40 protein-coding genes and 1 riboswitch (2 of these 41 running past the window's edge) are annotated in these 57,671 nt (G+C 41.3%); of the genes, 12 read left to right on the top strand and 28 right to left on the bottom strand.

Features of this window, described 5'->3' with window-relative positions; all coding sequences use genetic code 11:
* Positions 1-120 carry the 5' end (the start) of an alpha/beta hydrolase gene (locus AC2CZC_RS16325; protein ID WP_484582602.1) on the bottom strand. It extends 1,380 nt beyond the left edge of the window, so the window shows 120 of its 1,500 coding nt (coding positions 1-120); the start codon lies at positions 118-120; its stop codon lies off the left edge, out of view.
* Positions 121-409: 289 nt separating this feature from the next.
* Positions 410-3,043, bottom strand: coding sequence for a type I DNA topoisomerase (topA, locus tag AC2CZC_RS16320; protein ID WP_484582601.1), 2,634 nt, complete (start codon positions 3,041-3,043; stop codon positions 410-412).
* 305 nt (positions 3,044-3,348) lie between these two features.
* Between topA and AC2CZC_RS16315 the strand changes: the two genes are divergently transcribed.
* Positions 3,349-4,550 (top strand): IS3 family transposase gene (locus AC2CZC_RS16315; protein WP_484582600.1). Its coding sequence is split into 2 segments (ribosomal slippage): positions 3,349-3,697 and positions 3,697-4,550, totalling 1,203 coding nucleotides; the frame shifts between segments, so codons are not numbered across the junction.
* A gap of 39 nt (positions 4,551-4,589) precedes the next feature.
* On the opposite strand, the gene AC2CZC_RS16310 is transcribed toward AC2CZC_RS16315, so the two are convergent.
* Positions 4,590-8,783, bottom strand: a complete 4,194-nt coding sequence (locus tag AC2CZC_RS16310) for a hypothetical protein (protein ID WP_484582599.1) — start codon at positions 8,781-8,783, stop codon at positions 4,590-4,592.
* Between the two features lie 177 nt (positions 8,784-8,960).
* Between AC2CZC_RS16310 and AC2CZC_RS16305 the strand changes: the two genes are divergently transcribed.
* From AC2CZC_RS16305 to AC2CZC_RS16290, 4 genes are all read left to right on the top strand, one after another.
* Positions 8,961-10,295 carry a dicarboxylate/amino acid:cation symporter gene (locus tag AC2CZC_RS16305; protein ID WP_484582598.1) on the top strand — a complete coding sequence of 445 codons (1,335 nt, stop codon included), beginning with the start codon at positions 8,961-8,963 and terminating at the stop codon, positions 10,293-10,295.
* Between the two features lie 157 nt (positions 10,296-10,452).
* Complete coding sequence (locus AC2CZC_RS16300; protein ID WP_484582597.1) at positions 10,453-11,328, top strand: NAD(P)-dependent oxidoreductase; 876 nt, start codon at positions 10,453-10,455, stop codon at positions 11,326-11,328.
* A gap of 241 nt (positions 11,329-11,569) precedes the next feature.
* Positions 11,570-12,085, top strand: coding sequence for a glutathione peroxidase (locus AC2CZC_RS16295; protein ID WP_063360825.1), 516 nt, complete (start codon positions 11,570-11,572; stop codon positions 12,083-12,085).
* Positions 12,051-13,028 (top strand): 2-hydroxyacid dehydrogenase, encoded by a 978-nt coding sequence (locus AC2CZC_RS16290; protein ID WP_484582596.1) that lies wholly within the window; start codon positions 12,051-12,053, stop codon positions 13,026-13,028. The genes AC2CZC_RS16295 and AC2CZC_RS16290 overlap by 35 nt, the downstream gene beginning before the upstream one ends.
* A gap of 52 nt (positions 13,029-13,080) precedes the next feature.
* Here AC2CZC_RS16290 and AC2CZC_RS16285 read toward each other — a convergent pair whose 3' ends face one another.
* From AC2CZC_RS16285 to nhaD, 4 genes are all read right to left on the bottom strand, one after another.
* A complete protein-coding gene (locus tag AC2CZC_RS16285; RefSeq protein ID WP_063360827.1) occupies positions 13,081-14,406 on the bottom strand; it encodes a sodium-dependent transporter in 1,326 nt (441 codons plus the stop codon).
* Positions 14,407-14,527: 121 nt separating this feature from the next.
* Positions 14,528-15,058 (bottom strand): DUF924 family protein, encoded by a 531-nt coding sequence (locus tag AC2CZC_RS16280; RefSeq protein WP_484582595.1) that lies wholly within the window; start codon positions 15,056-15,058, stop codon positions 14,528-14,530.
* 159 nt (positions 15,059-15,217) lie between these two features.
* Positions 15,218-16,564 (bottom strand): lysine-sensitive aspartokinase 3, encoded by a 1,347-nt coding sequence (gene lysC, locus AC2CZC_RS16275; protein WP_484582594.1) that lies wholly within the window; start codon positions 16,562-16,564, stop codon positions 15,218-15,220.
* Positions 16,565-16,648: 84 nt separating this feature from the next.
* Positions 16,649-16,822, bottom strand: a riboswitch (Lysine riboswitch).
* Between the two features lie 122 nt (positions 16,823-16,944).
* Positions 16,945-18,192 carry a sodium:proton antiporter NhaD gene (gene nhaD / locus AC2CZC_RS16270; protein WP_484582593.1) on the bottom strand — a complete coding sequence of 416 codons (1,248 nt, stop codon included), beginning with the start codon at positions 18,190-18,192 and terminating at the stop codon, positions 16,945-16,947.
* Positions 18,193-18,350: 158 nt separating this feature from the next.
* On the opposite strand from nhaD, the gene AC2CZC_RS16265 reads away from it, so the two are divergent.
* From AC2CZC_RS16265 to AC2CZC_RS16240, 6 genes are all read left to right on the top strand, one after another.
* Positions 18,351-19,619, top strand: coding sequence for a hypothetical protein (locus AC2CZC_RS16265; protein ID WP_484582592.1), 1,269 nt, complete (start codon positions 18,351-18,353; stop codon positions 19,617-19,619).
* Positions 19,620-19,629: 10 nt separating this feature from the next.
* Positions 19,630-20,181, top strand: coding sequence for a condensin complex protein MksE (locus AC2CZC_RS16260; protein ID WP_063360832.1), 552 nt, complete (start codon positions 19,630-19,632; stop codon positions 20,179-20,181).
* Positions 20,178-22,955 (top strand): ATPase, encoded by a 2,778-nt coding sequence (locus AC2CZC_RS16255; RefSeq protein WP_484582591.1) that lies wholly within the window; start codon positions 20,178-20,180, stop codon positions 22,953-22,955. The genes AC2CZC_RS16260 and AC2CZC_RS16255 overlap by 4 nt, the downstream gene beginning before the upstream one ends.
* A 99-nt stretch (positions 22,956-23,054) precedes the next feature.
* Positions 23,055-23,609, top strand: coding sequence for a DUF4136 domain-containing protein (locus AC2CZC_RS16250; RefSeq protein WP_484582590.1), 555 nt, complete (start codon positions 23,055-23,057; stop codon positions 23,607-23,609).
* Positions 23,610-23,735: 126 nt separating this feature from the next.
* Positions 23,736-24,947 carry an aminotransferase class V-fold PLP-dependent enzyme gene (locus tag AC2CZC_RS16245; RefSeq protein ID WP_484582589.1) on the top strand — a complete coding sequence of 404 codons (1,212 nt, stop codon included), beginning with the start codon at positions 23,736-23,738 and terminating at the stop codon, positions 24,945-24,947.
* Between the two features lie 4 nt (positions 24,948-24,951).
* Positions 24,952-25,359, top strand: coding sequence for a SufE family protein (locus AC2CZC_RS16240; RefSeq protein WP_484582588.1), 408 nt, complete (start codon positions 24,952-24,954; stop codon positions 25,357-25,359).
* Between the two features lie 6 nt (positions 25,360-25,365).
* Here AC2CZC_RS16240 and tcdA read toward each other — a convergent pair whose 3' ends face one another.
* The 7 genes from tcdA to AC2CZC_RS16205 all read right to left on the bottom strand — a co-directional run bounded on the left by tcdA (position 25,366) and on the right by AC2CZC_RS16205 (position 32,710).
* Positions 25,366-26,163 (bottom strand): tRNA cyclic N6-threonylcarbamoyladenosine(37) synthase TcdA, encoded by a 798-nt coding sequence (tcdA, locus tag AC2CZC_RS16235; protein ID WP_484582587.1) that lies wholly within the window; start codon positions 26,161-26,163, stop codon positions 25,366-25,368.
* Between the two features lies 1 nt (position 26,164).
* Positions 26,165-26,830 carry a TIGR01621 family pseudouridine synthase gene (locus tag AC2CZC_RS16230; protein ID WP_484582586.1) on the bottom strand — a complete coding sequence of 222 codons (666 nt, stop codon included), beginning with the start codon at positions 26,828-26,830 and terminating at the stop codon, positions 26,165-26,167.
* Positions 26,823-27,578, bottom strand: coding sequence for a 3-deoxy-manno-octulosonate cytidylyltransferase (gene kdsB, locus AC2CZC_RS16225; protein ID WP_484582585.1), 756 nt, complete (start codon positions 27,576-27,578; stop codon positions 26,823-26,825). Before kdsB ends, AC2CZC_RS16230 begins: the two co-directional genes overlap by 8 nt.
* A complete protein-coding gene (locus tag AC2CZC_RS16220) occupies positions 27,566-27,763 on the bottom strand; it encodes a Trm112 family protein (RefSeq protein ID WP_046355029.1) in 198 nt (65 codons plus the stop codon). Before AC2CZC_RS16220 ends, kdsB begins: the two co-directional genes overlap by 13 nt.
* Positions 27,753-28,736, bottom strand: a complete 984-nt coding sequence (gene lpxK, locus AC2CZC_RS16215; RefSeq protein ID WP_484582584.1) for a tetraacyldisaccharide 4'-kinase — start codon at positions 28,734-28,736, stop codon at positions 27,753-27,755. The genes AC2CZC_RS16220 and lpxK overlap by 11 nt, the downstream gene beginning before the upstream one ends.
* 2 nt (positions 28,737-28,738) lie before the next feature.
* Positions 28,739-30,475: a lipid A export permease/ATP-binding protein MsbA gene (gene msbA, locus AC2CZC_RS16210; protein WP_484582583.1), complete on the bottom strand. Its 1,737-nt coding sequence runs from the start codon at positions 30,473-30,475 to the stop codon at positions 28,739-28,741.
* Between the two features lie 63 nt (positions 30,476-30,538).
* Positions 30,539-32,710: a DNA internalization-related competence protein ComEC/Rec2 gene (locus AC2CZC_RS16205; RefSeq protein WP_484582582.1), complete on the bottom strand. Its 2,172-nt coding sequence runs from the start codon at positions 32,708-32,710 to the stop codon at positions 30,539-30,541.
* Positions 32,711-32,782: 72 nt separating this feature from the next.
* Between AC2CZC_RS16205 and AC2CZC_RS16200 the strand changes: the two genes are divergently transcribed.
* The gene (locus AC2CZC_RS16200) at positions 32,783-33,289 is read left to right on the top strand and encodes a DUF2062 domain-containing protein (RefSeq protein WP_063360843.1); all 507 of its coding nucleotides are present in this window, start codon (positions 32,783-32,785) and stop codon (positions 33,287-33,289) included.
* A gap of 52 nt (positions 33,290-33,341) precedes the next feature.
* On the opposite strand, the gene AC2CZC_RS16195 is transcribed toward AC2CZC_RS16200, so the two are convergent.
* From AC2CZC_RS16195 to nhaC, 14 genes are all read right to left on the bottom strand, one after another.
* Positions 33,342-35,069, bottom strand: coding sequence for a DUF3466 family protein (locus AC2CZC_RS16195; RefSeq protein ID WP_484582581.1), 1,728 nt, complete (start codon positions 35,067-35,069; stop codon positions 33,342-33,344).
* A gap of 8 nt (positions 35,070-35,077) precedes the next feature.
* Positions 35,078-36,994, bottom strand: coding sequence for an ATP-binding cassette ATPase Uup (uup, locus tag AC2CZC_RS16190; RefSeq protein ID WP_484582580.1), 1,917 nt, complete (start codon positions 36,992-36,994; stop codon positions 35,078-35,080).
* Positions 36,981-37,226, bottom strand: coding sequence for a glutaredoxin family protein (locus AC2CZC_RS16185; protein WP_484582579.1), 246 nt, complete (start codon positions 37,224-37,226; stop codon positions 36,981-36,983). Before AC2CZC_RS16185 ends, uup begins: the two co-directional genes overlap by 14 nt.
* A complete protein-coding gene (rlmKL, locus tag AC2CZC_RS16180) occupies positions 37,219-39,330 on the bottom strand; it encodes a bifunctional 23S rRNA (guanine(2069)-N(7))-methyltransferase RlmK/23S rRNA (guanine(2445)-N(2))-methyltransferase RlmL (protein ID WP_484582578.1) in 2,112 nt (703 codons plus the stop codon). The genes AC2CZC_RS16185 and rlmKL overlap by 8 nt, the downstream gene beginning before the upstream one ends.
* Before the next feature lie 64 nt (positions 39,331-39,394).
* Positions 39,395-39,925 (bottom strand): cell division protein ZapC domain-containing protein, encoded by a 531-nt coding sequence (locus tag AC2CZC_RS16175; protein WP_484584896.1) that lies wholly within the window; start codon positions 39,923-39,925, stop codon positions 39,395-39,397.
* A 122-nt stretch (positions 39,926-40,047) separates the two neighbouring features.
* Complete coding sequence (pyrD, locus tag AC2CZC_RS16170) at positions 40,048-41,058, bottom strand: quinone-dependent dihydroorotate dehydrogenase (RefSeq protein WP_063360849.1); 1,011 nt, start codon at positions 41,056-41,058, stop codon at positions 40,048-40,050.
* Between the two features lie 81 nt (positions 41,059-41,139).
* Positions 41,140-45,972 carry an NAD-glutamate dehydrogenase gene (locus AC2CZC_RS16165; protein ID WP_484582577.1) on the bottom strand — a complete coding sequence of 1,611 codons (4,833 nt, stop codon included), beginning with the start codon at positions 45,970-45,972 and terminating at the stop codon, positions 41,140-41,142.
* A 202-nt stretch (positions 45,973-46,174) separates the two neighbouring features.
* A complete protein-coding gene (locus AC2CZC_RS16160) occupies positions 46,175-48,505 on the bottom strand; it encodes an efflux RND transporter permease subunit (RefSeq protein ID WP_484582576.1) in 2,331 nt (776 codons plus the stop codon).
* Positions 48,505-49,503, bottom strand: coding sequence for a YCF48-related protein (locus AC2CZC_RS16155; RefSeq protein ID WP_484582575.1), 999 nt, complete (start codon positions 49,501-49,503; stop codon positions 48,505-48,507). The genes AC2CZC_RS16160 and AC2CZC_RS16155 overlap by 1 nt, the downstream gene beginning before the upstream one ends.
* A 117-nt stretch (positions 49,504-49,620) precedes the next feature.
* Positions 49,621-50,988 carry a DUF1329 domain-containing protein gene (locus tag AC2CZC_RS16150; protein WP_484582574.1) on the bottom strand — a complete coding sequence of 456 codons (1,368 nt, stop codon included), beginning with the start codon at positions 50,986-50,988 and terminating at the stop codon, positions 49,621-49,623.
* Between the two features lie 11 nt (positions 50,989-50,999).
* The gene (locus AC2CZC_RS16145) at positions 51,000-53,117 is read right to left on the bottom strand and encodes a DUF1302 domain-containing protein (protein WP_284019487.1); all 2,118 of its coding nucleotides are present in this window, start codon (positions 53,115-53,117) and stop codon (positions 51,000-51,002) included.
* 237 nt (positions 53,118-53,354) lie between these two features.
* Positions 53,355-53,576 (bottom strand): DUF2835 family protein, encoded by a 222-nt coding sequence (locus AC2CZC_RS16140; RefSeq protein WP_063360855.1) that lies wholly within the window; start codon positions 53,574-53,576, stop codon positions 53,355-53,357.
* A gap of 3 nt (positions 53,577-53,579) precedes the next feature.
* The gene (pepN, locus tag AC2CZC_RS16135; protein ID WP_484582573.1) at positions 53,580-56,165 is read right to left on the bottom strand and encodes an aminopeptidase N; all 2,586 of its coding nucleotides are present in this window, start codon (positions 56,163-56,165) and stop codon (positions 53,580-53,582) included.
* A gap of 242 nt (positions 56,166-56,407) precedes the next feature.
* A protein-coding gene (gene nhaC, locus AC2CZC_RS16130; protein ID WP_063360857.1) for a Na+/H+ antiporter NhaC crosses the window boundary here: on the bottom strand, positions 56,408-57,671 show its 3' portion. 185 nt of this gene lie beyond the right edge of the window; 1,264 of the gene's 1,449 nt are visible here — the last part of the coding sequence; its start codon lies off the right edge, out of view; it ends in the stop codon at positions 56,408-56,410.

Below are 57,671 nucleotides of genomic sequence, written 5' to 3'. Positions count from 1 at the left end.
CACATAACACGCTTCAAGGGCAGCCTCTTGCTGCGCGTAGGATATACCAGAATAGGCAATGGCAAAGGACGTTAAACTAATACCAAATAGCTTAACTAGTTGATTGCCGAATAAATTCATTACTGTTTTTCCTTATTTAAATCAGCAAGGTTTTGTTTTTTAATTAAAATAGTCTTGCAGTCACTGTATGACACAGTGGTCGTTAGAATAGTGGGCACAAATAACCAAGTCAACAATAGATGTTTGTCATTCGGTTACACAAAACAACAGAAAGTGAGGTGGGTATCACAAAGTGCAATACGTCAGTTAATACTGCTTGTGATGATTAAAGTGTCTATATCTATATTATCAGAGAGCATGATATAAAGACGCAGTTGTAAAAAAGGCCAGCAATTGCTGGCCTTATAATTTATTTTTTACGCTTTTTCTCTTCTTCGACCCACTTGCCTTCAACAAAAGTTGCTTTCCAGCCTGTAGCTTTGCCTTCAACTTCCGTCATTACATATTGAGTCTTTGTTTTACGTGAGTATCTTACTACCGCTAAGTTACCATCACTGTCTTTTTCAGGAGCATCAGCGAGGTAATAAAACTTAGGAGAAATCCTATCTCTAAATCTCTTTAACTCAGCAACTTTAGGTGCACGCGTTTCTCTAGATTTAGGGAATGTATGCGCGGCTAAGAAAATGCCAGAAGCGCCATCACGTAGAACAAAGTGTGCGTCAGACTTTTCACACTCAAGTTCAGGTAACGGAACAGGATCTTCTTTAGGCGGCGCAGCCTCGCCGTTTTTCAGCAATTTACGTGTATTCTTACAGTCTTCTTTAGTACAACCAAAATACTTGCCAAAACGGCCTGACTTAAGCTGCATGTCTGCACCACATTTATCACATTCAATCACAGGACCATCGTAGCCCTTAATTTTGAATGTGCCCTGCTCCACAACATAACCACCACATGCAGGGTTATTACCACATACATGGATCTTACGGGTCTCATCTATCAGATATGAGTCCATCGCTGTTTCACAGATTGGACAACGCTTTTTCTGTCTTAAGCTTTCCGTTTCCGCATCTTCAACGTCAGCATCGATTGCTTCATCACCTGAAATCAAATTCATGGTTGTTGTGCAGCGCTCTTTGGGCGGCAAGCTGTAACCAGTACACCCTAAAAACACACCTGTCGATGCTGTACGAATACCCATTTTCCTACCACAAGTAGTACAATCAATGTCTGTTTCGACCATGACATTTTGACGCATACCACCTTCGGCTTCATCTTGTCCTGCTAGTTCAAGTTGGCTCGAAAAGTCTGCATAAAACTTGTCAAGAACTTGTGTCCACTCTCGTTCGCCTTCAGCAATGTCATCCAGTCGACCTTCCATTTTTGCAGTAAAGTCAAAGTTCATTAAATCGTTAAAGTTTTCAACTAAACGGTCTGTGACGATTTCACCCATTTTCTCTGCAAAGAATCGTCTATTCTCAACACGTACATAGCCGCGATCTTGAATAGTTGAAATAATTGCAGCATAGGTAGAAGGACGACCAATTCCTCGTTTTTCAAGCTCTTTAACTAAACTCGCTTCACTGAATCTTGCTGGTGGTTTGGTGAAATGCTGCTTTGGATCAAGTGCAACCAAGTCAACGCTGTCACCAACAGCGACTGCTGGCAGAGCTTGCTCTTCTTCGCTCTTCTTGCGAACAGCGGGTTGTACCTTTGTCCAACCATCAAACCTAAGTACACGACCGCGTGCTTTTAACGTATAGTCATTCGCACCTAGTGTAATATTGGTTAGGTCATATTCCGCTGGTGTCATCTGACAAGCAACAAACTGACGCCAAATTAATTCGTATAGCTTTTTAGCATCGGCATCGACACCCTCAACGTGACCAGATAATACATTAACATCCGAAGGACGAATTGCTTCGTGCGCTTCTTGTGCATTGTCTTTCGCACTATATTTAATCGGTGCTTTAGGTAAATACTTATCACCAAAGTTCCCTTGAATATAGTCACGACACATTTCAACAGCGTCATTAGACAAGTTTGTTGAGTCTGTACGCATATAAGTAATGTAGCCAGCTTCATACAAACGCTGTGCCAACATCATGGTTTTCTTTACGCCATAACCTAAACGTGTACTTGCTGCTTGCTGCATTGTAGAAGTAATAAAAGGTGCACTTGGCTTACTCTTACTTGGCTTTTCTTCTACTTTAACAACAGACAGGCTCGCATTTTCAATTTCTGAAACTGCTTTAAGCGCTTCTTGCTCGTTTACAGGCTTAAACGCTTGACCTTGATATTTGGTAACAGCAAACCTTACGTCGGTTGTCGCCAGCTTAGTATCAGCATGGATATCCCAAAACTCTTCTGGAATAAAAGCCTTGATTTCACGCTCGCGCTCAACCAACAAGCGCACAGCAACTGACTGTACACGGCCTGCAGACAAACCTCTAGCCACTTTTTGCCATAGCAATGGTGAAACCATGAAACCAACAACACGGTCTAAGAAACGACGTGCTTGCTGTGCATAAACCATATCAGTATTGAGTTGTCCAGGTGCTTCAAACGCCTGCTGAATAGCATTCTTGGTTATCTCATTGAATACCACACGTTTGTATTTTGATGCATCACCACCGATTATCTCTTCAAGGTGCCAAGCAATTGCTTCTCCCTCTCTATCCAAATCGGTTGCGAGATAGATATGGTCTGCATCTTGCGCAAGCTTAGTTAGCTCTTGAACAACTTTTTCCTTACCAGGTAGCACTTCATAATGCGGCTCCCAGCCTTTTTCAGGGTCAATACCCATTCTTGCAACTAAATTAGCGTAGTCCTTTTGTTTGCGATATGCCGCCTTTTCTTCTGGTGACATTTTACGTACTTCTGCCGGAGATTTAGTAGCAACCCCTTTGGTTTTACCTGCCCCTGACGTCGGTAGATCACGAACATGACCCACACTGGATTTCACAATGTAGTCTTTTCCCAAATACTTATTAATAGTTTTGGCCTTTGCGGGAGACTCTACAATTACTAGCGATTTGCCCATATCTGCCTATTTTGACTAATTCTGTCTGTTGTGCCCCATTGGGCGTTATTATTTATAGGTATATCCACAAACACCTATTGTTACAAGCTTTTCATTCTAACTTTTATCTGAACAGCGATTTATTAAGCAACTATTGCTGCTATTTTAATCAAATCTAACTCTGAACGTGTTAAAAAGGCGAATATAGCGGATATGCGAGGAAATTCAAGCGTTAATAAAAAAGGGCCCTAAAAAAGGCCCTTTTCGTTGGAAATGTACCGTCCTAATTAAGGTGACACTTTTCAAATTTGAATTTGGAGAATGTCATGACATCTATATCTAAGAGAACCAAAAGAGATTATTCGCTTGCCTTTAAATTATCAGTTGTTGATAAGGTAGAAAAAGGCGAATGCACTTACAAACAAGCACAAGACCATTATGGTATCCAAGGGGCTTCGACAGTTTTAGTTTGGCTTCGTAAGCATGGCCGTCTAGATTGGAGTAAAGGAACACCTAATCATATGAGTGAGGTCGGTTATATGTCAGAGCCCAAAGACTTAACGCCAGAACAAAAAATCAAAGCACTTGAGAAAGAACTAGAGGATGCAAAACTCAAGGCACAGTTCTTCGAAACGATAGTTGATGTACTTGATAAAGATTTCGGAGTACATATTACAAAAAAGCAACGCAACAAGTTATTGAAGAAAAAACCATAGCCAAGCTATCGGTGAGTAAAGCGTGTATGTATTTGGGCATTACTCGGCAAGCTTATTACAAGCGTTGTAAAGTGAATGCAAACAACGCACTACTTGAGCAAAGTGTTCTCTCATTTGTGAGGCTTGAACGCATGACTCACCCTCGTATTGACACGAGAAAGTTACAATACATGATGAAGCAATCTCAGATATCAATCGGAAGAGACCGCCTATTTACTTTACTAAGGTTAAATCGTTTATTAGTACCGAACAAACGCGCGTTCCATAAAACGACACATAGTCTTCATCGATTTTATAAACACCCCAACATCATAAAAGAAGGCATTGAGCTAACCCGTCCAGAGCAACTGTGGGTGGCAGACATTACCTATTTACCAACAAATGAGTGTGGTGCCTATCTCAGCCTCGTGACAGATGCTTATTCAAGGAAAATTGTGGGGTATCACTTAAGTGATAATTTAAAAACAAGCTCAGTAAAGCTGACGTTCAAGCACGCTCTGACACATAGAAAGAGCACATCAATACTTATCCATCATTCAGATAGAGGTATTCAATATTGTTCTAATGAGTATCAACAGATACATGAAAAACATGGAGTAATCTGTTCAATGACAGATGGGTATGATAGCTACCAAAATGCCCTGACTGAACGAGTAAACGGCATTCTTAAAAATGAATATTTACTGATAAAGCCAAATAACCTGGCAGAGGCTAAGAAAATGGTGAAGCAGTCTGTTGAAATCTATAATCAGAAAAGGCCACACACAGCCTTAAACTACAAAACGCCCGATGAAGTTCATCGAGCGTTTTAATATAAAAAGTGTCAACCCATACTAGGATGGGTCAAAATCTTAACCGTCGTCCCTAATAATGATGGACTTAGTTCGAGTTATGGTTTCACTGTCATCGGATGGCCCAGGTATTTCAAAAGTGATTATCAAGTTACCTGTATCCCGACTATTTGAAGACGTTTCTTGTGAGATTTCTACCACCGCTTTACCGCGTTCAAACCCTCCACTCGTGTATATCGTACTGGTCAGCTCACGAACGTTTACAACACCATTGGTAGTACCAATACTTATTTGTGTACCTGCTGGAAGCGAGTTGCCGTATAAATCTGAGTAATAGATTTCAACTTCAACTCTGTCTGCATCGTTTACATCGTTCCCAAGCGTTATACTATCGATATCACAGTAGTTTGTATCTTCAGTATCTTCTAAGCCGTCTAGTCCATTAACTAGCTGCTGAGCACCATTAACTATGTTTGTACAATCAGCACCACCAATTTGAGACTTATTGACAACAAAACGTGCATACACAACATCACTGGAAGCTATAAGTTCAAACTGCCTTCTTATATCAACCAAGTCTTTTGTACACTGACCCGCATCCTCAGCAGCCTTTCCACAAAGAAGACCATTGTAGATACCATCAGCAGCATCATAAAGCCCATTATTATTACCATCTACATAGACCTCGTTATGACCACCGTTACTATTTGCTGGCTCGCATGGATCAGTTGCTTCATCGCCGCCACAATCTTTGGGATCAAACACATTGTCTTGGTTGAAGTCGATAAAAGCTTCCGCTAAATCATCATTTCGAGGCTGAAACTCACCAATATCAAAGATACCATTTCGTCTTTCAATGCCACCACTTGATGGTTTATCATGGAAGTTCTCTTGTCCTTTAGCTGTTGCCAAAATTGATACTCTGGCACCTCTTACAATGGTTCTCCCATTTACAGTGGTTGGATAAGCACCAATACATGGAACAGGTTGGCCTTTATATGTATCGCACACATCTCCAATGCGATTTTGCCATTTAGGATCCGTGAATGGTAAATCACCTTGAGAACGCCACTGCACTCGACAAACACCATTCACAGCCGAACATTCATAAGAATTACCGCTACCTGACCCATCAATATTACCAACAATTCCTGCTTCTGATTGCACGTTGGCAACCAAATTATTTGCTGTAAGCTGGTTAAATTGATCGCCAAAATAAACAAAAATGTCTACATCTACGCCAGAGTAGCCTTGAGCATTAAGAATTGTTCCCGCTGGAGCGGCGCCAAAACTATCTTGATCTGGTACACCGGAAGATAAAACAACGCCAGAAGACACCGCATTTACCTGCTCATCTGCTGGGATAAGTGTGAAGTTAGTAATGCCATCTGGTAGGTCGCAAAATTCTAATGTGGAGTCAGCAGTACATTGATCAATCTTTGATTGCCAACATGTTGGAAATGAGCTGCTCAGTGCAGCTTGTGCAATCTGTTCATCTGATAAATAACACGCTTCAACAACTAAAGAGCCCGGAACAACCCCCCCTTTAATTATCGTTACAGCCTCGCCATCACTTGTTGTATTTCCTCGATAGCTGGTTAGCGATGCAGCACCAGACAAATCAGCCAACCTAAACTCAATTTGCTTTTGTTGCATCGGATTACCATCTGTATCAACCAATAAAAACCTGACTTCAGATGTAACCGGTACGCCACTTGTGCTCGGAGGAATACCGATAAATGATTCACTGGCTCCTAAAAATTGAATGGCTTGAACGGGTGCATCATTGATGAAAAAGTCAAATTCAGCAGGATCTGCAGATGCAATACTTGCTGTGATCGTTTCATTGCCATTACAGCCAGTCGTTCTATATGTAGAAGTAGCTACCCCTTCTTTAGTTCTAACCGTTGCATCAATCGACGCCAAATTTGGGTCTTCATTTACGCAAACAGACGAAAAGCCTACGTCCACTGGCTGTGTATAAAGTGCATCATCAGAGAAATCACCGTCAACTGTCGATACTTTAGCTGTAATTATGAAACTGTCACCAGAGTCTAGCTCAGGTAAAGGTTGTGTATCTGGTGTATCTGATGCATTCAAGGTTGCTGTTAGTTGCAAATAAAGGTCGTCTACACCCACACTGAAATTACGAAAACCTGTACTGCCGTTAAACTTTACTGTAACAGTGCCTGCACCGTCGACGTCTCCGGGTTGTAATTTGAGTAAAGCTACACCTTTTTTATCGGTGAGCGCTCGACCAGTGCTTGGTAGAACCTGCCCTTTATCACTTTGAACTTCAACAATTTGTTCGTTTGGCTCGGTGGCATCACCATTAATTCGGGTAATAGCAACAAATAGCTCAGGTAATTCACTGGAACGAATATTAGTAACTGTCTGGCACCCACCATTTATAGGGTTTAACGTTTCTGTATCTCGGTTATCATCCCACCCGTCATTACACCCTGTTAGTAGCTGAATATCAAAAGCGTAATCACCATCAAATACAATTGCATCTCCTTCCGAATGGAATATTGAGTAATCAGAAAAAGAGCTTGGCTCAAGTTCGCCTGCTCTTGCATAACCAGCTCTGATACGGCCTAGACCACTTGTTGTGGTAGCAAAAAGCTTAGTTTCAGCTTCTCCACTCTCATTTAGCTCCGCTGTACTTACTGGAAGTGACCCTTCTGAGGTAGTTTCAAAGAAGACAACGCCTGTAGTTGCCGGTGTACCATTAATGATGACCCGCGCTGTAACAGTTGCACTTTTACCTTGAGCGATGGTGTTATCCGCAGTCACCGGATTTTTTGTAACATCATCAATGATACTGATAATTTGAATTTGTGTATCGCCATTGCCCAATGTCCAGATTGGGGCTTCTGCTTGAACCTGCTCATTTGTACTTTCTTTTATATAAGTGGCAATGACAGTGTCAGCGCCCTCTTCATCGTTAGGTAGAATGTTGACTGAAGCAACGCCACTTTCATCGGTAAAATCAATACCATCTGACGGGGAAGTTTGAATTTTATTAAACTTTGAAGAGATGGTGACTTCACCAACAGAAACTGGTTCACCATTATTTGTTAACGTGACAACTACTCGACCATTTTTTGTTTCACTCAATGGGTTTGCTTCATTAATCACCGCGCCATTTTGATCCTGAACTGATATGCTCATCTGCAAACCGCCGTCACCTGCACTTGCAAAAGCAAATGGCTGAGTAAGCGTTAAGGTTTCAGATACATTATATGTAGCGGTTAGTGTGCCAGAACCAGTAATATTATTGTCTGTGATTATCGCTGTTACTTGACCTGCCGCATTGGTTGTTTGTGTTGCCCCGGAGGTTAGAACCGCTTTATCATCAATACTCCAAGAAATTTGCTGGTCAGCTAAAGGATTACCGTTAAGCGAAAGTGATGCCACAACAGAAATTGGAGCGCCAAGCGCAAGACTGCTTGTTGCCTCACCCTGAGCATTTTGCCCAACGAGTTCTAGAACATAAGTTTCTTCTCCAAAAAACTCGTTACCATTTGACTCAAATGCAAACACAAATGGGGGCTCTTCATCATATGTCGCCGTTATTTGACCCGCACCGGTTGATTTAGTGGCTTTAACGTTTATGCTAGCCTGGCCATTCGCATTCGTTACAATTCGACCATTGCTGGATGAAAACAACAGCTCATCAAAGGTAAAAGTAATAATCTCACCTTCTATCGGCACACCATTATTCGTTAAAGTCGCCATTATGGTCGCATCCGCATCACCTGCAAGCGGGTTTTGCGTGCTAATATCTGCACCGCTCGCATCTTTAAACGTCAATGCAATCTGCACGCCGCCATCGCCCGTTGCTTTATATTCAATACTTTTTGAGATAGCTTGGCTTTCAGTATCAAATGACGCCGTTATGGTCCCCGCACCTTGATTCCTATTAGCAACAATGCCAACAACAGCAATACCTTCACTATTGGTGAAAGCAGATGAAGCGCCGTTAAAGTCAGAAAATTCATCGCCAACAAATTTAACTAGCCTATCAGCTTGTGCCTCGCCATCTTTCGTTACTGTTGCTTGAATTTGAATTGGATTTGAAGCACTTAGTTCGGATGAACCACTTTGAGAATTAAGAGTCAATGCTAATGCATAATCATCTGAGTCAGAACCTCCATCACCAGAGGAGTTTTTTTCAATTGAACCTCCTCCGCCACAGGCTGTTAGAAGGAATATCATAAATATGGTGCTAAACCAACGCATTGAAATCATCCGCAGTTCTCCCTCGCACAATTTTAAATTAGAGTTATTTGCACAATGTTAACTCAAAACCAGACAAAAAATCACAATTTTTTCGTAGTACCTAGCAATTTTTTTTGTTCATTTTGCACCATCCTGTTAGGCTATAACCATTTTAACAACAAGAAGTTTTAGGGCGTCTCCAAAACAATGACTGATAATAATAAATTTAGCCTGACAACACGCATCATGATTGCCATGATCGCGGGTATTGGTGTCGGTGTTATTCTGCAACAAATCCTTGCAGGTGAGCCAGAGTTTTTAATCCCATTAGGGTTTGCAGAGTTTCCTGTAAGAGGGTTTTTCGTAGATGGTTTATTCCATGTAGGCGGGCAAATTTTTATAGCAAGTTTAAAGATGCTTGTAGTACCTTTGGTATTTATATCATTGGTCTGTGGAACATGTAGTTTAAGCGACCCCAAGAAGTTAGGCCGTTTAGGTGGGAAATCTATACTTCTATATTTAACGACGACGGCTATCGCGATTACTGTTGCAATTTCTCTGGCGTTACTAGTAAGTCCAGGCGCAGGCATAGATATGCCAACGACAAGCAGCTTTGATGCAAAAGAAGCCCCAACGCTTGCTCAAGTCATTATCGGTATGTTTCCGACTAACCCAATAGATGCAATGGCAAGCGGTAATATGCTGCAGGTCATCGTTTTTGCATTACTATTTGGTATTGCAATGGCGCTCAGTGGCGAGCCTGGTAAACGCGTTGCAGCTGTATTTGAGGATCTAAACACAGTTATCCTTAAACTTGTTACCTTACTGATGAACTTAGCGCCATACGGCGTATTTTGTTTGATGGCGAAACTGTTCACAGATATCCAGATGGGCTTAATTGTTGAACTCGGCAAATACTTCTTAGTTGTGGTTGCTGCTCTATTCTTCCACGCATTGGTCAACTACACAATTTTACTCAAAACGCTTACAGGCTTAAACCCTGTTACCTTCCTAAAGAAAATGAAAGATGCGTGTATGTTCGCGTTCAGTACTTCAAGCTCTAGTGCAACCATGCCTGTAACGCTTGAAACAGCAACTAAAAAGCTCGGTGCAAATAACACTGTTGCGTCTTTCACTGTCCCGCTAGGCGCCACTATCAATATGGATGGCACAGCCATTATGCAAGGTGTTGCAACCGTATTTATCGCCCAAGTATTTGCTGTTGACTTAACATTGAGCGACTACCTAATGGTTATTTTAACAGCGACCTTAGCGTCCGTTGGTACGGCAGGTGTTCCAGGTGTTGGTTTGATCATGCTGGCGATGGTACTAAATCAAGTAGGTTTACCTGTTGAAGGCATAGCGATCATCATGGGTGTAGACAGATTACTAGATATGACACGCACAGCTGTGAATGTAACTGGTGACTGTATGGTAACTTGTGTAGTAGCAAAATCTGAAGGTGAATTGGATCAAACTGTTTTCAACGACCCAAATGCAGCCAAAGAACTTGAAGAAAACTTAAGTACTTCTAAAGCATAATCCAAATCAGTGTAGAGTAGAATGAATTATAAAACTGCTCTACACTAACCATCCAAATGATAAGCATGCTTAATTCACTCCGTCATGCAAAATATTCATCCATAACACTTCTACTTCAGTTACAATCGAGTCAAACGACACAACTGGATTGTAAATTATGACTTCAAATAAAAAAAATGTTGCTTTCATCGGCCTAGGTGTAATGGGTTTTCCAATGGCTGGGCATCTGGCCAAACAGGGGCACAACGTCACTGTGTATAACCGTACCACCAGCAAAGCAGAGTTGTGGTTAGAAACCTATTCAGGGCAACTTGCCTTAACGCCTGCACTCGCTGCAGCAGACGCAGATATTGTTTTTATTTGTGTCGGAAATGACGATGACCTACGTGAAGTGACCACTGGTAGTGACGGTGTCCTGCAAAGCATGAAAGCGCATACATACTTAGTCGACCATACAACGGCGTCGGCTGATGTCGCAAGAGAGTTAAATTCTGTTTGTCTAAATAAGCAAATTGGCTTTATTGACGCGCCTGTTTCTGGCGGTGAAGCAGGTGCGGTAAACGGTCAACTAACCATCATGTGTGGTGGTGATCTTGATACGTACACGCACATTGAGCCTGTAATGGCTGCTTACGCACGTTTTTCCAAGTTACTTGGCAACGTCGGCTCTGGTCAGATAGCCAAAATGATGAACCAAATTTGTATTGCTGGTGTAGTTCAGGGACTCGCAGAAGCACTCCAGTTTGGTCAAAATGCAAATATCGATTGCGAAGCAGTCGTTGAAGTAATTTCTAAAGGCGCAGCAGGCAGTTGGCAGATGGAAAACCGCCATAAAAGCATGTTGGACGATCACTATGAGCATGGCTTTGCCGTTGATTGGATGCGCAAAGACTTGTCTATCGCCCTTGATGAAGCCAAAAAGAACGGTTCTACTCTGCCCCTGACCGCATTGGTTGATCAATTTTACGCTGATGTGCAAAAAATGGGAGGCAACCGCTGGGACACTTCAAGTTTACTAAAACGCCTAGTTTAATCAAGGTTTTCGGTGTCACACTCGTGGCACCCTTCTTTGCTCTATCAACACCTTTCACCTCACTTCTACCCGAATGTGTACATTGCGTTAAATTTAAACCAACTTGACATAAAATTGACCAAAATGACTGCTATGCTTGAACAATGGAGGGGATTTCACCTCAAAAGCAGTCTGTGGAACATATACAAACTCCACATGAAGATCATTAATAGAACTTGTTATATGCACGGAACCTTGCAGCATGGAAAATATTTACAGATACAGTGTCAAATTACTCACAGGTGAAACGCTTTCGTTAAAGTCGTTAAAAGGCAGGCCTGTTATTTTAGTCAACATCGCCAGCAAATGCAGCTTTACACCACAGCTAACTGCCCTTGAAAAAATGTATCGTAAATATAACAAAAAAGGGCTAGAGATCATCGCATTTCCATGTAATCAGTTCGGCAAGAATGAACCGTTAGAGAATGAAATGCTTAAAGAGTTTTATCAATCACACTTTAATTTAAGCTTTAACATTGCTGAAAAAACCTTAGTCAATGGACCTGATGCCCATCCATTATTTAATTACCTTAAATCACATACTCGTGGTATTGCGCAAAATCGTGCGATAAAGTGGAACTACACAAAGTTTTTAATTGGTACCGATGGTGAGCTATTATCACGCTATGCACCTCGCACCAAGCCAGAGTCCTTGAAGCAAATCATTGAGGGTCAGTTACAAGATGAAAGTAGCACTTTTCAGTTCGCAAAAGTATGAACACGCTTTTTTTTCAGATGCTATCTCAAAGTTCAATGGCATAGAGATAGACCACATAGAAAACAGCTTGACACGCGCAACCGTTTTTTTAGCATCTGGGTATGACGCAGTTTGTGTATTCGTTAATGATGATCTCAATGCCTGTGTGCTTGGCGATTTAGCCGAGCTGGGTATCAAGTTTGTTGCTTTACGGTGTGCAGGCTACAACAACGTTGATATCGAGGCGGCACATGCACTAGGCATACAAGTAGTGAGAGTCCCCTCATATAGCCCAGAAGCCGTCGCAGAACATTGCATGGCACTTATTCTGACCCTAGCAAGAAAAACCCATAAAGCCTATAACCGCGTACGAGAAGAAAACTTTGATCTTAATGGCTTATTAGGGTTTAACATCCATAACAAAACGGTTGGACTCATTGGCTGCGGCAAAATAGGTCAATCACTTGTCTCAATTTTAAATGGCTTTGGTGCGCACACGCTTGTGTATGATCCAAATATCGGTGAAGGCTCTTACACACAAGTCTCGTTAGATATGTTATTAGAACAAAGCGATATCATTTCACTACACTGCCCATTAACTGAAGCAACACATCATTTAATCGATGAAATAGCCTTTGGTAAAATGAAACCCGGTGTAATGCTCATCAATACCAGTCGAGGTGCATTGATTGACACACAGGCCTGTATCACAGCACTTAAATCAAAAAAGATTGGTTATTTAGGTCTTGATGTGTACGAACAAGAGTCAGAGCTTTTTTTCAAAGACCGGAGTGAAGAAATCATTCAAGATGATACTTTTGTCAGGCTCAGCGGGTTTCCTAACGTCTTAATCACCGGCCATCAAGGCTTTTTTACTCAAGAGGCGCTAACCGAAATTGCCATGACAACGGTTAAAAACTTATACGCACTCAAAAATAAAACCCATACACCAAACATTGTCTAAAACTAGGCAAAAAAAAGCGCAGTCGAGCTGCGCTTTTTCTTTTTAAACCAATTTATTTATTTACAACAACATTTACGAATACAGCTGTCATTAAAATTGGACAGATAAAACGTAAGTATTGCGCAAACCAATAATGCATACCTGAGGCGTTCTCAATCAGCTTATTTCCACGTTTCCACATCCAGCCTACAGTAACAAAATAGAATAATCCCATTAGCGGTAACTGATATCGAGTAAATACTGAGATAACCAAGCCAAACAGCCAATCAAAGTTCATTATAATGAGACTAGAACACACCAGTATCACCAGCGTCACTACCCAGGTTGCACTTTTTCGCTCCATGCCGTGATTTTCAACTAAGAAAGACACCGGGATTTCTGTGGATGAAATCGTTGAAGTCAGAGAAGCAATTGACATTAATACAAAGAATGTTAAGCCAACCCAAATACCAATTTGTCCCATGCTTGAGAAAAGCTCAGGTAGAATTGCAAAAATGAGTCGCCCTTCCCCAGCTAGCTTGCCATCTTGAAACACTTCTACACCATTTTGCTGCGCAACAAAAATAGCAGGTATAATCAACAAACCAGCTAAAAATGCCACGCCAGTATCTAACATAGCAACGCTGAAAGTCAGTTTTGGTAGGTTTTCATTTGGTTTTAAATATGAGCCGTAAATCATCATACAGCCAACACCGAGCGATAAAGAGAAGAACGCTTGGCCCATTGCTGCAATAATCAAATCTGGGTCTGTAATTTTACTAAAGTCAGGAACTAAGTATGCTCTGAATCCGTCTGATGCACCTTCAAGTGTTGCCATATAAGCAATCAAACAGCATAGTAATAACAATAAAAGTGGCATTAAGCGACGTGACCATGTCTCAATACCTGACTTTACCCCTTTCAAAATAATTGCGGCTGTTAACAGCAACATCAAAGGCGTGAAGATAAAGTTTCTATGTGTAGAGTCCCCGGTCAGAAACTGACTCGCAGCATCCATACCCAGTAAGGACGTAACCGGCTCAATGGAATGGGCGAGCATCCACCCGGCCACAATTGAATAGAAGCTTAGCATCACAATCGCGCCAGCCAAACCAATGTAACCAGCTGCTGCACCTACACTTGGCTGTTTTTCTTGCCATGCTTGCTTTAATGCTTTTACTGGATTGGCTTGCGCTTGGTGACCGAGGTAAAGCTCAGTGTACAAAGCTGGTAAAGCCAACAAAAAGATAACGATAAAATATGCGAGTAAAAAAGCACCACCGCCATGATTAGCAGCTTGCGTAGGGAAACCCCAAATATTACCTAAACCAACAGCAGCACCTGCCGCCGCTAGAACAAAACCAAGTCGGCTTTGAAAACCATCACGTACCTGAGCCATAATTGAACACAAATATAATTATTGTTTTGGCCAGCGATTATACCTTTTCGAGAGAAAAATGCGAGTACAAGAACCCTCTTACAGGAACTTATACGGTTTATTAATGAAGATACAGCAGCAGTTAAAAACTTGAGCCTGGCTGTTGCAAGAATTCTAGCTCTTCATCTGTTGATACGCGGCCCAGAATGTCATTTCTATGCGGGTAACGACCAAATCGATCGATAATTTTTTTATGTGCTAACTCGAATTCATATCCGGGTAAGTCTCTAAACAGCACCTCTGCCTGACGATGGATCACGGCACTTTCGCTGTGCATAAACGGCATGTATAAAAAGCCAACTTCTGTATCATTTAATGCTTTATCAAACCCTTTTTCAATCGCTTGCTGTGACAGGCTCAGTGCTAGCGCGTCACTTGCAAAGGCTTGCGGCGTATCTCGGTACATATTTCTTGGAAACTGATCTAACACGATTATCTCACACAAAGAACCAATTGGTGATTCACGCCACTTTTCAAGTTCACCGCTATGTGCCATCTTGTGGAGGATTGAGAATTGGCTTTTTACTTTCTGATCAAATGTCGTTGATTTCTGCCACCAATCTTGCTCAGAGCAAGTCACAAACCAAAATTCATAGATATCTTGATACTGCATAAGTAACCCTTAGTGTTATATTCTCCTCTAATCTAAGCTTGTCACTATACGCCTTTTATTGCAACTTTATCATTAATTTTTGTTATAGAATTATTTCTTCTTAGGAAGAGATCCGAAGGGGCATAGAGAATATAACTAGCCCCTGCAATCGTAAACTGATTAAGCTGCTTCGAGCAACTTCTGATGAATTGCCTGTACAACCGCATCAGAACTTGATTGCTCTACTAAAAAGCACAGGTTATGTCGGCTTGCACCATGGCAAATTAAACGAATATCAAACTCAGATAACACATCAACCAAACAGTCATCTCCGCCTCTTAACTGAATCTCAGAACCGATCATAGCAACAAGTGTTAGGTTATTTTCAACTGACACATGACAAAATTCACCCAATTCATCAAGGCATGCTTGTTCAAGCTCCGGTCGAGAAGCATTTGGCGCATTATCCAAAGTGAGGGCAACACTGATTTCAGAAGTCGTGACAAGGTCAACGGAGATATTATAGTTACTGAGGATGGTAAATATTTTTGCTAAAAAGCCACTAGCTAGCAGCATTTCAGGGCTCTTCAAGGTCAATAAAATTTGATTTTTGCGTTGTGTAACTGCTCTTATCCCAGATTGAGATTGTGTTTCTTTTTCAATCCAAGTTCCACCCTGCTCCGGTGCTTTACTCGAACCCACAAATACCGAAATACCTTTACGACTTGCAGGTAGAATCGTTGCTGGGTGCAACACTTTTGCACCGAAAGTCGCCATTTCAGCAGCTTCGTCAAAGCTAAGCCTTGCAATTGGTTTTGCTTTACTGCATAACCTAGGGTCTGTACTAAATATGCCAACCACATCTGTCCATATATGTACACTTTGCGCATTGATTGCTTCTGCAATAAGCGCAGCACTATAATCAGAACCACCACGGCCAAGTGTCGTCGTTTGCCCATATTTATCACTGCCAATGAAGCCTTGTGTGACGACTACCTGCTCCTCAAGCAGTGGCTGTAAATGTTCTGAGGCAGCAAGCGCTGTTGCCAAAATATCGGGCGTCGCTTTAGAGAAATTACTATCGGTTTTCAAAACCTCTCTTACATCAAAGCGAACTGAGCTGACACCTAAGTTTCTCAGTACTTGAGTAAAGATAAATGATGAAAAGCGCTCACCAAAGCTCAATACTTCATCGCATTGCTGTGTGCTTAACGCAGGCAAAAGCGCTATCTCTTTAAATTCTCTATATGTGTCATCAAAACCAGACTGCAAATCAGCATCGAGCGTCACGTGCTCCAATATACGTTGCTGAATTTGCATCACAGCATCAACGAGTGCTTGTCGCTGAGTTTCGTCTGCTTTTTGTTGCACCAATTCAACTAAGTGATTAGTGACGCCTGCACTGGCACTCACTACGACTACTCGAACATTTGGGTCATCATTTATGATCTGCGCGCAACGATGCATCGCTGTGAAGTCGGCAACACTGGTACCACCAAACTTAGCAACTACATACTGGGAATTCATTTTATCTCCTTGTGACAACATTGATGCTGTCAAAAAATAAGGAGAACTCATTGGCAAGAGGATATAAGAATACATTGAAAAACCACTGCCAGAAGCTCTCCACCAATAATCGGTGACAGTTCCAGGGATTCAACCCCGTAAACCGAAAAGTCATTGTGACGACCAATCACTTTCCTCGGCGAATACTTCCCTCACTTGCTGTCGTTGGATGTCGTGTCCTCGAACAAGCTACCTAAGCATCGCACCTCTTCTGTCTATTTTGCGTGTTCTAAGCTGAACAATAGCAAAATAAAAACCTGCTACTGGAGCAGGCTTTTAAAAACTATCTTTTAGACGTCTAGGTGTCAAGCTATTTTGTACCTAGACGTCAAAAAATTTATTTAGATAAGTTGTCCCATGTAAAATGAGCCTGCATAGCCAATGGAATAAGCGACAAGAAGATATAACACCATCTTTAAATAACTCATGAATGTAAGCGCTTTAACTTTACTCATTGCGATGATCCCCGCAGCCGAACCAATAATAAGCATCGAGCCACCAACGCCCGTTGCATACGTAAACGTGAGCCACTGCTGAGGTGTCATTTCAATCTGCGCTTTAAGTAAAGCTGCCGTAAGTGGCACATTATCTACCGCTGCGCTCAACAACCCAACTAGGTAATTCGCATATTCTGGTGCCAAAAATTGATATAACTCTGTAAACATGCTCAATACGCCAACTTCTTTAAGCGCGCCCACCAGCAAAAGTACACCAACAAAAAACAGTAATGTGTCGTATTCTATCTCTCTTATATAATCAATAATCTTCTTGTTGACGTCCTTTTTACGCATCAGAAACTGCGCGACTAAAAACATAAATGACAAGCCGAACAAAAATGTAAGCATAGGTGGTACTTGATATTGCACACTTAAAAACAAGGTAGCGAGCACAGTCGACATAAAAATCACTGCAATGGTGATATCGGTTTTTTCTATTCTTCTGACTTCTTGCCTTGCAAAGTGAAGCTGTTCATTCATGCCAATGGACAACATGGCTGCCAGTGCAAATACACTGACAATCGCTGGTAACACCAATAACAGCAAGTCAGGAATGGTGACTTTACCAGCCAAAAATATCATTAAGGTCGTTACATCACCTGTGATCAAAGAGACACCGCCAGAATTTACGCTAAATATGATTAATGTGGCATACTTAACTAGCTTTTTAGCATCCAACTTCAAAGACATGACAACCGCCAGTGAAATTAAAGTCGCGGTAATATTGTCTGAAATCGAAGAAAAAACAAAGGCAAATGCACCGACAAGAAACATTAACTTTCTCTCGCTGATTTGCTCAGGCATGATCCGGTGTACAATATTCTGAATAAAACCTTTGGAGTTTAAATAAGCAACAAAGGTCATCGCAGCCATTAAAAAAAGCCATAAGGTCGCGATTTCTAAAATGTTGTGATCGAGCTGATGTTGTATAGTTTCTGAGCTTTCACCATGAATTGGAGATATAAAAGCGATAATCCAACATAAAGTGCCAAAAAAAAGCGTCGTTTTGGCCTTGTTTACATGGATAATATCCTCTATAACGATAAGCACAAAAGCTAGCGCTATTAGGGTTAGGATTATGGAAGTGACCATACGCGTAAACAACCTGTAATAAAATGTAATTTTTGTAAAGGGCGATGTAAATCGGCGCGGAGTCTAACACTATGGGCAAGTGACTGCTATCGCTAATTACACTTTATGACAAATTAGTGAACTAGTGATGTCACAAAAATGATACAAACTGGAAAGTTATGATCCCAGCTAAAAAAGTTCTTAATACATTAAATGAGCATTGGAGTGTTTTGGAGTTGTTATTTAAACGCTTTAAAATGTCCGATTTCAGTATAAAAGATGTACAAAACTTAATAAAATTAAAAAATCCAAACTGGTCAAGTGAACGAGTTTATAAAGAGACAAATAGATTATTAAATCAAGAAATTATTATTCCATTAGCCAAGTCTTCTCAACTTGAAATCAATCGTGCAGTGGCTGATTTTGCAAGTTTTTTATTACAAGAAGAGCACTTGGGGTTGGCTGAAGAAATCACTGTACTAGTGAAAGATTTGCAACGCTTAGGCGAGCGCCTTTCTCAAGCAGGCAACGAAGGTGACCACAGTGAGTTAAGACGATTCAGCCGCATAATGGACGAACGCGTCAGAAAAATTGTAAAGCTTTATCAACACAACGAAAGCGCGATCCTCAACCTAGTCGAGCAAGCAAAGTCTGATCACAGTAATTTATCACTAAAACGACGTTATCAAGCTGTCATTGAAGCCTTTGACGAATACATTGAGCCGATGCTTGAAATGGTCGACATTCACGGACCATTCCAAGCCTGTTTTAGCCAAATTGAATTACAGATAAGTGAGCAGATAAGTCAAATTGAACAGCTTGGCCGCGGTGCACACGACAAACGTATGTTAGAACAATTAAGAACACGCATTCTAGACATGCACTTAATCGGTCGTGAAAGCTTAGGTAAAAGTGCGGATATGCTCATGCCACTGCGTGAAGAGCTTAGACGTAATACTTTAATTACACGTCAGGCAGCCAAGGTACTGGGGCTTATTCGTAAAAATGGCGTTGACCGTATGCTAAGTCCTGTACAACCCGATTTTGTATCAGATATACAACGCTTTAACCTTGGTCAAAAACGCCATATGGTTGCTTACATGGCAAGTCTTGCAGAATTTGAGCATGAAGAATATCAGCTGCCTGATCACGACGATGTACCCGCATACCAAAGCCCTAATATCCTTGACTATCAGGATGTTAGAAAATCATTTGCCAGCAGCGGTAAAAAGCGTACCGCCCTACTTGGCTTCTTAAGTGATAGCTACCCGAACCTTGAAGCTGATGAAATGCTGTTTTTGTACCAGAAGCTTATCAGCGACCCTGACCTCTCGGTCACGCAGTCTGATTCTCAAGAATCAATGCAGCTGGCAAATACCAAAATTAAATTGTATCCATTTAGCGCTTCAGAGCACACTGAGTCTGACGCTGAAAAAGCAAAGCAATAAGTACGACACCATGACACAAATTAATCTAAACGACTTATCCCAGTTGCAAGCTATCAATAAAAAGCTTGCTGGTGGTTACCACATTAGTGAACAAGACACGACGCTTTGGCAAGAACTTGATCAGCACATTGAAGCTTACCAAGCGCTATTTGCGGCACTGGGTCACGATCTTCAGCATGATGCTCGCGGCTTTTATTATCTTGCCAGTGACGAAAGCACACCTAATATGGGCAAAATCAGCCGTGCCATCGCACTAACGGTGTTTATCCTTATCGAGTATTACGCAAACCAAGGCAAAGATCCTTTGCGTGCGCTTTTTGATGAGCAAATCGATTTAGAATTAATGCAAACCCTCATCCAACTTAACAAACATTTATTTGATCAATTAGAGATCTTCTCAGGATCAGATCTAAGAAAAGATGTCTTTTTAAGGATGTTGAGATTAGGGCTATGTAAAGAAACCGAGCGTGGTTTTGTATTGTTAGCACCGGTTTATAGATATATCGACGCCTTAATGGAAGTCAATGAAGATAATTTTGAAGCGCTAGAGGAAGAAGTATGAGCGAATTATATGGACTAAGCAAACTGGCGCTTTTAAACACGGCAGGCTATGCCAAGTGTGTTATCCCACTAGATAAAAGTGCATCTATCTGTGCGCCAAACAACACAGGTAAAAGCTCTGTTATCAATGCGCTACAATTTCCCTTGGTCAATGACTTACGTTTGACTGAATGGGATGGTCACGACTTAGAAGAAACCAGAAAGTTCTACTTCTCTAGTGATCAATCTTATATTTTACTCGAAGCAAACCTGCCTCACGGTGACGTGGTAATTGGTGTTGCTGGCCTTGGTAAAATTGCAGGGTATGCGCATCAGTTTTTTTGCTACAACGGCAAATTAAACCTTGATGACTTTACTGAAGGCAAAAGCATCATCAAATACACCAAGTTATTTAATCACCTTGGTGAAAAAGGTTTCAAGCCGATTGAGCTTAAAGCTGCCGAATTGAACGCATTATTAACTGGGGGTGCGACACCTTACGATGGCGACATTAACCTTAAAATGATCCCACTTAACAATGTGCAAGATGCCGCGATCTATAAAGAGATCTTTAGACGCATCTTAAATCTGCACAAACTTGGTGCTCATGATGTTAAACGCTTTATGTTACGTGTTTTTGAACGTCATATGTCAAATTCAAAGGTCGACTTTTATGAAGTATGGCGCCGAGCGTTTGACAAGGTTAATCGCTCTAAACGAGAGCTCAATGCACTAGAGTCAATGCAAGAGCCCATTGCTGCACTTGAGCAGATGATCGAAAGTGAAGCAACCATTAAAGGCAAATTAGCAGCTTATGCGCCTAAGATTGACCAAGCCATTATCGCCTTTGATGAATATCAAACGACCCAGATCGATGAACTTAACGAACAGCTTGAAAACATCGAACAAGAAAAGCGTGATTTTGAGCAAAAACAGCAGCTTTATGTTCAACAATCTCGTGATATCGAGCGTAAGCAAACACAAATTGAGCAGTGGTTTACAGACTACCAAGCCCTTAAATCAGAGTTTGAGCTGACCAATCACGCCACTTTGAAGACCAACCTAACACTGTTGAAAAAAGAGTATGAGCAACTGTCGTTCTCAATTAACAGTGCGCAAGGTCAAAGCTTACATACCCTTGACTACCGTATTGGTGAAACACAAAAGCAAATCAAGAGCTTAAAGCTTCAGCTTAAGAACTTAGAATTTAACTTATTTACGCGTATGCGCGAGGATCTTTCTCTAAAAGAAGTTGAAGAGATCTCACGAATTTTAAATCCTGATCTGCTGTCTTTTGCAACCACTTCACAAGGCGAAGTCACAATTGAAGACGAAGATGCATTTGCAGACTTCTTAGTACTTCTATCAAACGCTGTAAAAGGCGGTGAACTTAAACTACCTGGTGTCAGCATTAAACTGAAAAAGCTAGCACCTGTGCAAATGCAAAGTGGAGAGAATAAAGCACAGCTACAAGCCCAGCTTGAAGCCCTACAGCGCTCGCTCACAGAGCTTAAACAACAAAGAGAAGTTGCTGCAAACGTCGCCGATAAGCAGCAAGAACGCGATGCGCTATATCAGGAGCTGATGGCAACCGAAGAAGCACTCAAGCGCTTTGAGCAATTCCAAACTATGCAGCAATCAGCTGAAGCACAGCTTGCGCTTAAAGACCAATTAACGGCTGAGCGTGAGCAAGTTGATGACTACCTGCAAGATGTGCAACGCAATGCGGGATCTATTTCGGATCGTCGCTCGATTATCAAGAGCAAACAAGATCTCATCCTGAGACAAAGCGATCGTTTAAAGCAAGTTAAGTCTGAACGTATCGACCACACATTGGCGATTTATGAGGGTAAGCAAACCCCTTACCCTATCGATGTTAAAATTGACTTTGATAACCTCTCGGAAATTGTGCATCAGTTTAATAAAGACTGCCAAGAGCTGAGAAACCTTGATGTGAATGTCCGCAATACCTATTTACACATTTACAATGCGGGCATCACAAAATTTGATAACGAAACAGATGAATCAACAAAATACGCTAAATTGATCAGCGCCTATCATAATATTGATAACGAGCGTGATGCAGTAGAGCGTCAAGCGCGTGTTGCACTTACCGAAGTTGCGGCAACAATTAAAGGCTTACGAGAAGACTTAGACCGACTGCGCCGTGAAATGAATAGTTTCAACCGTGGGATCAGCCAACACCGTATTTCAAACTTAAAAGCGTTTAAGATAAATGTTATTCCTCGCAAGATGCTGGTTGACAGTATTGATACTATTATCAGTACCTCAGAAGTCTACGAGCAAGGTGAAAGCTTTGATTTGCTCAGTGAAGCCAAAGCGGATGAAAATGCGGTAAATGAAGCAAAAGATCACATTATCAAGCTGGCAAGTGAAAAAGCAGGCCTAACGCTAACCGATTTATTCGACATCCGCTTTGAAGTCGTCAATCGTGCTGGTGAAACTGAGCACTTTGATAAAATTGACTCTGCCGGCTCAAACGGTACGCGTATCACCATTAAGCTACTGTGTGGCATGTTGTTTATCCGCTACCTGCTTTCTGATCAAGAGCAAGCGCTGTACCGTATACCTATTTATATTGATGAAGCAGCTGATATCGACCCGCAGAACCAAAAAGCAATTATAGAGACTGCCTTAAGCTTTGGATTTGTGCCTATCTTTGCTTCGGTGAAGCCACAGATAAGTTGTGATTACCTAGTGCCAATTCGCAGTGTGAATAAAGGCAGCCAAAACTGGGTAGACGAAAAAGACTGGATTGAAGTGGAACATTCGTAGTTTAAAATGGTCTTAATTACTGGATCTTAGGGCATTTTGCTTATCCACTAGGGTCCAGTTAGTATTACAAGGCCAAAGGCCTTAATTAAGGAGTAAAAAATGACTCGTAACCTGCTTGTAGCGCTAAGTTTAATTGTATTAAGTGCTTGTTCTAACACACCAGATTGGGACTACGATAAATCTGTTGAGTTTGCCAATTACAAAACCTTTTCATGGTCTCCTGACACTGCCAATTTTGATAAAGGTGCAGATAATTATCAAATCAGTGAGTTGATGGAAAAACGCGTGCGTAATGCAATTATTACTGAGATGGCACAGCATGGTATCACCCTTGTAGAAGGCGCTAAAGCGGATGTAATGGTAAACTTCCACGCGGCGGTAGATACAAAGCTTGATGTAGACACTTTTAATACCAGCTATTCTGCACGCTGGAACTATTGGGGTGTTGGCTGGCATACACAAACGCAAGCGCGCGAATATGAAGTCGGTACTTTGGTCATTGATATTATTGACAGTGCGTCAAATCAACTAGTTTGGCGTGGCGCAAAAGAAGGACGCTTACGTAAAAAGCAGTCGCCTGAAAAACGCACCGAGTCGGTGAATAATACCGTCAAAGATATTCTCGCCAACTTCCCTCCAAAGGTTGAGCACTAAAAGCACAATTAGGGCAGCAACAAGTTGCCTTTTTAAATTTACCCTACTGATTTAATTGTTCATACTTGCAAGGGAATTTCAATTAGGTAAAATTCGGCGGTTTCCGGTTCTTAATGAGCAACTATCTTGATTGAGCAACTTCGTAAAGACTTCCCTTTATTACATCAATTAGTGGATGAGCAGCCACTTTGTTATTTTGATTCTGCTGCCACAACACAAAAGCCAAAAAGTGTAATTGATGCAGTAAGCCATTTTTATCAGCTCGAGAATGCCAATGTACACCGCGGTGCACACACGCTTAGCGCGGATGCAACCACAAAATATGAAGCTGTTCGCGACAAACTTGCTCAATACTTAAATGTTCATAGAAACGAAATAGTGTGGACTAAAGGCGCAACTGACTCTCTTAACTTAATCGCCCACGGTCTATCAGAAAAATTAACTCAAGATGATGTAATAGCGCTCTCCCCTTTTGAGCATCATGCCAATATTGTGCCTTGGCAACAAGCAGCCGCTAGAACAGGCGCTCAAATCGTTGTTTTACCCGCTTCACGCCAAGGTGTGCTTGATCACAATGCGTCTATTGAACTGATACACGAGGTTAAACCAACGATTTTAAGTATTTGCCATGCATCAAATGCGCTTGGCAATATTCATGACGTCAAATCATTGATTGATGCCTCAAAAGCCTATTCAACAATCACTGTCGTTGATGGTGCCCAGTCATTTATGCATTTAAAACCAGACTTAACACAACTTGATTGTGATTTTTTCGTGTTTTCGGCTCATAAAGCGCTTGGGCCAACGGGCCTTGGTGGTCTATTCGGTCGTTTTGAACTGCTCAATAGCCTCCCTGTTTACCAGACCGGAGGCGAAATGATCGACACAGTTAGCTTCTCAGGCACAACGTTTAGACCAGCACCTGAAAAATTTGAACCTGGTACACCTAATATCAGCGGTGTCCTCGGCTTTGGAGCGGCACTTGATTATTTAAATAGTATTGAACGAGATGCGTTAATTGAGCACGAACATGCTTTGTATCAATACCTGGTATCAAATCTGCAAAAAATAGCAGGCATTAAAATTTGGGGCGACACAACACACAATATTGGTGTTGTCAGTTTTACGTATAAAAACGAGCATCACTTTGACATCGCTACCCTACTAAACACCTACGGCGTCGCAGTAAGAAGTGGCCATCACTGCACACAGCCTTTAATGGCACATTTAAATATTCCCGGCACAATTCGCGTAAGCCTTGCGTTTTATAATAATCAACAAGACATAGACACTTTTATCAGTGCACTTATAGAAACCATTGAGATGTTGGAAGAATAGAATAATGGATATCAATCAAATCCAAGAAAAGCTAAATAGTTTGTCTGGTTGGCAAGCAAAATACCGTGAGATCATGTTACTTGGTAAACAACTGCCAAGTCTGCCAGAGCCGCTAAAAACCTCTGAGGCGCTTGTAAAAGGCTGCGAAAGCAACGTATGGCTGCATATTGACCTAGACGAGTCTCAGCAACGTCTCGTGCTTATTGCTGACTCGGATACGCGTATAGTAAAAGGGTTATTGGCGATTATTCTGGCTTGCTACAACCATACATTACCAAATGAAGCAAAAGACATAGACGCTTATCTGCTATTTGAAGAAATGGGCCTAATTAAACATTTAAGCCCATCTAGAGGCAATGGTGTCAAAGCGATTGTTGAACGTATTCAACAACAGGTAAACATGCTCCAGTAATTGGAGCTAATCACTTGCTCGTGACTTTTTGTCTAAGTACTTTCGAATAGATTTTGCTGCGGCAAAAAAGCCAAAACTGCCAGTCACCATGGTTGCTGAGCCAAAGCCTGTCGCGCAATCCATATTTTTACTGCCATCAGCTTGTTGTTTCGCTTTACAAACTTCGCCATCCCCTGTTGGGTAGACCAGTTGCTCTGTAGAATACACGCAATCTACGGCAAATTTACGCTTCGGGTTAGTGGTAAAGTTATATTGCTTGCGCAGTAAATATCGTACTTTTGCAAGTAGCGGATCATGGGTTGTTTTAGCAACATCTCCAAAACTAATCTGACTTGGGTCCGTTTGACCACCTGCTCCGCCAGTTGTGATGACAGGGATTTTGTTACGCTTACAATGCGCTATCAATGCAGCTTTCTCTTTAACAGCATCAATGCAGTCAATCACATAATCAAAGCCTTGAATGTACTCTTTGATATTTTCTTGCGTAATAAAATCGTCTATTACCGTGACCTGACAATTTGGATTGATGCTTTCAAGACGAGACTTCATTGCCTCAGCTTTAATGTCACCCACTGTTTGCGTCACTGCGTGTAATTGACGGTTGATATTCGTCACACAAATATCGTCAAGATCGATCAGCGTAATATGTCCGATACCAGTTCTTGCTAATGCTTCAGCAGCCCAACTGCCCACACCACCAATGCCAATTACGCAAAAATTAGCGTCATTTAACCACGCTAATTGTTGCTCGCCATATAATCTACCTATGCCACCAAATCGAAGTGATGTATCTTGATCTGTCATATTACCACTCTAACTGCTCAGGCTGACGCCATGATAAAAATACCTCATGCTCAATTAATTGCATGAATTTACTGCCTTCTTCAGGCTCAATACTAAAAGCCACACGCTCATCATTCCAATTAAACGAGAGATAATAAGCGTGTAAATACACTCTATCGGACTGTTTACCACCGTAGCTATCATCACCTAAAATGGGTGCCGACAGGCTTTTCAAGGCAACTCGTAATTGATGAGTCTTGCCACTGTACGGTTTCAGTAAACAAGCTCTTAGACCAGGCTCAATGCTAGTAGAATAAAATCGGGTTATCGCTGGGTTTTCTTGGCTTTTTAAAAGTTTATATGTGCCACGTCGAGACTTGGCCATATCGCCTTTTATCCACCCTTGTTTTTTCTTTGGCTTATCTGAAGTAAGCGCGAGATAATATTTATCTACCTCGCGACTTGTAAACAGTTCTGTCAGTTTAGCAGCCGCTTGACTAGATTTTGCCAACACCAATAAACCAGATGTGACCTTATCTAACCTGTGCACTGGAAATAAGCTTATCTCCAGCTGTTGCTCAAGCAAAGCGACAAACCCAGCTTGCTCTTCGCTATGAAAACTCAAGCCACACGGCTTATAAGCAACAACAAAATCTTCATACTGCGCAATGACTTTGATATCAGCCATTTAAAAACTCAATCACTCGATTCAAATCTTCAGGTGTATCAACGCCTGCATGTACAGGTTTACACGCTTTGGTCACTTTAATTGAGTGGCCATGATAGAGCACTCGAAGTTGCTCTAAAGACTCTTGCACTTCCAGTGGCGATACACTCAGCGCGAGATAGGTTTTTATAAACCCAGCGCGATAAGCATAAATCCCTACATGACGCTTAAAGTGTGTAAGAGGAATACTCTTTTTATCCAACGACATCATGCTGTCACGCTGAAACGGGATCGGTGATCGAGAAAAATACAGCGCATTATTCTGAATATCGCTAACTACTTTCACAGCATTCGGGTTGAGTACTTCTTCCACATCTTCAATGTCAACGCTCAATGTTGCCATAGGTGCAGAAGAGTTGAACAGTAACTCTGCTACTTGAGAGATATTTTCTGGTTCAAGCAAAGGCTCATCACCCTGCACATTCACCATTAATGTATCGTCATCCAAGTTAAGTAACTCAACAACCTCAGCTAAGCGTTCAGTGCCAGACTGGTGATCTTCACGAGTCATCAATACGTTATCAGTAAAACGCTTTGCTTCATCAAAAACCAGCTGGTGGTCAGTCGCGATATAAACGGCTTTTGCACCTGACTTTTTCGCTTGCTCGAAGACTCTTTGGATCATTGATTTACCGCAGATATCCACAAGTGGCTTGCCTGGCAAGCGTGTTGATGCATACCTTGCAGGTATGACAACTATGAATTCCACTTTTCTACCTCTTCAAGAGATAATTCTCTTGCCTCATTTTCTAGCAAAACAGGAATATCATCTCTTACTGGATAGGCAAGCTTTGCTGCTGTGCTGATAAGTTCTTTGTTATCTTTATCATATGCTAGTTTGCCTTTACATACTGGACACGCAATAATTTCAAGTAATTTAGTATCAAACGCCATGGGTAATAATCCCCTTTCTATCTAATAAGTTGTGAAGCTTGTTAACAAGCCCTTCTGACGGAACAGCATCTACGCGTAAAAAATACCAGTTGTCTTTCGCATAAGACTGGCATTTTACTGCGTCTTTTTCTGTCATAAATATGTTGCTTTTGTTGTAGATCTCAAAATCTTCTTCAGTAAACATATGATGATCTGCAAAGTGTTTGCTTTGTGTGATTGTCACTCCATTTGCACTGAGCGACTTCTCGAAGCGAGATGGGTTGCCTATCGCACTTACGGCGATACCTTTAGGCTCAAATTGTGTAACCCGTGCCCCCGTTTTAACACTGTAAATACCTGTTGTATTGAGTGAGTAACCGTCCTCTTTGATGGAACCATTGAACACAGTGAGGTCAACTGACTTTAAGCGCTTGGGCGTTTCTCTCAGTGGCCCAGCAGGTAATAATAACCCATTGCCAAAACGACGCTCGTTGTCAACGATGCAAATCTCAATATCTCTATCAAGTTGGTAATGTTGAAGCCCATCATCACTAACAATGATGTCAGGTTCATTATGCGCGATTAGATATTCGATACTCGCTTTGCGGTCGCCACCGATAACCACATCACAGCCTAATCGTTTATAAATTAATAACGGCTCATCTCCGGCCAACTCTGCGGTACTGTCATCACTTACTTTGTATGGTGTGTGTGGCGGCTTGGCACCATATCCACGACTAATTACGGCGACTTTCAAACCAAGTGATTGTAAATAAGGCACAAGCCACAGTACAAATGGTGTTTTACCGTTACCGCCAATACCAATGTTACCTACAATCATAACTGGCACAGATGCCTTGTATGATGACTTTATGCCAATACGAAACATCAACCTTCTTATAGAGCTTACTAACCAAAAAAGTCCGCTTAGTGGTAATAAAACAATATTGATAAGGCTGATTGGTTTATACCAACTTTGTTCCACTTTGTTCATTGTTATTCACCATATTGCATCTTGCAAAGTGCAGAGTACGCTCCATCGTTGGCTAGCAACTCGTCGTGTTTCCCTTGTTCAAGCACTCGACCTTTATCGAGTACATAAATTTGATCGGACTTTTCTATGGTTGATAGGCGGTGTGCAATGACTATCGAGGTCTTATTAACCATCAGCTTATCAAGCTCCTCTTGGATCAATCGCTCAGACTCTGTGTCTAATGCCGAAGTAGCCTCGTCTAATATTAATACAGGCGCGTCTTTAACAATCGCACGTGCTATCGCTATACGCTGCCTTTGACCGCCAGAAAGCATGACACCATTCTCACCGACTTCAGTGTTTAATCCTTCAGGTAAATCTTTAACAAATTCCCAAACATGCGCTTTTTTAGCAACTTCAATTAATTCCGCTTCACTGAGTTTTTCATCCAAACCGTACATAATGTTATTTGCAATCGTGTCATTGAACAAAGTGACATGCTGAGAAACAAGCGCAAATTGATTTCTAAGGCTAGCTAAGGTGTATTCACTTAGATCTACACCGTCTAGTGTAATAGCGCCGCTATCCAATTCATAAAATCTCGGTAATAAACTAGACAATGTCGACTTGCCAGAGCCACTGCGGCCAACTAACGCAATACTCTTGCCCGCAGGGATTTCAATCGAAAGGTCTTTGATGACTGGTTCATCTTTTGTAGGATAGGTGAAAGTAACCCCCTTTACGGAAATTGCGCCCGTAACACTATCAACAGAGTACGTGCCTGTATCCTTTTCTTTTTCTTCATCAAGCACATCAAAGATACTTTTTGCAGCTGCAATGCCCCTTTGAAAATCACTGTTTACGTTTGCAAGCTGCTTCAATGGACGAAGCATCATAACCATAGCCGTGATCAAAGAGGCAACAACACCTGGTGTTAAAGACTCATGCACATCTGGCATTGCGATAATTGCCAAAACGACGGCCATGGCACTGGCCGCAATCAGCTGAATAACTGAAACACTGAGCGCTCTTGTCGCATCCATTTTAACCCGCTGCTGACGGTTATGGTTATTCACTTTCGCAAAATGTGTAATTTCTTTTTCCTGACCGCCGAATCCATGGATTTCTTTGTGGCCAGACAGCATTTGCTCCGAGCCTCTTGTCACAGCGCCCATCGCATCTTGTATATTTTTTGAAATCTTTCTGAAACGTTTAGAAACTACACTGACCACAATGGCAACAAATGGCACAATAATTAGAAATAAAAGTGATAACTTCCAGCTAATTGCGAACATGCCCCATAATAAAAATACAACAAATGCCCCTTCGCGGATAGCTACTTGAAGTGCACGTGTAACCGCCTGCTGAACCTGCTCTGTATCGAATGTGATTTTTGAAACCAGTTCACCATTAGAGTGTTTATCATGAAAAGACACTGGCATAAACAACATATGCTCATACAGTTGTTGTCTTAGCTTTCTGACGACTTGAGAGCCTACATAGCTTAAACAATATGAAGACATATAATTAAAAATACCGCGCCCTAAAACCAATAAAATGACCACAATAGGTGCCATGGCGAGTACTTCTTGATTACCTTGCGTGAGACCATCGTCCATAAATGGTTTCATTAACTGAATAAACAGCGCATCCATTGCCGCATAACCAAGCATGCCAATTATTGCAAACAGCGACGCTGCTTTAAATTCATAGGTGTAAGTCAAAAGCCTTTTATATATTTGCTTTCCAGACTGTTGCATAGTGTTACTCTAAAACTTCAAAACCCCCTTATTGTATCTGCCATCAAGCAAAAACTGAATGCATTATCTTAAAAACCATAGATTTTTCGCGTTTCTTGCGGTGTAAACTTCAAAGTGCTGTTTAAAAACGCGGATCTGAACTTGACCATCCAATGCCGTATCGTATGTTTTATATCCAAAATAGTGGTAACGCTTTACAACATCTGAATGAGGTAGCTCCCAAGGCGTGTTATAGCTGCGAGAAAATACGACTAATTCTGCTTCTACTTGCTCAATAAATTGAGCACTGGAAGATGTGCGACTGCCATGATGTGGAGCAAGTAAAAATGAGGCGTTTAGATGCGCTTCATGTTGAGTAACTATTTGCGATTCAATGCCCGCTTCAATATCTCCAGGGAGCAAAAGTGTGAATTCGCCATCGCTTACCATAACCACACAGGAGCTGTTATTATCATTGTTCTGTAGCTGCTCAGGCCAAATCGACTGAATAGTTAAACCGCCTAACTCAATCGTTTTTAGCAAACATGGCTGTGCATATTCCTCTCTATGAAAAGCACGTAATGTATCCCTATAACCGAGCAAATTTAAATCTTTTAACCCTCCAGCATGATCACCATCATCATGGCTCACAATAGTATGTATGAGCTCAATATTATTCGCTTTGATATACGGCACCACAACATGTTTAAACATAGAATACGTGCCAAAGTAACTGGCTCCCAAATCATACAAAATACCTTTCCCATTGTGCTCAACTAACACTGCGCTACCATGTCCGACATCAAAAATATTGATTTGCCAAATAGGTTTGGGGCTCATCCACCAATGAAGCGAAGTGGCGATTAATGGAATTAATGAATAAAAACGCGTTAACGGAGTACATAACAACACAATAATGAGCATAATTGCGAACAGTTGGTTCACTGTGATTGGCGCAATATCTAACCAGTGAAAATTTAATTGCAATAGCCACCTGTAAGCCTCAAAAAGCAAAGTATCCAATAGTGAAATTGCACTCACATCAGAGACGTGAAAAATTAAAGACTGCAATAAAATTGCCGGAAAGATCACAAAAGACAATAATGGGATCACAACAATGTTTACGACCAAACCACTAATACTCACTCCCTGAAATGCAAAGATTGTCAGTGGGCATAAAAATACAAATATAAGTAGCTGTATCTTTATAATCCAGACCAGTTTATCGCGCCATTTCAAAGGCTCCCCTTTCGCCCTATTCTGTTTTGAAATAAACCATAGGATGCAACTCACGGCCACAAATGAAAAATACAATCCCATGTTTAATAATGAAAATGGAGAAACTAAGATAATAACTGTGAGCGCATACAAAATAAGCCTAAAGAAACTAATACGAGTTCCTAATAAATAACAAACCACACCTATCAGTGCCATTAACCAAGCGCGTTGTGCTGATATTTGCATGCCACTCACAGTAACATACAACCCGGCACTAATGAGCGCACATAAAACCCCAAGGGTATGGGTATTGGAATCTTGTTTTAGGAAGCTTCGCAGTGGTATTAAAAAAACTTTTAAAAGCATAAAGCTTAATGAAAAGAAAATCGCTATATGCAGTCCAGAAATGGCGAGTAAATGACTGAGACCCAATATACGAAAGTGTTCTTTATCTATTTTGGGGATTTTAGATTTATCACCAGTCATCAACGTGTAATATAGCCAACTCAACTCATATTTTTGAAAAACACTTGAAATATAGTACCTGTAGCTAGTCTGCCAAGTTCGTTCTTTTCTATCATGTCGTTCAATCTCTACCGTGCCTTTAAAATAAATATGCTTTTGAAAAGCAAACAGCTCGCTATCAAACGTATGAAAATTTTTTCTTGAACGAAATACCTTTAGCTTTGCAACTCCTGCTATTTTGTCGCCTTCTCGCAATGACATACTATGCTTACCAACAGACAAATTTGCATTTACCGTTTGCCATGCACTTACTTGAAAGGTATCAATGGATTCAATTTTTACTTGGATATATGGTCGCTCACCAGATTTGATAAATTGAGACACTGTTGCAACAATTTTAACTGGTTTTTCAATGACTAAATTCTGCCATGAAATCTGATAGAGCATATAGTAATTCAAGTTTGTAACAAAAATACCTAAAATAAAACCTGCCAAAACGTTTGAAAAAAGCTTAAAATAGCTACTAACAAAAACGAGCAAGGCAAAACTGACGGGTAATTGCCATGTATCCATGAAAAACACGGATATTGCACACCCGAATATGATGCCGCAGCAAATCAAAACTGAAGTAGATGGTTGCTCTATATGGCGAAAAAAACGATCCAACGCTTTTTACCCGATCACAATAAGATCAAAGAACAAAAATCGTTAAGAATTTTTGGAAGTTTATTGCATGATGCAAATCTGTGGCATCTTAATCGACGCTCAGCAAGAGGTGCATTTTCAGTTGGACTTTTTTTTGCGTTCATCCCTGTCCCTTTTCAAATGGTACTCGCGGCAGCCCTCGCAATTCCTTTTAGAGTAAACTTGCCTTTATCTATCGCACTGGTATGGATAACTAACCCTCTAACAATGCCACCTATATTTTACTGCTCATATCTTGTCGGTGTATTTGCCCTAGGTCAAGAGCTTCAGCCCTTTCACTTCGAGCCTACTTGGGAATGGTTAACTCAAAGTATCTCAACGATAGGCCCTGCATTTATCGTCGGCTCATTAATATGCGCATGTATTGCCGCAATTATCGGTTTTTTTGGTATTGATTATCTTTGGAGACGCTCCGTGAACAAAGCTTGGGAAGCGAGAAATCAATAACACCATTTTCAACGATAATAAAAAAGGGCCTTAAGGCCCTTTTTTATTATGCTTATTTTCTTCGTCTTCTTAGCATTAGTAATGGTAAAGCTAATAGACCAAATATGCCAAAAGAAGCTGAGCTACGTTCATAAGTTTCCGCCTCTGGAGCCGGGCACTGTTCAGGCTCACCACTGATTGGCGTCAGTAATACTGGCACAGCTACTGATTCAAACTCATCATCGCCTGAGCTGTCTTTAGTTACATTGCCCAAGTTGTCTCTGCGCTTCACCGTTTTTGATGCAACGGCAAAAATACGGTTATCTTCTGTTATCTTAACTGCATCACCAACACGATAATTGAAATCATCACTTGGGCAAGGTAGTAGATCATTTATGTTTTTTAGTTCAGAGGTTGCAATATCATAGATAAAAGCTTCTCGTCTCGGAGTATCACCAATACTGGTTACTTCTGCCTGGCCAACAATGATACCCGCATCATTGATATCTCGCGGATATAAGTCTGAGCTATTAAAGAACGATGTCATTTCAGTGAAAGACTTATTATTGATGTCGTAATAATAGCCTTTTACTTGCTCAAACGAATTCAGCTCATCAAATCGATAACCCACCACGATATTATTATTATTAATATCAACGCCTCGACTAGACTCATAGCCCTCTACATGATCAATGATTTGAGTAAATTGGCCGTCTTTATAATACCCAGCTCTTTGGCGACTGATAAAGCGATCGTCTTTACGAGTCTGAGAATGACCAACGGCATAACCGGCTTGGTTCACAGCGATTGCCGTGCCAAGGTGAACTCGTTCTTCGTCTTCTTCACGAATAATACCCAAGCCCAAAAGCTTAGACTCACCTTCAATAAGGTTAAAGTTTGCGTCTAACTTCCACTGGTAAGCGTGACGGTTATAGTATATCGAACCATTTTGAAGTTCCCATACGCACACATTAACTGGCCTACTCTCACCATTACAAATATCATCAAAGCGCTGTTGGCCATCTATCGCAACATCTGTAGAAGTTTGACCGACAACTAAATAAGTACCGTCATCTAGTTTTTCTACATGGTTCGCTGTGCTGAATCCACCATATTCGCCAACAAAAGCGGGAGGTAACTCAACCAGTTCACCACCAGGGGTGATGAAAACAGCACGAGAAGAAAATGCGCGCTCAAAAAATACGGTTGGATCTGACTCTCCATCTTTTACAAAGTCAGTTCTTTTAGAATAAGGCGCTGTTCCCCATCCCACCATCGCTCCATCAGAGGCAATACCACTGATATAGGTGGTAACAGAACGAGACAGCTCATTACCCGTATACTCTCTTTGCTCATCAAATAATACTTTTTCATCGGCGCTAGTCGCTGAAAATGTTACAGAAATACCTGAGTTAATTTTTTGAAATTCGCCATTACCACTGCGATTGTTTAGATATGAACGCATAAATTCATGCGCATCTGGATCAGTCGCTGCCGCATTATTATTTTTTATGTCGTCTAATGTAAAATTAATTGGGTCTTCAATTCGCTCACGTGCTTCTTTAAATTGATCGTATGAACTTGTAATACTGTCATCGTTAAAATCAATATAACTGGTATCAATCTTTATATTAAACAGACCAGTAGACCTGCCAACAACTTCTCCAGACTCATTGGCATCATTAATGATAGTGTCCGTTGTAGAGCTATGCGATGGTAACTCAGTCAATTGATATGTTGCAGCAAAAAGCTGCCCTGAAAAGCACAAACCAATGCTGGCGGCTAAAAGTGAATATTTCATTTCAATCCTTACTGCTGATTCTGTAAAGCTTCTAATTCTTCCCAACGTTCATACGCGGCTTCGAGCTTGGACTCCAGTTCCGCCAGTTGGTTCAATGCTTGTTGTGTTACATCAGATTCTTGTTTAAAAAATTCAGGCGAGTTCACTAACTCTTGCTGATTTTCTAGCGCGGTTTCAAGTTCCTCTACTTTACCCGGCAAGGCCTCTAATTCAAGTTTTAATTTGTAACTGAGCTTGCTAGATTTGTTTTTGCTTGTATCGCGTTTAGCGGGTGTGGCAGCAGACTTTTCTTTGTCTAACTTTTCAAGCTCTTTTTGTTGAGCAAGTTTGTTATCTCGATACGCCTCAAAATCGCTGTAACCACCAACAATCTCAGTCACAACACCATCGCCTTCAAAAGCCCAAACACTATTACAAGTGTTATCAATAAACTCCCTATCGTGGCTAACAATTAATATTGTGCCTTGATATTGAGTAATGATTTCCTCTAACAGTTCTAACGTTTCGATATCCAAATCATTGGTTGGCTCATCAAGCACCAATACATTTGACGGCTTTAAAAACAGCTTAGCTAAGAGCAGTCGGTTTTTCTCACCACCGGATAACGCCTTAACAGGCGTACGAGCACGTGCTGGTGGAAATAAGAAGTCTTGCAAGTAGCCTAATACGTGTCGGCTTCGACCACCGATAGATACTTCTTGCTTACCTTCAGCAACGTTATCTTGAACAGTCATTTCTTCATCAAGTTTTTCTCGATACTGATCAAAATAAGCAACTTCTAAATTAACACCTTGTTTAATTTTTCCGCTGTCTGCTGATAATTTACCAAAAAGTAGCTTTAATAACGTTGTTTTACCAATGCCATTCGGGCCTACTAAACCGACTCTATCTCCGCGCATCACCAATGTAGAAAAGTCTTTCACAATTGGCTTGTCTTTAAATGCATGATTTACAAAGTTTGCTTCAAAAACTAACTTGCCAGAGCGCTCAGCAGATTCAATGTTAAAGTCCGCTTTACCCACTTGCTCAATACGCTGCTTTCGCTCAACACGTAGCGCTTTTAACGCACGAACACGACCTTCATTACGTGTTCTACGCGCTTTGATCCCCTGCCTTATCCAAGTCTCTTCTTCAGCGAGTTTTTTATCAAACAACGCATTTTGAGCCTCTTCGACTTTTAAATCATGGGCTTTTTGCTCGAGATACTTAGCATAGTTACCAGGGTATGAAACCAGCTTACCTCTATCTAAATCTAAAATACGTGTCGCTACTGCTCTAATGAACGCACGATCGTGAGAAATAAACACGATGCCACCTTTGAAATCTTTCAAAAATGACTCTAACCATTCCACACTTGCCATGTCCAAGTGGTTAGTCGGTTCATCAAGTAGTAATAGGTCTGGGTCACTGACAAGCGCTTTGGCTAGCGCAACCTTTCTCAGCCAACCACCTGAAAGCTTTTCAAGGCGCATTTGCGCGGTCAACTGAAGCTGGCTTAGAACCAAATTAATTCGGCTTTCAAAACGCCACGCATCTGCTGCTTCAATTTCAGCTGATAACCGTTCAAGCTTATTCAACAAACTGTTAGATTGGTCTGTTTGGAGCGCTTCGCTGACATGGTTATATTCAATTAAAAGACTCGCGACATCCGGTAAACCTTGAGCCACGTAATCAAAGACACTGCCCTGCGCCCCTTTTGGTGGATCCTGTTCAAGGCGTGATACTTTAAGACCTGTAAGACGGTTTATTTCACCATCATCTAATAACACCTGCCCATCAAGTACTTTCAGTAAGGTTGACTTACCAGCACCGTTTCTACCAACAATACAGACCCGCTCACCGGCTTCAATCAAGGCATCTGCATTGTCTAGTAGCGGATGAGAACCAAAAGCAAGTTGTGCTTTAGCAATTCTAATTAAATCCATCTTCTTGTATTAACTCTTGAATTTGTTGTTGGGTAAATGGCCAGTAGAGCAATTTACCTGTTTTTATATTTTTAATTACTGGAATAGAAGTTTGAAATTGCGACATCAAACTTTCATCATCCAAGATATCTTGAAGGTGAATGTCACCGCTTGAAAGCACAGACACAGCATAATCGTGTGCCTGTTCACATAAATGACATCCATCAGTGTGATATAAAACCACTTTAGCCATGTGTAATAAGCCAGCTATTGTGGATCTGTTTATTGCGTTTAAAGTCTGGAGATAATGTTTCCGTTGAGATATTTTCCGCTTTCAAGCCCAACCCCATCAGTGCAACTTCATCCATTTTAAAACCGCGCTTGTTATTAGAGAACAGTAGCACGCCATCAGGACTTAGAATGTTCTTCACCCAAGTTAATAATTGGATATGGTCACGTTGAACATCAAACACGTTTTTCATTCTCTTTGAGTTTGAAAAGGTAGGCGGATCTAAGAAAATTAAATCGTATTGACCCTTAGCATGTTCTAACCATTTCAAACAATCCGCTTGCTCGAATCTAAAACGTGGATTTTTAAGGTTATTAAGTGCAAAGTTTTCTTCAGCCCATTTAAGGTAAGTTTTTGACATATCAACAGTAGTAACCGACTTTGCACCGCCGAGTGCTGCGTGAACTGACGCAGAGCCCGTATAAGCAAACAGGTTTAAAACGCGTTTGTCTTTTGAGTTTTGTTGGATAAATCGACGTGCAAGACGGTGATCTAAAAACAGACCCGTATCTAAATAGTCATACAAATTAACTTTAAATTTTGCACCGAACTCTTCAATAACTTGATAACGATTTTGCTTCTCATATGAAGTATATTGCTCATCACCACGCTGTTTTTTTCGTACCTTAACCGCTAAGTTGCTCGGCGAAATATCTAGAGTTTCGGCAGTTAAAGAAATCACATCTTGTAAACGTTTATCCGCAACGTCGGTGTTGATTTCTTTTGGTGCTGCGTATTCAAAGATAACGGCGTTGTCACCATATACATCTACAGCGACGTTATATTCAGGGATATCAGCATCATACAAACGATAAGCCTCAACAGACTCTTTTTTCAACCAACTTTTTAGGCCCTGCTTATTCTTTTTAAGCCTGTTAGCAAATGCACGAGATTGCTCAAAATGCAGTTCTGAAGCTTGTTGGTTCTGCGCAACTTGCTTTTCATTCAGCTCATACATATACAAGGTGACATCGATTGGACCATTCTTGAACTTATAACGCTTTTTAGACGCTAGCTTAAATAATCTAAATAACTCATCGTCAGTACCAAGCAGTGCAGCGTTCCAATCGCGATAATGCTTTTTGAAGCTCACACCCATATTACGATATAGGTTAATCAATTCAGCCATTGACCCCAAGCGCTCACCATACGGTAAGTTACTTAGAATTGTACCTGGGCGCTTTGCGACAGACTGCAACTTGCCCGCATCCGCTTCTTTAAATTGGATTAGTTCGCCAACACCTGCACGGTTTGCATTAGACTTAGCTGTGTCTAACACTCTTCCATCAATATCATGGCCAATTAGCCACAATTTAGAATCGACTTTTTCCGCTTTAAGCTCTTTTTGGATTTCTTTGAATTTGGCTTCTCTAAAGCTCGGTAGACGCTTAAAAGCAAATGCTTTATGCAAGTTTGTTGGCAGCTTTAAAGCCATACTCGCGGCTTCAATTAACAATGTTCCAGAGCCACAACAAGGGTCAAACAAAGGCTTTGATGTATCATTCAGCCAGCCACTTCGAGTAACAAGCGCTGCAGCTAGGTGTTCACGAATTGGGGCTTTACCCTGTTTGGTTCTATAGCCACGGTCAGACAATCTTGGACCTGAATAATCAAGATATAGTGCAATTTTTTGCTTATTAAGCTTAGCAATAATTCGAACATTAGCGTCTTGTTTATCTACGGATGGACGTTGCTCATAAAGATCTTGGAAATAATCAACAACGGCATCTTTAATGACCAAACCCGAGAACTGCGTATTTTTTAATTCTTTATTCGTGCCATTAAACTCAACAGCAAAGGTCTGTGACGGGCCAAACCACTCTTGCCAGCCTTGGAAACGAGCAAACTTATACAGGTCATCTTTATTTTTAATATCTTCATGCTCATCAATTAATAACATAACGCGCGTTGAGTATCGCGTCATCATACAAAATTTCTGAGCGGTAAGATTGTCGGCTTCAAAGCGAACCGAACCAATGCTTTGCTTAGTAACTTTAATTTCGAAAGATTGAAGTTCTTCGACTAGTAGATTTTCGATGCCAATCGATGTAAGCGCAATAAACTGCAATGTGATAACCCTGTAATTTCAATTGACGCGAGTATAACACAGCTATGTACAGACTGGGATTGGATTAAGCCCTTCTACTGACTTTATTACTCGCCAATACAGGGTGAATGCGATCGTTTAAAACCTTGATGGCCTGAAACTGCTCTAAACTAATATTTTCATCTAGCTGGAAATTCGCGGTCAGGTTGATACACAAGCTTGCATCGCGTTCGTGATCAACGATTAAACACTCGCCTGTCATAACTTTAGATTTAAGACTAATGACTGCATTACACAAAACTTCATTACCAATATATGCTTGGAAAAACCAACTCTTAGCTTGAACTGGTAATAAATGAAATTTAGCGGCAGTGGCATTAAGTGCAATCTGGCAACATTGCGCTTCTGACCAGACAGAATAAGTACACAAGTAATCAAATACGTTTTGATAAAATGCAGCTTCTTCGACACTAAATGTGGGGCTGGAATCAGAATCAGCAGTAAGCTGGCGCAGACGATAAGGTGTGCAGAGTTGAAGCTCGTCGCCTAAATCAACAAGCAAACGGTTTTGTGCGCGACATTGAAGCCAACGCCACTCTTTTGATGCTTGCAAAATCGCCCTCCGCGTTACTATTAAATTAATTCATCCAGTAACGCGAAGTATATCGCGATTTTTGCAAGTGTAAAAATATTTATAATAACAATTTGTTTAGGATCATTTTGTAATATGACTGATCCTTATAAAGAATTTACGATCCTTTTGATCAATTGTGGTCCTTCGTAAATAAAACCAGTGTACAATTGGACGAGATCTGCGCCTGCGTTGAGCTTTTCTTGCGCAGCTTCAGCGCTGTCAATCCCACCCACACCAATAATAGGCAGCTTGCCTTCTGTAAGGCGTTTTAGTTCTTGAACAACATGCGTTGACTTTTCACGCACAGGACGTCCTGATAAACCGCCAGCTTCATTTGCAAATTCTAAGCCTTGTACTGCGTCTCTTGCTAACGTTGTATTCGTCGCAATGACGCCGTCAATGCGATTAGTTACAAGTGATTCAGCGATTTGCGTTAATTGCACAGCATCAACATCTGGCGCAATTTTAACAAGCATTGGCACTGACTTTTTGTGCTTTTCAATTAAGTCTACCTGCTCATTTTTAAGGCTTTGTAATAAGTCATCTAGCGCTTCACCATATTGCAGATCACGAAGGCCAGGCGTATTCGGTGAAGAGATGTTTACTGTGATGTATGATGCATGTTCAAAAACTTTGCGCATACAATGGATGTAATCATCTTTGCCCTGCTCGTTTGGTGTATCTTTGTTTTTACCAATGTTGATCCCAAGGATCCCGGTATAATTTGAAGCTTTTACGTTAGCAACTAAATTATCTACGCCTTTATTGTTAAAGCCCATTCTGTTAATCACAGCATGTGCTTCTGGCAGGCGGAATATACGTGGCTTATCATTTCCAGCTTGAGGCCTAGGTGTAACAGTACCTACTTCAATAAACCCAAAACCCATTTGGCCAAATGCATCAATACATTCAGCATTTTTGTCTAAACCAGCAGCTAATCCCACTGGGTTATCAAATTCTAAGCCTAAAAAGTTAACTGGCTTTTTAGGAAGAGACTGTGACCAAGCAAGACTTAATGGGGTATTTTTGAAACGGCGCAAATTGCCTAAAGCAAAATCGTGGGCCCATTCCGCATCTTTATTAAACATATAACGACGTGCTAAATCGTAAAACATCGAGACTCCTTAAGTTCCTGGTAACAGTTTGAGGCAAAAAAATACCCCAGCAATTGCCGGGGTATTTTAACGTGTTAATTTTTATTTGGAAGTGTCACAGTTGTGACTTAGTAACATTAATTCTCTTAACGCTACTGAGAACTTCGCAAAGTCATGGTTCTGAGAAGTCTTAAACTCCGCTAGCATTTGCTGCCAACGGTGTAGAAGTGAAGACTGATTATCCATCCACTGATTGATAAGTGAGTCAACTTCACCATCTCCTTCAAAGCTGTTTAGAACAACTTCAGACAATGCACGCTGCTGCCAGTCTAGTTCTTCACGGTATGAAGCACGTGCTAGTGCCTGCCAGTGGTTAGCCACTGGTTGAGCAGTGATTTGGTCTAGGAACCAGTGTAGGCCCATGTTTGCACCTAACTTGAAGTACGTGTTAGATACTACTGAGATATCACGCTTCGCGTTGTTTGCAACTTCTGCAAGATCCATCACTGAGAACAAGCTAGATAGCGATACGATGCGATCTGCTAATGCTTGTGGAACACCTTCTGATGTTAACTCAGCTGCTTTCTCAGCAAGACGCGCACTTTCTTCTTCAACCATGTAAGTTGTCAGGTTAGCGCTTAAGTCTGCAAATGTCGGCGCGAAGAACTCAATTGTTTCTTCAATGCTCAGTGCTTTGTTACGGTGGCGTAAGAACCAACGCGTAACACGACGAACTGTACGACGTAACTGATACAACATTTCTGTTTGTACAGCTGATGGGATCTTGTTATCAAGCGCTGAAATTTCAGCCCATGTTTCTGACATCTCGAATGTCGCACATGCAATTGAGTAACAAAGTGCTATTTCAGCTTCTGTTGCGCCTGTTTCTTCATGCATGCGTATCATGAAGTTCAAGCCCATATCGTTTACGATATTGTTAGCAAGCTTAGTAGCAATGATCTCTTTTCTCAGCGGGTGCTCATCCATTGCTGCGTTAAAGCGGTCACGAAGAGGCACAGGGAAAGAGTTTACTAGTAGCTGACGGTAATAAGGGTTTTCAGTGATTTCATCAACCACTAATGTTTCTTTTAGTACCATCTTAGAATAAGAAACTAGAACAGAAAGCTCTGGACGAGTTAAATCAAGACCCGCTGCAGCGCGCTCTGCTAGCTCTTCATCACTTGGTAAGAATTCAATGTTTCTATCAAGCTTACCGTCTTTTTCAAGTGCGTGGATGAAGCGGATCTTTTCTTTAAGTGTCGCAGGACCTTTTGACTTAGTTACAGACAATGTATGTGTTTGACGGTAACAGTCAGCAAGTACAAGCTCAGACACCTCGTCAGTCATTGCATATAGCAATTCGTCACGTTGTTTCTTCGTAAGGTCACCTTCAGCAACTAGACCATTAAGTAAAATCTTAATGTTTACTTCGTTATCTGAACACGCAACACCACCAACATTATCGATAAAGTCAGTGTTAATGCGACCGCCTTTAGCTGCAAACTCGATACGACCAAGTTGGGTAGAACCTAAGTTACCGCCTTCACCGAAGATCTTAGCACCAAGCTCAGAGCCATTAATACGTAGTGCATCATTCGCTCTGTCACCTACATCCGCGTCACTTTCGTTTTTCGCCTTGATATAAGTACCGATACCACCATTCCAAAGTAGATCAACTGGCATCATTAGAAGCGCTTTAATCAACTCATTTGGTGTCATGCTTGCTTTTTTAGTACCAAGCATTTTCTTAATCTCTGGCGTTAGTGTGATTGACTTCGCTGCACGAGAGAAGATACCACCACCTTGAGAGATTAAGCTTGCATCATAGTCTTCCCACGATGAACGTGGTAATTCGAACATACGTGCACGCTCTTTGTAAGAGCTCACTGCATCTGGGTTTGGATCGATGAAGATGTGCATGTGGTTAAATGCAGCAACTAAGCGCGTGTGCTCAGATAACAACATACCATTACCGAATACATCACCTGCCATATCACCAATAGCAACGGCTGTGAAATCAGTTGTTTGACAGTCAATATCCATTTCACGGAAGTGACGTTTAACTGACTCCCAAGCACCTTTAGCTGTGATACCCATCTTCTTGTGGTCGTAACCAATTGAACCACCAGATGCAAATGCATCACCTAGCCAGAAGTTGTATTCATCAGCAATACCGTTAGCAATATCTGAGAATGTCGCTGTACCTTTATCGGCAGCTACTACTAAGTATGGGTCATCTTCATCGTGACGAACGACGTCTACAGGTGGCACAATGTCACCGTGAATGATGTTATCAGTGATGTCTAACAGGCCACGAATGAAAATTTTGTAGCACTCTTGACCTTCACGGAAGAAACCTTCACGGTCATTTGGCAACTGTTTACATACGAAGCCGCCTTTAGAGCCAACAGGGACGATTACTGTGTTTTTAACCTGCTGTGCTTTAACAAGACCAAGCACCTCTGTGCGGAAGTCTTCGCGACGGTCAGACCAGCGTAAACCACCACGAGCAACCTTACCACCACGTAAGTGAACACCTTCGATACGCGGAGAGTATACAAAGATTTCAAATGCAGGTAATGGCAACGGCATTTCAGGAATTGCGCTTGGCTGAATTTTGAATGAAACGTATGATTTGTTAGAGTCATCCGCTTCTTTTTGGTAGAAGTTCGTTCTTAGCGTCGCATCAATCATTGCTACGTACAGACGAATAATACGGTCATCATCTAGGTTCGCTACACTTTCCAACTCGTGGTAGATTTTCTCTACTAGCTTATCAAGTGACTTTTGCGCAACTTTTGTTTGTGGGCAGAATTTCTTCTCAAACAACTCAACCAATTGGTTTGCGATGTGAGGATAATGCTCGAACGTATTTTCGATGTAAGACTGTGAGAAAGTCACACCAATCTGGCGCATATATTTAGCGTATGCACGAAGGATAGATGCTTCACGGCCCGTAGAACCCGCTTTTAAAACTAAACGGTTGAAGCCATCATTTTCTAGACGGTTGTTCCAAACGTTGATAAGTGCAGCGCGGAAACGTGCTGATACTTTATCAAAATCTGCTAGCCCTTTGCTGTCTAACAGCATAGAGAAGTCCATGATCCAATTTACTTGACCATCACTTGTCTTAACAGCAAACGGAGTTTCACCGATTACGCGTAAGCCAAAGTTTTCTAGCATTGGCATCACGTCTGATAGGTGAATTGGCTCATCTTTGTGGAATAAGCTTAAACGCACGATTTGTGAATTCGCTTCTTCTTGAGGTCGGTAGAACAACATTTCAAGTTTGTTCTCATCGCTCAACTTCTCAAGTTTTGAGATGTCAACGACAGCAGCGCTTGGCAATACTTCGTCTTTATATGCACGAGGGAAAGCCGTTGCATATTTGCGGTTTAACTCGTTACCGCGTGCTTCACCTTCGCCCGCAAGCAAAGCTGTTTGTAGTTTATCTTCCCAAGTACGGGCAGCTTCTACTAAATTATTTTCGATTTCTTTCACGTTGTACTTAATGTTGTTGTCAGCTACACGAACAATGTAATGCGTTCTTGCTAATGTAGACTCTGAGAAAAATGTAGTGAACTCAACTTTTTCGTTAGACCCAAAGGCATCGCCTAACAGTTTCTGAGTTTCGCGACGAAGCGCGGTATTGTATCTCTCACGCGGTACATAGACCATACAAGAGAAGAAACGTCCATATACGTCTCTTCTAACGAACAGACGACACATATCACGCTCTTGGGTTTGCAATACACCCGTTGCAACATCTAATAACTCAGATTCACGAGCCTGCACTAGCTCGTCACGTGGATACGTCTCTAAGATATTAAGCACTGCTTTGTAAGCGTGAGTTCCTTTAGCAAAATCACACTGCTCCATGATGCGCGCAATTTTACTCTTTAATACAGGAACGTCAGAAGCACTGTTATTGTAAAAACTTGAAGAGAAAAGACCGATGAAACGATCTTCACCAATCACATTGCCCTCTTTATCAAAACGCTTAATACCAACATAATCAATGTGTGCTGGACGATGAACGCGAGATTGAGAGTTTGTCTTGGTTAAGATCAATAAGTTTTTACTGCGAGCTTCAAGGCGCGCTACTTCTGGAAGTTCTGATAACAGACGACTACTTTCAGAAGAGTTTTTCATTAGACCTAAGCTTGAACCTGCTACAGGCTTAAGCTCGTAGTCACCTTGAACTGGCACAAGGTCATACTGACGGTATCCCATGAACGTGAAGTTATCACGCGCAAGCCAATCAAGGAATTCAACGGCTTCACTGAGTTCTTGTTCAGAAGAGCTGTGTTTGCGATTAGGAATATCTTCACCAACTGCAACCAGCTTATCTCTGATAAGTAACCAGTCTTCAACCGCAACAGAAACATCTTTTAACACTGATTCTAATTCTTGCGTAAAGTCAGCAATGACCGACTCGTCTGTTTGACGGTCAATCTCAATAAAGAAAACAGTTTTAGTAGATGAAGATTCTTGTTCAGTTTTTAAACCTGAAACAGCTGAGATTTTATCTTCTTGGTCACGGTTGATCTTGAGAGGACAGTGTAAAAGTAGATGCGAAGCAATATTCTTACGGCTTAACGCCATACGTACTGAGTCAACCAAAAATGGCATATCATCTGAAATGATCTCTACAATCGTGTGAGACGATTGCCAGCCATCTTTCGCAACTTCAGGGTTGAATACACGGATTACTGCGTCTTCTGAAGTATTCTTTTCAAGAGAATTCCACAGACTCAGAGCAGCACCGTACAGGTCGCTGTCGTTACGATTAGCCAAGTCCTCTTTAGACATGTTGCTGTACAAGGCTTTGGCGAATGTTTCAACGAGCGACACGTTATCGGCATGAACTTTTTTCTGGATCAACTTGCAAACGTTATCAAGGATAACCGATGCTGGACCTTCACTTTGTGTCATTATGTGTTCCTTAATCTATACCACCTTTGAACGGTAGATTATTTGTACAGCCAATTATTAGCGTGGAGTCCAGAGGATTTTAACCTTTCTGGCGCTAATAAAAAGCTTTTTTGACAAAAACATTTGAGGCTTTTCAGCCAGTTGGTCATATATTCACAAATTGTAGATATAAATGGCCAATTAAGGCCATTTAAGAGCACAATTATTCACACTTTTTTTTCTGGTCTGGCCAGATAAAAGTCCCTATCGCAGGTAATAACAGCACTGCGCCCAACATATTTACCAAGAACATAAACGTGAGCAATATGCCCATGTCTACTTGGAACTTTAATGCAGAGAAAATCCACGTACTCACACCTATGGCCAAGGTAATACCTGTGAACAATACAGCGCTTCCTCGTTCAGCCAATGCATTGCGATACGCAGCCGACAATGGCATGCCCTGCTTTAATTGGTTCATCATTGACGACAAGATATAAATTCCATAGTCGACACCAATACCTACACCCAATGCAATCACAGGTAACGTGGATACGGTTAAACCAATCTCAAGCTTAACCATCAGCGCTTGCGCCAAGGTCGAAACAATATACAGAGGTAAAACAACTGCGACTGTTGCTCTTATACTTCTAAAGCTGATAAGGCATAAAATAATCACCGCACCATAAACATAGATCATCATTGGTAATTGTGCAGCAGCGACAGATTCATTTGTTGCTGCCATCACACCAATTGGGCCAGATGCGAGCTTGAAGCTTACACGGTCTGTTCCTTCTTCTTGAGCAAACAGTTTAATTTGCGACACAACATGGTCAATAGTTTCAGCTTTGTGATCGTCCATAAAGATGATAATCGGCATCACAGAACAGTCGCCATTCAATAAGCCCGTGCTCGTTTCCACGCGAGAAGTCGCTTGAACTAGAGACGCACCATTTCTAGGCAAGGTTTGCCATTTTAAGTTGCCTTCGTTGTAGCCTGCATTGACAGCTTGTGCTACAGAACTCAATGAAACTGCGGATTGCACACCGTCTAAGTTTTCCACTCGCCACTGAAAACGACTTACTCTATCCATGGTATCGTGTTCAGTACATGCCGCTGGGTATGCTTCTACTAAGACTTTTAAAATATCCGAAGATATCTCATAGCGATCTGAAATTAAAAAAGTATCTAGGTTATAGCGCGCATCTTCATGCAGCGCCGGTGCACCAGCATGTAAATCACCAATACGCATGTCTTTTGACTGCCAATAACCAAATGCAAACAGTCCAGCTGATACAAGCAAAATAACCGCGGCATATCGTCTATCCGTCGCTAAAACAAGGCTTTCTCTTAGCTTAGTGAACACACTATTCGCTTTGGCTTTACCATCATCAACGCGATGCATTTTTGACGACCTAAAGTAAGAAGCAAGGACAGGCAATAAAATTAGGTTCGTAAAGATGATAACAGCCACACCTAAGCTTGCTGTGATGGCAAGCTCTCTGATAATACCAATATCAATAGCAAGTAAAGTCATAAAGCCAATCGTATCGGATAACAGCGCGATACCGCCCGGAATAAGCAACGCTTTAAAGCTTGCTTCAGCAGCCACCTTACTGCTCACGCCTTCAGATACCTTTTTACCAATGGCGTTGATCATTTGCACACCATGGCTTACCCCAATTGCAAAGACCAAAAATGGCACAAGAATAGACATTGGATCTAAACCAAAGCCAAGTACAGATAGCAAACCTAACTGCCAAACTACCGCAATTAACGAACAGGCAATAGGTAACAATGTCAGTTTAAAGCTTTTGCAAAATAGCCAAACCATGATGAAAGTGAATAAAATGGCGATTGTAAAAAAGAACACAACATCTTTTGCACCATCAGCAATATCCCCTGCCATCTTGGCAAAACCAATGATATGAATTGATACTTTATCTGTGCTTAAAGGTTCGCGGATCTCCGACTCTAATTTTTTTGCAAATGTGAGCGTGTCTAACTTTTGCTGTGTTTGCGGATCTGTCTCCATAAGCTGAGCAGATACCATGGCACAAGAATAGTCACTCGCTACCATGCGGCCAACCACTTTGGCTTTTTCAATATTCTGCTTCACTACAGCAAGACCTGTTGCATCAGCTGTGAAGTTCGCAGGAATAATTGGGCCACCTGCAAAGCCATCTTCAACGACTTCTACAAATCGTGCACTCGGTGCAAAAATAGAATTTACCAATGGACGATTCACGCCAGGAATAAAGTAAAGTTGGTCATGAACCGCTTTTAACTGCGTAAAGAATTCAGGATTAAAAATATCACCATCTGCATCACATACAGAGATTAAAATACTGTTCGCACCACCAAATTGTTTTTCATGCTTTAAATACACCTTCATGTAATCATGGTTTAAAGGTATATTTTTATTGAAAGATGCATCAAGCTGAATATGTGTAGACTTATAACCTAAAAAGACCGTCGCTAGCGCAAACAGCGCTATAACCATAAAACGATGCCTAAAAACGACATACACTAGTTGATTTAAAATAGACTGCATTAGCGATCAACCTCGATTGTTTGAATACCCTCTTCTGTAGCAAGCACAAGTTGACCATTGTGCAGCACACCTGAAAGAATAGATTTACCGTTTTTCAGCTGTTTTGTTTTCACATTTTCACCCTCTACAGTAAAAACGAAACCGCTGTTCGCCAGCATAATTTGTGCAGTATCAGTTGAAACAATACTGTTAATCGTTGCGGCTTTTTCCACATTGATAGGTGAAAAAGAGACGTCTTTACTATCAGAAATAAATGTGTTGCCACGTAAGCCTGCTGCAATAAGCTGTTCTTTTTTGTTTTTGTTTACAGCAAACAGTGAGCCTGAATAAAATTCGTCAATTCTTGTCCATGTTGTACCTAAATCACGGCTTACCGCAAATAGACCCATCTCACCAACAAGAAAAATATCGTTGCCGTCAATCAGCATTCGATTGAAGTGAGGTAAAATAAATTGCGTTTCTTCTTCATACGCCTGCGGATCGTCTTGCTTTAGTTCAGCTAAATACTCAACGTCATCAGGGTGTACAAACTCGTTTAAAAAGCGTTTAGTCCAGCTTTTACCGCCATCTTGTGTTTGATACATCATGCCATATGCACCAATTGCGAAACCTTGCTTATCATCTACAAACTCAATATCTAAACAAGGTTTTTCTATATCAGGCAAGTACTGTTGGATTTGCCAAGAGACGCCACCGTCGGTGGTATTTAAAATCGAAGCGTCATGACCACACGCCCAGCCTCTTTTTGCCGATGCAAATTCCACCGCAGTTAAGAGAGATTGGATTGGTACATGCGCTTGCTCCCAACTTGAACCATCATCACTGTACACTATTGTCCCATGCTTCCCTACGGCAACAAGTTTCTTTCCGCTATTGGTAATATCAGTTAGCAAGGTTTTCTCTGGGTGTGCAACTCTTAACGCTTCTGAGGCGCTGCCAATAGCTTCACTTTGCATAACGAACACTGCAATCGAGGTTGCAATTAACTTCTTAATCATTATGAATACTCAAATAAAAATGTCGTGAATGACTGGGGGGATAAAACTGGACATATTGATGTCCAGTTTTAATAGAGTGTAGAAAGACCAAATTAATTGATCCCGAAAGACGTTATATTAACGTCTTCCCTCTCGACGAAGTGCACTTTGAGTAAACTCATTGTCTTGGAATGACTGTGTAAAGTCATACATTTTCTCTTCGTTGTCTAGGCCGATTGCTAGATAACGACGAGAGTTTAAGTCGTGGTATACGTCTAGTGTACTCCAATGAGTCGGTACGTCGTAATAGTTAATACCGTGTGCCATCGCAACGCGGTACATTTGATCACGGTTGTCGTACAAGTCCGCTACATGAATTTGCCAGCTATCTTCATCGATGAAGAATACACGCTTTTTATAAATGTGACGTGTTCCCTCTTTAAGGTTCGCTTCAACAACCCATACACGGTGCTTTTCATAGCGAACGTGCTCTGGGTTAATATGACCGGCTTTCAAAATATCTTCATACTTCAAAGAGTCGCTATGTAATTTATAGCTGTTGTACGGAATGTACATCTCTTTTTTGCCTTTTAACGTCCAGTTATAACGGTTGGGAGAGCCGTTGAACATGTCAAAGTCATCTGTTGTACGTAAGCTATCAGACGCAGTTCCTGGTGCATCATATGCAACGTTAGGTGCACGACGAACTCGACGCTGACCTGTGTTGTACGTCCATGCTTGTCGTGGTGTTAAAATTTGGTCCATTGTTTCGTGCACAAGTAATGCTGTACCCGCCAATCGCGCAGGCTCAGTTACCTTTTGCTTGAACTTAAATAACACATTAGATTTTTGTAGCTCTTCTGGCGTCGCACTTGGATCTGAATACTTAACCAGTAGCTTCTCATCAAAGCCAATGATGTTATAAGAGCCAGAAGCCGTTGGCATTGCCTGACCACCGTTACGCGCAATAGACAAGCCACGATATCTTAATAAGTGATTCCAAATCGCTTCTAAGCCATTTTCTGGAATTGGGAATGGAATACCAATCGCTGTATTTTTAATCCCGTTACCGCCTTCAATCAGCTCAGCCGTTGATGCATATTTTTTAGTCGCATCGTATACAAACTGAGGATAAGCCGCACTGCGTCGCGTTTGATAGATATTCATCTTAAACGTATCAGGGTACGTTTCAAATAAAGCTATCTGGCCAGGGCTCAAGTTATCTTTATATTTATCAAGATTGCTCTTATCGATAGTAAATAAGATCTTGTCGTCCGCATACGGATCTGGGTGGTGCATACCAGGCTTAAAGTTTGCAGGTGGCTTAGTTATACCACCAGTCCAAGCAGGGATTGAGCCATCAGCATTACCTGCAACTTCAGCGCCGATTGGTGATAAATCTTTACCTAAGCGATCAACCTCTTCAGATGTCATTTTCGCTAAAGCAACTGGTGCAGCCATTATTGTCATTATTGATGCTGCTAGTAGTGTAGGTTTTCTAAACATATCGAAAGCCCTTAAATTGAATACTTAATATTAAATGATACAAAATCGCGATCTGAGAATGTGTTTGTCGCACCACCGCCCCAGAACGTGTTGTACCCTAGATCAAATGACCATGCATTTTGATAGCTAAAGTTAAGGTTCACACCCATCGACTTTCTATCTTCAACAAACAAGAACATTGGATCTGGTGTGGTTCCGTTTACGTCATGTGAAAACACAACTCGTGGTGAGAAGTTTACACCTGAGAATAAATTGTTGTATTCACCTTTGGCGATAAGACGGTAACCCCATGAAGAAGCCGTTGGGAATGGGTTAACTTCAGGGCCATTAGACACTGCTTGGTGGATCAAATCGTAGTTACGACCTTCTATTCCCTCAATTGTGCCGCTTCGACCAGTACCCGCAACATTCAGACGTAATTCATCATAAGAAGGCATGTCTTTAATCGTAACAGCACCTACTTCACCGACAACCGCCCAGCTATCCGCGCCAAGTGATGGACCGAATAAATGCGTTGCTGTGAATTGTAGCTGCATCGTATCTTTCAATACGAAACCTTGTGCCACTTCGCCAGGCTGAACATAAGACACATCATTACCTTGGCTTAATTGAGAGAAGCCTTCAAAATCTTCGCGAATGCCTGCTGCAGCTAACTGCTCAACCATACCAGCATATAAAAGCTCTACATCATCAATTTGAAGCGGCTCATCTTGACGGTAAGCAAATTCACCAGAGAAAGCTGTCTCACCAATTGCCGTGTTAAAGCTCAAGCCATAAAGTTTAATGTCTTCTGGATAAACAATAACCGCTTGCGTGAACGCGTTCAGGTTCGTGATATTGTCTTCAGTGATCTTATTATTCTGAATATAGTTAAGATCCTGCATTATCGCACCGGTAGTAAAGTTGGATGCTTTACCAGAAATAAGCGGTCTGCGGCTGTGATAATTAATATGATAAAGCGCGATTTCAGTATCGTTCAATTCTGGAACGAACATGCCTAAACGAATACCAAATTGGCCACTGTCATCAGCATCTGTTTTACCCGCGTCACCCTTACCTTTTAACGCAACTCTTGTTGGGTAAGCAAGGTACATAGACGATAGCATTTGCAATGCATCAGGGCTGCTCAATACGCTTTGATCTGTGACGTCTAAACCTTGTGCAGCAAGTGCACCAACCCAGTTAGACTGCAAAGAATTTAAAGCTTCAGTTAGATGATGTAAGTCGATATCTGGGTTTGAAGTGAAACCAAGCTGTACATTTTGCGAATAACCATTAGCTGATGCAAAATCATTCGTCGAAAAATAACTACCTGTCGCTGGCAAGCGAGTCTCATGCCACTGATATTGATAAAATGCTTCTAACGTGACATTTTCAGTAATGCCCAATGAAGCCCAAAGCATACCAACAGGAATGAATGCTTCTTTTAACTCAGAGCCCGGCGCTTTTAAACGGTCAATATCAACAGGGTTTACGTTAATACCATGCGATATTAATGTACTTTCACCCCAGTTGATCACTTGCTGACCTAGACGAATAGACAGCGGATTATTGCCATCGTTTAAATCAAAATCAGCCCATACAAATGCATCTAACAATCTAGCGTCAGAACAAACCTGTTCTTTTGTATCATCATCTGCACATGGGTCTACATGTTGGCCAGACACTGGGTTACGGTAAGCAAAATCACCGTCTTCCATCGCAAAGTCATAGAAGTACATAAAGCGAGAGAAGAAACCATAATTATCTTTAGTGATGGCAAATTCGTGTGTGCCTTTTAACTGTTGAGAAAAAGTATCACCAGCGTCAAAGTTTAAGTTGCCTGCATCACCATTGTTAGAGTAAGCACCTTCCTGGCTCCAAACTTGTGAAGAAGAGTACAAGGTATTGCCCGTTGAGGCATTGTACCCACTCCAATTAAACCTAGGGTGGTTACTCTTACCGATAATTCCAAAGTCTCGGTCTTCAACACGAATACTTTGTCCATATGAGAACGTTGAATCGAACGTTATCTCAAAATCACCGACTTGGAAATTAGCGGCTTGCGCATGCATGCCAACCGTTCCGAAAATGGCTGCTCCAAGTCCAAGCATAATCTTGTTCTTAGTAAAGCGCGCTTTTTTTATCATTATTTCTCCCCCTTATGGCGGGTAAATCTAATCAAGTTATTGTTTTTTGTTGTCGTAACGATAGAAGCGAAAATCGAAAATTACAAATTTTACGCGTTCGTTCGGTGCATTTTTAACTTTTTAGCCCGTCTTTTAACCTTGGTAAGACGTCTTACCAGAATAGTTATAACACGTAATTTAAGTTTAAAACAAACCGAATTAACAAAAATACTTTATCCCACAAAGCCTTTTTAGAGCTTATGTCACCTTTTCAAGTGCGATAAATCGGTTGCTACCGTCAAGCTGTAATCTAAAACGCCCATTCACACCAATGCTGGATACAAACCTTCTGATGTGTGCTGCTGGAAAGCGAATCCGCTTCCCACCATCTTCCACAACCTGAATAGATTCAATATCCCCTTCATAATAAGCAAGGCACTGCTCATGGGTCAGCCTTAAATAAAAGTAATATTCTTGCATGTATCAGTTTAATGCTCTATCAATTTTCTCATATAGATCATCACTTAAGTCTGAAATTCCTGCTAAACGCTCAAGTTGTGCTCGCATCTTTTCTTGTCGGCCTTCATCAAAGCGCTTAAAAGATAAAAGTGGAGTAATAATTCTTGATGCATTTTGTGGGTTAAGTTCGTTAAGCTCAGCGATTAAGTTACCTAATAATTCATAGCCTTTACCGTCAGGTCTATGGAATTGTTTTGGATTCATCCTTGCAAAAGTACCAACCAAAGATCTCACTCTATTGGGATTGGACTTATCAAAGCATGAGTGTTCATACAATGATAGGATCACGTCTATGCACTTATCTGACTGACTTGTTGCGTGCAGTGCAAACCATTTATCCATGACAAGTAGATCATGATTCCATTGTGTATCAAACTCTTGCATTAATTCTGTTGACAGTGGATGCTGAGCGTTTAGCGCACTCTTTAACCCACCAAGCTTCGTTGTCATATTCGAAGAGCTGGCCTGCTCTTTTAACCAGTCAGATACATTTACCGTCGTGAGTGACAGATAGTAGAGACTCTTATTACGTAGTGCCCTGATCGCCACATCTTCAGCACTTAACCCACCGCAGTCCTTAACGCTTTGATAGAATTCAACTAACTGAGTTTCTAATAAGTCTGCAATTTGTCGCTCAAGACGTTCAATTGCTTGGCATAAAGCATCAACAGGCACAATATCGTAACCACCTGACAGTGTGTCAAAGTTTGGCACTGAAATGTACTCAGCCAAAATGGCTAAATCATCTGGCTTATTTTCAAATAGGCTTTCTAGCACAGAAGATAACTCACCAAACATAGTTTGATTATTATCTTCAGAGCCGACATAGGCGCGTATTTGCTGAGTAAACAATATTTGCATCGCTTCCCATCTTGCATAATAGCTTGATGCATATTTTGCAATATGACTCAGCTGAGACAAGGAATATTCATACTCAAGTAAACACGGCGCAGAAAAGTCCTCTAATAGAACAGGTGTTGGTACTGAACCGATATCCTCAAACACAAAAGTTTGCTTTTCTTCAGTTAACTCTAGTACTTTACCTTGCTTTAAAGGTGCGCCCTTAAGAGCAATCGCTTTGCCATTTTCATCAAGTAATTCAATCGCTACGGGGATATGTAGAGGCTCGGTCACCGGATCGTTCTTTGCGTGAGTCTGGGTGATGTCTATTTGATATGTTTTTGCTTGTGCGTCATATTTGGTTTTAACATGTAATGTTGGCGTACCAAATTGTTGATACCACAATTTAAACTGACTCAGATCAGTATTTGTTGCATCAGCCATGGCATTCACAAAATCATCGCACGTTACAGCTTGGCCATCGTGACGTTCGAAATATAACTTCATACCTTGCTGGAAGCCTTCCTCAGAAAGCAAGGTATGCATCATGCGGATCACTTCAGCACCTTTATTGTAAACAGTCACCGTATAAAAGTTATTCATCTCTATCACTTTTTCAGGGCGGATAGGATGCGCCATAGGGCCCGCGTCCTCTGCAAACTGATGCGTACGCATCGCATTCACAGCATCAATTCTATTTAATGCTCTAGAGCCTAAGTCACTGCTAAACTCTTGATCTCTAAATACAGTCAATCCTTCTTTTAAACTTAGCTGAAACCAATCACGGCAAGTTACACGGTTACCGGTCCAGTTATGGAAGTATTCATGACCAACAATGGATTCAATAACGTGATAATCTCTATCCGTCGCTGTTTCTTGATTAGCAAGTACACAAGCACTATTAAAAACATTCAGGCCCTTGTTTTCCATTGCGCCCATATTAAAGAAGTCGACTGCTACAATCATGTAGATATCAAGGTCGTATTCTAAATTGAAACGCTCCTCATCCCATTGCATCGACTTCTTCAAAGACGTCATCGCATGAGGGGCTTTTGACAAATTTCCCTTGTCGACGAATAACTGCAGCTTAACCTCACGACCGGTTTTAGTCACAAACTTATCTTCAAGGGTATCAAAATCACCTGCTACCAGCGCAAATAGATAAGATGGCTTCTTAAACGGGTCTTCCCAAATGACGAAGTGCCGCCCGTCTTCTAGCTCTCCCAAATCAACTTGATTACCATTGGAGAGTAAAAACGGAAATGATTTATCCCCTATTACGGTAACTCTATACGTCGCTAATACGTCAGGCCTATCGAAGAAGTAGGTTATTTTCCTAAAGCCTTCAGCTTCACACTGCGTGCAATATGCACCATCAGAAAGATATAACCCTTCAAGTGACGTATTCTGTTCAGGGGCAATCTCAGTCTCTATTTCGAGGGAAAAGGATGCAGGCACAGAGTTGATCTTTATCCCATCAACTAGCTGGGTAAAATCAGAGTGTGGCTGGCCATCAACTTTGAGTGAAATAAGCGTTAAATCAACGCCATCAAGCTGAACATATGATTGCGCACCATTCGCTTGCAATTCATACTTTGCGATTACACGGGTTTTTAACGGTGATAAGTTAAATGTAAGGTCAATATGGTCCACTTGGTGACTTGGTGGCTGATAATCTGCCAATAGTTTAGCTTGCGGTTTTTGTGTCATTAAAATTCCTTCATCGCATAAAATAGCGCAATATGATCAACACCACCTATCCGCCAATCTTTGCTACCTAAATCATGCAAGTGTCTAATATATATACACATGCATCCATTAAGGACACATACATAAGTTAAACGAGATTTTATAATATTAAATGAGGGAAATGTAGCTTGCAAATAAGTTTAGACGGGTTATCTGACTGTTTAGACAATAAAAAAGGCTCCAATATTTGGAGCCTCTCTATTTTAGTCTTGTTCTCTTGGTTTTAGCTTTAATACTTTGACACCAAGATAGCCATAAACGATTGCTAGTAGCGGGTTGATTAAATTAAAGAAAGCGTAAACAGCATAATCTAACGGGTTAATTAATAATACGCTTTGCATATATGCACCACAGGTATTCCATGGTATTAACGGGCTAGTAATCGTTCCTCCATCTTCAAGCGTCCTAGATAAATTAACGCTCTGAAGACCGCGCTTTTTATATTCTTCTTTAAACATTCTACCAGGGACCACTATCGCGATATATTGGTCGGCCGCAACAAGGTTCGTACCAAAACATGTTGCTATAGTTGAAGCAATGAGTGAGCCGGTGCTTTTCGCTATGCGAAGAATACTACGTACAAAGACTTCTAGTAAGCCAGTTTTCTCCATGATGGCACCGAACATCAGGGCAGTCATTATCAACCATGTTGTTGTCAACATGCTAGACATACCTCCACCACTGAGTAAATCATCCATTTTTGCATCGCCAGTTTGCACACTAAACCCATCAAAAAAGGTTGCCCAAATCAGCTTAAACTGCCCAACAAGTTCACCTTGAGACGCATCTATTTGGCTCGCAATCAAATCACCTTGGAAAAGTAATGCCCACACAGCACCTACGACAGCACCAATTGATATCGCTGGAAAAGCCGGCATCTTCTTAATTGCAAGACCAAGTAAAATAACCAGTGGGACTAGCATCAAAATATTGATATTAAAATTGTCTTGTAAAATCGTGCTGATTGCGTCAATTTTACTCGCATCACTTGCAACATCTGCGTTAAAGCCCATTACAATGAAAATAATCAAGGCAATAACAAAACTTGGTACCGTGGTCCATAACATATGCTGAATGTGGTCAAACAAGTCACTGCCCGCCACTGCAGGTGCCAAGTTAGTTGTCTCTGACAACGGGCTGAGTTTATCGCCAAAATAAGCGCCTGATATCACAGCCCCCGCGGTCACAACTGGGTCAAGCCCTAAACCGTTGGCCACGCCTAACAAAGCCACACCAATTGTTGCAGCAGTGGTCCAAGAGCTACCAATACTCATGGCGACAATACCACAGATTAAACAGCTGGCGGCATAGAACCAAGACGGGTTAATGATCTGCAATCCATAATATATCAGTGTCGGGACCGTACCAGATAAAAGCCAAGTCCCGATTAAAGCGCCTACCATGAGCAAGATCAAAATAGCACCCAACGAAATCGTGATACCTTTGATCATCGCTTCTTCAAGCGTT

The sequence above is a fragment of the Pseudoalteromonas sp. MMG033 genome (assembly GCF_057197785.1).
This window is presented reverse-complemented; position numbering and strand designations above follow the sequence as displayed.

Coding starts and splice junctions, on each gene's coding strand:
- AC2CZC_RS16260 (WP_063360832.1), top strand. CDS start 19,630: ATGACACAAATTAATCTAAACGACTTATCCCAGTTGCAAGCTATCAAT.
- AC2CZC_RS16195 (WP_484582581.1), bottom strand. CDS start 35,069: ATGAAATATTCACTTTTAGCCGCCAGCATTGGTTTGTGCTTTTCAGGG.
- AC2CZC_RS16155 (WP_484582575.1), bottom strand. CDS start 49,503: ATGATTAAGAAGTTAATTGCAACCTCGATTGCAGTGTTCGTTATGCAA.
- AC2CZC_RS16150 (WP_484582574.1), bottom strand. CDS start 50,988: ATGTTTAGAAAACCTACACTACTAGCAGCATCAATAATGACAATAATG.
- lysC (WP_484582594.1), bottom strand. CDS start 16,564: ATGAATTCCCAGTATGTAGTTGCTAAGTTTGGTGGTACCAGTGTTGCC.
- lpxK (WP_484582584.1), bottom strand. CDS start 28,736: ATGAACAAAGTGGAACAAAGTTGGTATAAACCAATCAGCCTTATCAAT.
- AC2CZC_RS16205 (WP_484582582.1), bottom strand. CDS start 32,710: ATGGATACATGGCAATTACCCGTCAGTTTTGCCTTGCTCGTTTTTGTT.
- AC2CZC_RS16220 (WP_046355029.1), bottom strand. CDS start 27,763: ATGGCGTTTGATACTAAATTACTTGAAATTATTGCGTGTCCAGTATGT.
- AC2CZC_RS16305 (WP_484582598.1), top strand. CDS start 8,961: ATGACTGATAATAATAAATTTAGCCTGACAACACGCATCATGATTGCC.
- AC2CZC_RS16140 (WP_063360855.1), bottom strand. CDS start 53,576: ATGCAAGAATATTACTTTTATTTAAGGCTGACCCATGAGCAGTGCCTT.
- pepN (WP_484582573.1), bottom strand. CDS start 56,165: ATGACACAAAAACCGCAAGCTAAACTATTGGCAGATTATCAGCCACCA.
- AC2CZC_RS16240 (WP_484582588.1), top strand. CDS start 24,952: ATGGATATCAATCAAATCCAAGAAAAGCTAAATAGTTTGTCTGGTTGG.
- AC2CZC_RS16185 (WP_484582579.1), bottom strand. CDS start 37,226: ATGGCTAAAGTGGTTTTATATCACACTGATGGATGTCATTTATGTGAA.
- AC2CZC_RS16265 (WP_484582592.1), top strand. CDS start 18,351: ATGATCCCAGCTAAAAAAGTTCTTAATACATTAAATGAGCATTGGAGT.
- uup (WP_484582580.1), bottom strand. CDS start 36,994: ATGGATTTAATTAGAATTGCTAAAGCACAACTTGCTTTTGGTTCTCAT.
- AC2CZC_RS16160 (WP_484582576.1), bottom strand. CDS start 48,505: ATGCAGTCTATTTTAAATCAACTAGTGTATGTCGTTTTTAGGCATCGT.
- pyrD (WP_063360849.1), bottom strand. CDS start 41,058: ATGTTTTACGATTTAGCACGTCGTTATATGTTTAATAAAGATGCGGAA.
- AC2CZC_RS16255 (WP_484582591.1), top strand. CDS start 20,178: ATGAGCGAATTATATGGACTAAGCAAACTGGCGCTTTTAAACACGGCA.
- tcdA (WP_484582587.1), bottom strand. CDS start 26,163: ATGACAGATCAAGATACATCACTTCGATTTGGTGGCATAGGTAGATTA.
- AC2CZC_RS16310 (WP_484582599.1), bottom strand. CDS start 8,783: ATGATTTCAATGCGTTGGTTTAGCACCATATTTATGATATTCCTTCTA.
- topA (WP_484582601.1), bottom strand. CDS start 3,043: ATGGGCAAATCGCTAGTAATTGTAGAGTCTCCCGCAAAGGCCAAAACT.
- msbA (WP_484582583.1), bottom strand. CDS start 30,475: ATGCAACAGTCTGGAAAGCAAATATATAAAAGGCTTTTGACTTACACC.
- AC2CZC_RS16200 (WP_063360843.1), top strand. CDS start 32,783: ATGGCGAAAAAAACGATCCAACGCTTTTTACCCGATCACAATAAGATC.
- AC2CZC_RS16285 (WP_063360827.1), bottom strand. CDS start 14,406: ATGGCTCAGGTACGTGATGGTTTTCAAAGCCGACTTGGTTTTGTTCTA.
- AC2CZC_RS16280 (WP_484582595.1), bottom strand. CDS start 15,058: ATGCAGTATCAAGATATCTATGAATTTTGGTTTGTGACTTGCTCTGAG.
- AC2CZC_RS16250 (WP_484582590.1), top strand. CDS start 23,055: ATGACTCGTAACCTGCTTGTAGCGCTAAGTTTAATTGTATTAAGTGCT.
- AC2CZC_RS16165 (WP_484582577.1), bottom strand. CDS start 45,972: ATGACACAAAGTGAAGGTCCAGCATCGGTTATCCTTGATAACGTTTGC.
- nhaD (WP_484582593.1), bottom strand. CDS start 18,192: ATGGTCACTTCCATAATCCTAACCCTAATAGCGCTAGCTTTTGTGCTT.
- AC2CZC_RS16230 (WP_484582586.1), bottom strand. CDS start 26,830: ATGGCTGATATCAAAGTCATTGCGCAGTATGAAGATTTTGTTGTTGCT.
- AC2CZC_RS16145 (WP_284019487.1), bottom strand. CDS start 53,117: ATGATAAAAAAAGCGCGCTTTACTAAGAACAAGATTATGCTTGGACTT.
- AC2CZC_RS16295 (WP_063360825.1), top strand. CDS start 11,570: ATGGAAAATATTTACAGATACAGTGTCAAATTACTCACAGGTGAAACG.
- AC2CZC_RS16300 (WP_484582597.1), top strand. CDS start 10,453: ATGACTTCAAATAAAAAAAATGTTGCTTTCATCGGCCTAGGTGTAATG.
- AC2CZC_RS16290 (WP_484582596.1), top strand. CDS start 12,051: ATGAAAGTAGCACTTTTCAGTTCGCAAAAGTATGAACACGCTTTTTTT.